This is a genomic window from Pseudomonas folii (assembly GCF_014357575.1).
Classification (GTDB): Bacteria; Pseudomonadota; Gammaproteobacteria; order Pseudomonadales; family Pseudomonadaceae; genus Aquipseudomonas; species Aquipseudomonas folii.
The window spans coordinates 1-43341 of record NZ_JACONW010000038.1 but is presented as its reverse complement, the minus strand read 5'-3'; the positions used below and the strand labels follow the sequence as shown (position 1 = coordinate 43341).

At 54.6% G+C, this 43341-nt stretch carries 31 protein-coding genes, 1 tRNA gene and 1 pseudogene; 15 read left to right on the top strand and 18 right to left on the bottom strand.

Annotated elements, in window-relative coordinates; translation table 11 throughout:
• Positions 1-72 precede the first annotated feature (72 nt).
• Positions 73-1002, top strand: coding sequence for an EamA family transporter (locus tag H8S59_RS10560; RefSeq protein WP_187521381.1), 930 nt, complete (start codon positions 73-75; stop codon positions 1000-1002).
• On the opposite strand, the gene H8S59_RS10555 is transcribed toward H8S59_RS10560, so the two are convergent.
• Entirely contained in the window at positions 973-1929 is a 957-nt protein-coding gene (locus H8S59_RS10555; protein WP_187521380.1) for an aromatic alcohol reductase, read from the bottom strand. The two genes, H8S59_RS10560 and H8S59_RS10555, sit on opposite strands and share 30 nt — an antisense overlap.
• A gap of 99 nt (positions 1930-2028) precedes the next feature.
• Between H8S59_RS10555 and H8S59_RS10550 the strand changes: the two genes are divergently transcribed.
• Positions 2029-2442 carry a winged helix-turn-helix transcriptional regulator gene (locus tag H8S59_RS10550; protein ID WP_187521379.1) on the top strand — a complete coding sequence of 138 codons (414 nt, stop codon included), beginning with the start codon at positions 2029-2031 and terminating at the stop codon, positions 2440-2442.
• Positions 2443-2848: 406 nt separating this feature from the next.
• On the opposite strand, the gene H8S59_RS10545 is transcribed toward H8S59_RS10550, so the two are convergent.
• Entirely contained in the window at positions 2849-3976 is a 1128-nt protein-coding gene (locus H8S59_RS10545; RefSeq protein WP_187521378.1) for an alkene reductase, read from the bottom strand.
• Positions 3977-4390: 414 nt separating this feature from the next.
• On the opposite strand from H8S59_RS10545, the gene H8S59_RS10540 reads away from it, so the two are divergent.
• Together H8S59_RS10540 and H8S59_RS10535 are read left to right on the top strand one after the other, a co-directional pair.
• On the top strand, positions 4391-5317 hold the full coding sequence (locus tag H8S59_RS10540) for a LysR family transcriptional regulator (protein WP_187521377.1): 927 nt from the start codon (positions 4391-4393) through the stop codon (positions 5315-5317).
• A 315-nt stretch (positions 5318-5632) separates the two neighbouring features.
• Positions 5633-6013, top strand: coding sequence for a RidA family protein (locus tag H8S59_RS10535; protein WP_095100076.1), 381 nt, complete (start codon positions 5633-5635; stop codon positions 6011-6013).
• A 146-nt stretch (positions 6014-6159) separates the two neighbouring features.
• Here the strand turns inward: H8S59_RS10535 and yghU are convergent, their stop codons facing one another.
• Entirely contained in the window at positions 6160-6996 is an 837-nt protein-coding gene (gene yghU / locus H8S59_RS10530; RefSeq protein ID WP_187521376.1) for a glutathione-dependent disulfide-bond oxidoreductase, read from the bottom strand.
• 150 nt (positions 6997-7146) lie between these two features.
• Entirely contained in the window at positions 7147-8172 is a 1026-nt protein-coding gene (gene galE, locus H8S59_RS10525; protein ID WP_187521375.1) for a UDP-glucose 4-epimerase GalE, read from the bottom strand.
• A gap of 333 nt (positions 8173-8505) precedes the next feature.
• Between galE and H8S59_RS10520 the strand changes: the two genes are divergently transcribed.
• From H8S59_RS10520 to H8S59_RS10505, 4 genes are read left to right on the top strand one after another with little or no spacing between them, the layout of a single operon-like run.
• Positions 8506-9678 carry a glycosyltransferase family 1 protein gene (locus H8S59_RS10520; protein WP_095100067.1) on the top strand — a complete coding sequence of 391 codons (1173 nt, stop codon included), beginning with the start codon at positions 8506-8508 and terminating at the stop codon, positions 9676-9678.
• Positions 9666-10856, top strand: a complete 1191-nt coding sequence (gene glf, locus H8S59_RS10515; RefSeq protein WP_187521374.1) for a UDP-galactopyranose mutase — start codon at positions 9666-9668, stop codon at positions 10854-10856. Before H8S59_RS10520 ends, glf begins: the two co-directional genes overlap by 13 nt.
• A gap of 49 nt (positions 10857-10905) precedes the next feature.
• Entirely contained in the window at positions 10906-12021 is a 1116-nt protein-coding gene (locus tag H8S59_RS10510) for a glycoside hydrolase family 1 protein (RefSeq protein WP_187521373.1), read from the top strand.
• Entirely contained in the window at positions 12011-13777 is a 1767-nt protein-coding gene (locus H8S59_RS10505; protein ID WP_187521372.1) for an ABC transporter ATP-binding protein, read from the top strand. The genes H8S59_RS10510 and H8S59_RS10505 overlap by 11 nt, the downstream gene beginning before the upstream one ends.
• 823 nt (positions 13778-14600) lie before the next feature.
• On the opposite strand, the gene H8S59_RS10500 is transcribed toward H8S59_RS10505, so the two are convergent.
• On the bottom strand, positions 14601-15497 hold the full coding sequence (locus tag H8S59_RS10500; protein WP_187521371.1) for a DMT family transporter: 897 nt from the start codon (positions 15495-15497) through the stop codon (positions 14601-14603).
• 88 nt (positions 15498-15585) lie between these two features.
• Between H8S59_RS10500 and H8S59_RS10495 the strand changes: the two genes are divergently transcribed.
• Complete coding sequence (locus tag H8S59_RS10495) at positions 15586-16917, top strand: aminotransferase-like domain-containing protein (RefSeq protein WP_187521370.1); 1332 nt, start codon at positions 15586-15588, stop codon at positions 16915-16917.
• Here the strand turns inward: H8S59_RS10495 and H8S59_RS10490 are convergent.
• Complete coding sequence (locus tag H8S59_RS10490) at positions 16908-17222, bottom strand: DUF7693 family protein (RefSeq protein WP_187521369.1); 315 nt, start codon at positions 17220-17222, stop codon at positions 16908-16910. The genes H8S59_RS10495 and H8S59_RS10490 overlap by 10 nt on opposite strands.
• Positions 17223-17311: 89 nt before the next feature.
• Here H8S59_RS10490 and H8S59_RS10485 point away from each other — a divergent pair, with 89 nt between their 5' ends.
• Together H8S59_RS10485 and H8S59_RS10480 are read left to right on the top strand one after the other, a co-directional pair.
• On the top strand, positions 17312-17683 hold the full coding sequence (locus H8S59_RS10485) for a PH domain-containing protein (protein ID WP_095100046.1): 372 nt from the start codon (positions 17312-17314) through the stop codon (positions 17681-17683).
• Between the two features lie 154 nt (positions 17684-17837).
• A complete protein-coding gene (locus tag H8S59_RS10480; protein WP_187521368.1) occupies positions 17838-18401 on the top strand; it encodes a GNAT family N-acetyltransferase in 564 nt (187 codons plus the stop codon).
• A gap of 436 nt (positions 18402-18837) precedes the next feature.
• Here H8S59_RS10480 and H8S59_RS10475 read toward each other — a convergent pair whose 3' ends face one another.
• The 4 genes from H8S59_RS10475 to H8S59_RS10460 all read right to left on the bottom strand — a co-directional run bounded on the left by H8S59_RS10475 (position 18838) and on the right by H8S59_RS10460 (position 23924).
• Complete coding sequence (locus H8S59_RS10475; protein WP_187521367.1) at positions 18838-20214, bottom strand: c-type cytochrome; 1377 nt, start codon at positions 20212-20214, stop codon at positions 18838-18840.
• An 11-nt stretch (positions 20215-20225) separates the two neighbouring features.
• Positions 20226-21995, bottom strand: coding sequence for a GMC family oxidoreductase (locus H8S59_RS10470; RefSeq protein ID WP_187521366.1), 1770 nt, complete (start codon positions 21993-21995; stop codon positions 20226-20228).
• Between the two features lie 36 nt (positions 21996-22031).
• On the bottom strand, positions 22032-22751 hold the full coding sequence (locus H8S59_RS10465; protein WP_095100027.1) for a gluconate 2-dehydrogenase subunit 3 family protein: 720 nt from the start codon (positions 22749-22751) through the stop codon (positions 22032-22034).
• A gap of 750 nt (positions 22752-23501) precedes the next feature.
• Positions 23502-23924 carry a RidA family protein gene (locus H8S59_RS10460; RefSeq protein WP_187521365.1) on the bottom strand — a complete coding sequence of 141 codons (423 nt, stop codon included), beginning with the start codon at positions 23922-23924 and terminating at the stop codon, positions 23502-23504.
• Positions 23925-24077: 153 nt separating this feature from the next.
• Between H8S59_RS10460 and H8S59_RS10455 the strand changes: the two genes are divergently transcribed.
• Complete coding sequence (locus tag H8S59_RS10455) at positions 24078-24608, top strand: AAA family ATPase (protein WP_187521364.1); 531 nt, start codon at positions 24078-24080, stop codon at positions 24606-24608.
• On the opposite strand, the gene H8S59_RS10450 is transcribed toward H8S59_RS10455, so the two are convergent.
• Both H8S59_RS10450 and H8S59_RS10445 read right to left on the bottom strand, forming a co-directional pair.
• Positions 24605-25066, bottom strand: coding sequence for a hypothetical protein (locus tag H8S59_RS10450; protein ID WP_187521363.1), 462 nt, complete (start codon positions 25064-25066; stop codon positions 24605-24607). The two genes, H8S59_RS10455 and H8S59_RS10450, sit on opposite strands and share 4 nt — an antisense overlap.
• A gap of 285 nt (positions 25067-25351) precedes the next feature.
• Positions 25352-25567 carry a type II toxin-antitoxin system Phd/YefM family antitoxin gene (locus H8S59_RS10445; RefSeq protein WP_187521362.1) on the bottom strand — a complete coding sequence of 72 codons (216 nt, stop codon included), beginning with the start codon at positions 25565-25567 and terminating at the stop codon, positions 25352-25354.
• Between the two features lie 388 nt (positions 25568-25955).
• Here H8S59_RS10445 and H8S59_RS10440 point away from each other — a divergent pair, with 388 nt between their 5' ends.
• Positions 25956-26219, top strand: coding sequence for a hypothetical protein (locus H8S59_RS10440; RefSeq protein ID WP_187521361.1), 264 nt, complete (start codon positions 25956-25958; stop codon positions 26217-26219).
• Between the two features lie 328 nt (positions 26220-26547).
• Here H8S59_RS10440 and H8S59_RS10435 read toward each other — a convergent pair whose 3' ends face one another.
• Both H8S59_RS10435 and H8S59_RS10430 read right to left on the bottom strand, forming a co-directional pair.
• Positions 26548-27282, bottom strand: a complete 735-nt coding sequence (locus H8S59_RS10435) for a PA3715 family protein (RefSeq protein ID WP_187521360.1) — start codon at positions 27280-27282, stop codon at positions 26548-26550.
• Positions 27283-28160: 878 nt separating this feature from the next.
• On the bottom strand, positions 28161-28730 hold the full coding sequence (locus tag H8S59_RS10430; RefSeq protein ID WP_187521359.1) for a hypothetical protein: 570 nt from the start codon (positions 28728-28730) through the stop codon (positions 28161-28163).
• Between the two features lie 1050 nt (positions 28731-29780).
• Here H8S59_RS10430 and H8S59_RS10425 point away from each other — a divergent pair.
• The gene (locus tag H8S59_RS10425) at positions 29781-37307 is read left to right on the top strand and encodes a CHC2 zinc finger domain-containing protein (RefSeq protein ID WP_187521358.1); all 7527 of its coding nucleotides are present in this window, start codon (positions 29781-29783) and stop codon (positions 37305-37307) included.
• Positions 37308-37600: 293 nt separating this feature from the next.
• Here the strand turns inward: H8S59_RS10425 and H8S59_RS10420 are convergent, their stop codons facing one another.
• From H8S59_RS10420 to H8S59_RS10405, 4 genes and pseudogenes are all read right to left on the bottom strand, one after another.
• Positions 37601-38227 carry a hypothetical protein gene (locus H8S59_RS10420; RefSeq protein ID WP_246475215.1) on the bottom strand — a complete coding sequence of 209 codons (627 nt, stop codon included), beginning with the start codon at positions 38225-38227 and terminating at the stop codon, positions 37601-37603.
• Positions 38228-38316: 89 nt separating this feature from the next.
• Positions 38317-39390 (bottom strand): annotated as a pseudogene (locus H8S59_RS10415) (DUF927 domain-containing protein); the annotation flags it as partial.
• A 260-nt stretch (positions 39391-39650) separates the two neighbouring features.
• Positions 39651-39727, bottom strand: a tRNA-Met gene (locus H8S59_RS10410).
• 120 nt (positions 39728-39847) lie between these two features.
• Positions 39848-40969: a J domain-containing protein gene (locus H8S59_RS10405; RefSeq protein WP_095099983.1), complete on the bottom strand. Its 1122-nt coding sequence runs from the start codon at positions 40967-40969 to the stop codon at positions 39848-39850.
• Positions 40970-41263: 294 nt separating this feature from the next.
• Between H8S59_RS10405 and H8S59_RS10400 the strand changes: the two genes are divergently transcribed.
• Entirely contained in the window at positions 41264-43321 is a 2058-nt protein-coding gene (locus H8S59_RS10400; RefSeq protein WP_187521357.1) for a methyl-accepting chemotaxis protein, read from the top strand.
• Positions 43322-43341: the final 20 nt, after the last annotated feature.

The following is a 43341-nucleotide window of genomic DNA, read 5'->3' as shown; positions in this document are numbered from 1 at the left end:
ATTCAGATCTTCACATTTCCCTTCTGCCAAACCCCATAATGCCGCGGTCAATACAGCGTGAGATCGAGCCCCGTGAATATTCGTAAACCCATCGACGGTCAGGCCGCGGTCATGATGACCGTGCTGTGTACCGTATGGGGTCTGCAGCAAGTCGCGATCAAGGCTGCAGCACCGGACATTGCGCCGATTTTCCAGATCGCGCTGCGTTCAGGTTTTGCCGCATTGATGGTGGGCGTGTTGTTGATGCTGCGCTGGCAGCAGATGAAACGCCGCGGCACCTGGCAGGCCGGGATCATGGTCGGTGTACTGTTTGCGCTGGAGTACCTCGCGGTGGGCGAAGGGCTGCGCTACACCTCGGCTGCGCACATGGTGATCTTCCTTTACACGGCACCGATATTTGTCGCCATCGGCCTGCATTTTCGGTTTCGCAGTGAGCACCTGACGTTGCTGCAATGGATCGGAATCCTCATTGCATTCTCTGGCGTGGTTTTGGCGTTCTACGCCCCCGCAGCTCCCGGCGTATCAGTGCTGCATCAGCGGGTTGGCGACGGACTGGGTCTGCTGGCGGCTATTCTCTGGGCGGGTACGACCCTCACCATTCGCGGCTCCAGACTGTCAGATGCACCCGCACCGCTGACGCTGTTCTATCAGTTGGCTGGAGCCTTTGTGATCCTTGCCTTGATGGCCCTGGCAACCGGACAAACCGGCATCAACCTGACTACCGTTGCGGTCAGCAGCCTGGCCTATCAGACCATCGGCGTTTCATTCCTGAGTTTCCTCGTCTGGTTCTGGCTGCTGGGCCGCTATCTTGGTTCTCGCCTGGGCGTGCTGTCGTTCATGACGCCTTTATTCGGCGTGGTGTTTGGCGTGTGGTTACTGGACGAAACGCTGGAATCCTCCTTTGTAATCGGCTCGGCACTGGTGCTCGCCGGGATTCTGCTGGTGAGTGGTCACGACCTTTTAAGGCAGGTGCTACACAAGCGCGCCCTTGGCAGACACTAGGTTCTGCTCGATCCAGTCAGCCGCTGTGGTCAGTTCAATACCGTGTGTGGCGTTGAACGTGCGGTTTTTATCCCAGGCGACGCCTTTACCTTGGGCAAACACCGCCCGGTATTTGCAGAGCGAATCGTCCGGCGCAGCGGCGAGAGCGGCGTTCAGTTGCGGGACGCTCCATTCCATGCGAGACAGCGTGCGCCCTAGCTTTTCGTCGAGCGTGTCCGCCAGTTGCCGATAGCTCAGCGTATCCCCTGCGACGAACACCACCTGATCAACCAGGCGGGGTTCGGCAAAGATGATGTGTGCCGTCAGCTTGCCGATGTCCTCTGATGTGGTGACGGTAACTTGGGTGTCCCAGGTGCCCAAAGCGTGAACCGTGTTTTCGGCCAGATCGACCACACCAAAGGCGGGCTCAAACAGGAAGCTGGTAAACATCCCGGTGGAAATGATCAGCCATTGGGTTGTGCGCTGGGCTCTTAAAAGCTCGCGGACGTCGAGCTGTTCATCAAACAGATCCTGCGGGCTGCCTTTACCAATCACGTCATAGTCCACGCCGAATTGCCACGGCACGTAGCGCTTTACGCCAGCTTTGAGCGCCGCCTGAGTGAGCTTGAGTTGGGTGCCAGCGCCCGCAACGAAGCCAACACAACTGATCACCGTATCGAAGTGCCGGAAATGCTCGGCGAGTGCTTCGACAGAATCGTTGATCACGTCGGCCTGCAAAAAATGGATGCCAAGGGTTTGAAGCTCTTCAATGGCAGATTTTTTCGAACTGTCCTGAGTGGCGACAGCGGAGGGGCGTAGCAGAACGGTGATGCGCGCTTTTCCGCTGTCAGCGGTCATCGCAGCCAGCTCGCGCAAGACCTGTGTGCCCAACTCCCCGGCTCCCAGTACAAGAATATTGTCGGTTTTCACGGGCGTGGTCAGTTGCATGAATTTCCTCCGGATAGCGGCTCAAAGGCGAGTGGTTGTTATCCTGTCACCATTGAGACGCGGCCATAAGTAGGCACACGAGTGATCCTGGGGGGGCTAATGGACAACGAAGAAATCATCAGACAATCGCAAGCGGCCTGCGAAGCGCTGAGTGCGCAAGACGACGGTTTGAAGCGAGAGGTGCTGACCCACGCGGGTAATCGCTGGTCACTGGGCATTGTTCACACGCTGGGCGTGGAAGGGCGGCTGAGGCATGCGGAAATCGCCAGACGCATGAATGGCGTGACACAGCGGATGTTGACCCGCAGCCTGCGTCAGCTTGAAAGGGATGGTCTGGTTTTACGTCGTGATCACAATGAAGTGCCGCCACGTGTCGACTACGAATTGTCTGAGCTAGGTCGCGGATTGCTGGTGCAGATGATTCCGCTGTGGATGTGGGTGGCGGGCAATGCCGAAGGTTTCCGCGAGGCCCGTGAGCGTTACGATGCAGCGGGTCTGGCGAAGGTGGAGTGAGTTTGCTGCGCGATGGCGACGCGTCGGCAGTGTGCTGCTACTTTCTGGATTGGAATGGATTTCACTGTTGAAATGCATTCTCTGCGAGGCTTGCCCGCGATAAAGGCAATGCGGTTTATCAGATAAACCGCGGCGCTCTTATCGCGGGCAAGCCTCGCTCCCACAGGTGTGATCTCAGTACGGGGGCGATGTCGTGGGACCGGCTTTAGCCGGGAAGAGGCCGGTACAGCCTGCAGATGTATTGTCAGGAATATCGCCTTCCCGGCTAAAGCCGGTCCCACGGAAGAAATGCGATTTCATGTGGGAGCGAGGCTTGCCCGCGATAAAGGCAATGCGGTTTATCAGATAGACCGCGGCGTTCTTATCGCGGGCAAGCCCTGCTCTCACAGGTCCTTCGTTTGCTGCGTCAGGCCGGTTCGTACGGCGAGTAATCCACATAGCCTTTGGCATCGCCGCCGTAGTAGGTGTCGCGATCCGGAGTGGTCAGCGGCCAGCCATTTTTCAGACGGGCGACGAGGTCCGGGTTGGCGATGAAGGGTTGGCCGAAGGCAGCAAGATCGATCAAGCCGGCGTCCACCAGATCCTGAGCGCGCTCCAGGGTCATGTCGCCTGCGAGGATCAGTGCGGTGTTGCCCAGTTTGGCTTTGCAATCCTTGAGCAATTCCCGCAGCGCTTCTTCCTGTGCCGCGGAGCTTTCACCGGCCATGAAAAAGTGGGTCTGGTCCATGACGTGGACGTAGGCAATGCCGCGCTCATTCATACCCGCGCACAGTGCCGCGTAGGTTTCATCGATTTCAGGATAGATCGGCATATCGAACAGCTGACCGTACGGCGAGATACGAATCCCGACCTTGTCTTTACCAATTCTGGCGCTGACGGCATCAACCACTTCGAACACGAAACGCAGACGATCATCGAGGTTTTTCGCGCCATAGCGATCCGTACGATCGTTAACTTGCGGATTCAGGAACTGCTCCAGCAGATAGCCATTCGCACCGTGAATTTCCACACCGTCAAAACCGGCATCAATGGCGTTTGCAGCCGCTTGAGCGAAGTCTCCAACGACTCGACCGACTTCTTCAGTGGTCAGTGCTCGCGGGATAGACGTGTCAACGAAGCCGGGCTCGCCGTCCTCGGTATAACCGAACGCCTTGCCACCTCGGGCTGGCTGGGTCGTGGAGCTGACCGGGGCTTTGCCATCGACCTGAATCGAAGTGTGGGAAACCCGGCCAACATGCCAGAGCTGGGCGAACATTTTGCCGCCGACGCTGTGGACGGAGTCCGTCACCAACTTCCAGCCCTTGATTTGCTCATCGCTGAAAATACCGGGGTTGAAGAGATAGCCCTGACCTTCGCGAGAAATTGGCGTGCCTTCTGAAACGATCAGGCCTGCGGTGCCGCGTTGGGTGTAATGCAGCGCGATCTGTTCGTTGGCGATGTCTTCCGGCGCGCGTGAGCGAGTCATTGGCGCCATGACGAAACGGTTGTTCAGCGTCAGGCCGCTGAGGTCATAGGAGGCAAAAAGGTTAGTCATGAATCAAAGTCTCCATGGACAGAATCTGGTTCCGGCGAGAAGCCCGCGAGTACAGGGCGTTCCCGGCAGATGAAAGTGACTCCATGGTAGGTTGTTGCTAAAGAAGCCACAATTGAGCGGAAAAGCAAAATACTATTGCTGTTTTAGCAATTGATGGTTTAACTGACAGGATTCGCTTTGCCCAGATTTGTTGGGATCACGTAGGTCTGCAGGCGTTGCCTCAGTGTCCCTGACACAGCGCTGTCGCGCAGCAAACATGGGACCTGTAGGAGCGCACGAGCACCGCGAGGCCGCGAAAGCGGTGTGTCAGGCAGGACGCCATCGCTGCCTCGCGGTGCTCGTGAGCTCCTACAGAAAGGTATTCCAAATCAGATAGTTGTAGGTCTTTTTTATAGGCGCTACCCGAGTCTCCACATGCACCTCAAAGCCCATAGATTCTTCGCCATGGTCGCCGTCACTGGCAGTTTTTCCGCAACGGCGCGGCACTTTCAGGTGCCTGCTTCTTCGGTATCCCGTTTCATTGCCGCGCTGGAGCGGGACCTGGGGCAGCAGTTGCTGTATCGGAATACCCGGGCAGTGAAGCTCACCGATGCGGGCGAGCGTTACTACGTGCAGATTCGTGAAGTTCTGGAGTTGCTGGACGCGGCGGACGAGGAGGTCAACGGCAAGGTCGGCGACATTCGTGGCCTGGTGCGGATCAATGCGCCCGTCGCCTTTGGTCATCTGCACATCGTGAAACTGTTGAATGGCCTCTACGAAAAGTACCCAGCGCTGAGTGTCGAGTTGAATGTCACTGATGCGTTCATTGATCCCGTTCTGGAGGGTACCGATATCATTTTCCGGGTCGGGCAACTGCCGGACTCGGGCTTGATAGGCCGCAAAATCTGCGATCAGCGCTATTTGTTGTGTGCGAGCAGCGAATACCTGGAAAAGCACGGGCAACCGACCTCGCCACAGGATCTGCGCAATCATGCCTGTCTCGTTTACAAGGGCGTGAGCGGCATCCAGCGCTGGCATTTCCGCCATCCCGGGCATGATGCCGAAGAGGTCATCGATGTCGATGGGCCGTTACGGAGCAATAACGGTCAGGTGCTGATGGAGGCTGCGCTGGCGGGCAGGGGGATCGTGTTGTTTCCGTCGTGGCTGTTCAATCAGGAGCATTTCAAAAGCAAGGCGCTGATCCAGCTATTGCCCGAGTGGGAAGGTTGTGTCGAGCCTTTGTCGAGTCAGATCCATCTGATATCGCCTGAGAATCGCCTTCGCTCACAGAAAGTACGGGTCGTATGGGATTACTTTTTGAATGCGATTGGTACACCGCCTTATTGGGACAGGGTGGAGTAACCGGCAGTGCCATCATGTAAGAAAAAACAGCGCCACTAATGGCGAAAGGCTTACATCGCGTGCCGTCGATCGTCCATTTACCCATCGATCCCATAAGCGCAATCTAAACCCATCAACCGGAACGCAGGAAGCGCTTCGGAGGTAAAGGATGACCACCATGGCCCGGATGGCTACTGACAGGATGTTGGAATGGTATTGATGAAAAGTAACCCGCTTCGGCGGGTTTTTTCATGCCTGCGTTTTATGCCTGCCGGGCTGTAAACTGTTCACGCAAATGAGTCAGTGACCTTTTTACTTTCCAGATACGAGACCTTCATGGCAAACCACGACATTACTTTCGTCCCGGACCCTGATTCGGATTCCATCTCTTCTGACGTAGCCGGTTTTGGTGGCTTGCTGGTCTCCACGCAGATCCCGACTCATGCTGACGGCAGTCTGGAATTGGGCGATATCACGCTGCAAAGCGAATGCACACTGCAAGCGCTGAAAGTGGCACTGGAAAAGGCCGGCAGCTCCATGGATCGGGTATTGCACCTGACCATTTACCTCACCGACATGGCCGACCGCGCCGCATTCAACGACGTATACAAACGCTTCTTCGCCAAGCCTTGGCCGGTACGCGCTGCCGTAGGCGTGGCTGCATTGGCAGTTGAAGGCATGCGCGTGGAAGTGACGGCGATGGCGGCGAAGGGGTGAGCCAGGATCCCGCCACGAATTAACCCGCTTGGGATGCATTTCTGTAGGAGCTGCCGAAGGCTGCGAAGCATTCCTCCTGATTCAACGCCATCGCAGCCTTCGGCAGCTCCTACAGCAATTCTTAACCCTTCAGATGGATGCCACCCTCAATCCAGATCCGTAGCGTCATGCCGCTCCGGTACTTGGGTTGCTTCATCGCCCCAGGTTCTGTTGACTCGGGTACCCCGAACAACAGCCGGTCGTTTGGCGATTTCATGTGCCCAGCGCTGCACGTGGGTGTATTCATGCACTGCCAGAAACTCAGCCGCCGAGTACAGGCCGCCCAGAATCACCTGGCCGTACCATGACCAGACTGCGATATCGGCAATGGTGTATTCATCACCCGCCAGATAGGTACTTTCACTCAGGCGGCGATCCAGCACGTCCAGCTGACGCTTGGCTTCCATGGTGAAGCGGTTGATCGGGTATTCCATTTTCTCCGGCGCGTAGACGTAAAAATGTCCGAAGCCACCGCCAAGGTACGGCGCTGCACCCATTTGCCAGAACAACCAGTTCAGGGTTTCAGTACGCCCTGCTGGATCAGTCGGCAGGAAGCGACCAAACTTTTCGGCCAGATACAGCAGGATCGAACCCGACTCGAACACGCGAATGGGCGGCTCGGCGCTGTAGTCCACAAGGGCCGGAATCTTCGAATTGGGATTGATGTCGACAAAACCGCTGGAGAACTGATCACCCTCGTTGATGCGGATCAGCCAGGCATCGTACTCCGCTTCGGTATGCCCCAGCGCAAGCAGCTCTTCGAGCAAAATAGTCACTTTGATGCCGTTGGGTGTCGCCAGTGAGTAGAGCTGCAAAGGGTGCTTGCCCTTGGGCAGCGTTTTCTCGTGAGTCGGCCCGGCAATGGGCCGGTTGATGCTTGCGAACTGGCCGCCCACTGCTTCGTTTTTCCATACCTTGGGCGGAACGTAAGGTGCGTTGCTCATGCGCGAATCTCCCGGTCTATACGATTCGAAAACGAGGCGCAGGCAGCCGCCACGTCAGTTCAGGTGGACTACCCTGCCAGCGCCGTGACGCGGAATCAATGCTGCCTGCGCATTTGAATTCGATTAAGTCCAATGGCTCAACGCACAGATCTAACCCACCAGGGTTTCAATTCGCTCCGGCTGAATGCTGCACTGCCAGCGCCAGGCATCGGCCAACATGCAGTCCAGTGAGCGACCGGCGCGCCAGTCCAGCTCATCAGCGGCCTTGCCCGGATCTGCCCAGCAACGCGCAATATCACCGGCACGGCGAGGTTCGTAAGTCAGCGGCACGGTGACACCGCTGACACGTTCGAACGCCTTGACGACTTCCAGCACGGAATAACCCTGACCTGTGCCGAAATTCCACACCCGCACGCCATGTAACTGACGTAACGCCTGCAACGCCTTCAGATGCCCTTCGGCAAGGTCCATCACATGCACGTAATCGCGGATGCCGGTGCCATCAGGCGTCGCATAGTCATTGCCATAAACGCCCAGGGTTGCGCGTTCGCCGCTGGCGACTTGAAGCAGATAAGGCAGCAGGTTGTTCGGAGTGTTGTTCGGTGCTTCGCCGAGTTCCCCCGAACCATGAGCACCAATCGGATTGAAGTAACGCAGCAGCCCCACCGACCAGCGAGGGTCGGATGCTGCCATGCTGTTCATGACGTTTTCCGCCATCAGTTTCGACTGGCCGTAAGGGTTGGAGGGCTGACCCGTGGCGCAGCTTTCATCAATGGGCATCACCGCGCAGTCGCCATAAACCGTCGCTGATGAACTGAACACCAGCCTGAACACTTCGGCGTCTGCCATTGCCTGACACAGCGTCACGCTGCCGCCCACGTTCGTGTCGTAATACCGCAGCGGTTCGCGCACGCTTTCACCGACAGCTTTCAAACCGGCGCAATGAATGACGGCGTCGATGGCGTATTCGTTGAACAGCATGTCGAGTTGGCCGCGATTTCGGACGTCACCAAAGATAAATACAGGTCGTCGTCCCGAAATTTTGGCGATCCGGTCCACGACCGAACGTGAACTGTTGCAGAGGTTGTCGAGAATCACGACGTCTTCGCCGTGCTCCATCAATTCCAGCACTACGTGAGCACCGATATAGCCTGCACCGCCCGTCACCAGGATCATAGTTCGCCTCATTTATTCACTGTGTGAACGGCGACTACTTACCTGCCGAGCCTGTTATTCGGCCCACTGTCACAGACGTGGCGGTGAGGCGTATGAGGTTATGGGCCTCGGGCGAGGCAGGAGTTCAAAGGCGTTTGCTCACCGGTACATGCTGTTCATCGGCTTTACCTGCGGGCGTGTTGAACGCTGCTTGAACGGCGGGCCTCCAAGTCATGAAGCGCGCAGAACGTGATGCTGAATCACCGGGCCGCCTTTCATTCAACAGACGAGTGTCTTCGAAGCCGCGATCATGCTGGCTTCAGTCTCGGATCCATATTTCAAAAGGAATCCGACATGAATTTTCCAGAGCAGCCTGACGACGCCCTTTCGCTGGTGCAGATTGATAACCCATCAAGGGCGATCAGTCTGGCCAGACCTACCTTGCTATGCCTGTCTCATCTGCGCTGGGGGTTCGTGTATCAGCGACCGCAACACGTCATGTCGCGTTTGGCCAAGGATTACGACGTGCTGTTTTTTGAGGAGCCGATCTTCACTGACACACCTCAGCCGACACTCGACGTCTCGCAACCGGCGACGGGGATTACTGTCATCGTGCCGCGTTTTGCCCATGGCACCAGCGCGGCGCAGGCGGTGGAACTGCAGCGCGAATTGCTTGACGAGTATCTGGCCGAGCATGCGGCCGAAGAATTATTGCTGTGGTATCTCACGCCCATGAGCCTGTCATTCACCGAGCACCTGAAGGCTCGCGTGACGATTTTTGACTGCATGGATGAGCTGTCGGCTTTCAAAGGTGCACCGTCGGATCTGCTGGATAAAGAACGTCAGTTGATGGCCAGGGCCGATGTAGTGTTCACCGGCGGTTACAGTTTGTGGGAGGCGAAAAAACTTCAGCATGGCAACGCCCATCCTGTGCCCAGCAGCGTTGACATCGCACACTTCGCAGCGGCTCGCGACAGGTTGCCCGAACCCGCGGATCAGTCGGGTATTGGCTATCCACGACTGGGATTCTTCGGCGTCATCGATGAGCGATTCGACATTGAGCTGGTGAGTGAGCTGGCCAGCCAACGGCCTGACTGGCAAATCGTGCTGATTGGCCCGGTGGTAAAAATCGACCCTGACTCATTGCCGCGTCAGCCCAATATTCACTATCTGGGGCCCAAGAGTTATGCCGAGTTGCCGGTGTATCTGTCGGGATGGGACGTGGCGTTGATGCCATTTGCAATAAACGAGTCGACGCGATTTATCAGTCCCACCAAAACTCCGGAATACCTGGCGGGCGGCTGTCCGGTGGTATCCACACCGATTCGCGATGTGATCAGCGGCTATGGCGATTCAGGTGTCGTGACCATCGCCGATTCACCACAGGCATTCATTGCAGGAATTGAGGCAGCGCTGACATCCAAGGCTGACGTCTCATTCAACCGAAGCGCTGACACAGTGCTGGATGGCATGTCGTGGGATAAAACCTGCGCCGTCATGAAGGAGCAGATCGAATGCCTACGGTAACCATTGAGAACGCAAAAAAAGGTCCGTCGCAGGTGGGCGAGAACTGCGTTTACGACTATCTGATCGTCGGCGCAGGCTTTGCCGGATCGGTGATAGCCGAACGTCTGGCGGAAGGTCTCGGTAAAAATGTGCTGGTAATCGACCGGCGCTCACACATCGCTGGCAATGCCTATGACCATGCGGATGAAGCCGGAGTAATGGTCCACCGCTATGGACCGCATATCTTCCACACCAATGCGAAGCGCATTGTCGACTACCTGTCTCTGTTTACTGAATGGCGTCCTTATGAGCATCGGGTGCTGGCGCAGGTCGACGAGCATCTGCTGCCGATCCCGATCAATCTGACCACCTTGAATACGCTGTACGGCCGGGCAATGGACGAGCACGAAGCGGAGGTCTTTCTGGCAGAACGTGCGGAGCCTGTCGCGGATATTCGCACCTCCGAAGACGTAGTGATCAACCAGATCGGGCGCGAGTTGTACGAGAAATTTTTTCAGGGGTACACCCGCAAGCAGTGGGGCCTGGACCCTTCGGAGCTGGACAAGTCAGTTACCTCCCGTGTGCCGACACGCACTAATGATGATGATCGGTATTTCACTGACGCTTTCCAGATGATGCCGCTGCATGGCTATACCAGGATGTTCGAGAGCATGCTCGATCATCCGCGCATTGACGTGCTACTCAACACGGACTTCACAGCGGCCCGTGATCAGGTCAGCTATCGGGAGATCATCTACTGTGGGCCGGTCGATGAATATTTCGACTTCTGCTTTGGTCGATTGCCGTATCGCTGCCTTGAGTTCAAGCACGAGACACTGCCTGTCGAGCAGTTTCAGCCGGTGGCCGTCGTCAACTATCCCGATCAGAGCGTGCCCTATACGCGGATTACCGAGTACAAGCAGTTGACCGGCCAGACGCACCCGTTAACCAGCATCAGCTATGAGTTTCCGTGTGCTGAGGGCGATCCGTATTACCCGATCCCGCGTCCGGAAAATGCGGAGCTGTACAAGCGCTACAGCGCGTTGGCGGATGAAACCGAAGGGGTCACCTTTCTGGGTCGACTGGGTACTTACAAGTACTACAACATGGATCAAGTGGTTGGGCAGGCGCTGGCGCTTTATCAACGTATCGAAAAGGAGTCTAACGTGGCGCAAAGCCACGCAGTCGAGTCCCTCTGATGCGCTGCCAGCAGGCGCGGCCCCAGGAGTGTTTTCACAGGTGGCGGCAATGACGAGCGCTCGGCTGTTCAATTCTTTTGTCATGGCTGGTTATGAGTGTTCTTCACACCGCCGCCGGGATGGTCGGCGGTTGGACATGCTCGCCGAAACCGGCCACGCCCGAGGCGTCGACAAGGATTACGCCCAACTGGCGGCACTGGGAATTGCCTGCGCCCGCGACGGACTGCGCTGGCATTTGATCGAGTCCCGGCCGGGCGATTACGACTGGAGCAGTTTTCTGCCGATGCTACGCGCGGCGCGGGATCACAACGTGCAGGTGGTGTGGGATCTGTGTCATTACGGTTATCCCGACGGGCTTGATATCTGGCGGCCCGAGTTTGTGGAACGCTTCGCCCGGTTTGCAGGGGCGGTTGCCCAATTGATGAAAGACGAAGGCGTGGACGCACCGTTTTTCTCGCCCATCAACGAGGTTTCGTTCTGGAGCTGGGCGGGCGGTGACGTAGGTTATTTCAACCCGGGCACCCACGGGCGAGGGCAGGAACTCAAGCATCAACTGGTGCGCGCCAGTATCGCGGCAATTGAGTCGGTTCGTCAGCGCACGCCCAATGCCCGCTTTGTGCAATGTGACCCGTTGATCAACGTGGTCGCGGGGTCGAGTCGAAGCGACGAGGTCAATCAGGCCGAAGAGTATCGACTGGCGCAGTTTGAAGGCTGGGACCTGTTAACGGGCCGTCAGTGGCCAGGTCTGGGAGGACGAGAGGAATACCTGGACATCGTCGGGGTCAATTTCTACCCGCAAAACCAGTGGGTGCTCAACGGCGGGAAAATCCTGCGCGGTGAGCCTGGCTACCGTCCGTTCGCGGGCATGCTCAAGGAGGTGCAGCAGCGTTATCAGCGACCGTTATTAATCTCGGAGACAGGTGCCGAAGACGATCAGCGTGTGCCCTGGCTCGACTACGTCAGCACGCAGATCGCTGTGGCCCGGCAGCGTGGCGTGGAAGTGGAAGCGCTGTGCTGGTATCCGTTTCTGGACTATCCCGGCTGGGATGACGGGCGATACTGCCCGGCAGGTCTGTTTGGTTACGCTGACGGTGAGGGCAACCGGGCACCGCATCATCCGTTGTATGTGCAGATCCAGGCGCTTTCGAGCCGCCATGATCAATAGCCGAATACGGGAACGCCCGCTGCCGGATACTCCGGTGCGTTTTCTCTGGCGTTACGTCCGGGTGCGGCCTTGGCATTTCGGCACCATGCTGGGGCTGGTTGTTGGTGCTGCAAGTTGTGCGGTTGCCGTGCAATACGGCATGAAACTGCTGGTGGATGCCATGGCTCACCAGGACCGTGCTGCAGGCCATGTGTGGTTCCCGTTTGTGTTGTTCATTGCGCTCATCGTGCTGGAAAACCTGTTCTGGCGGGCAGGGGGCTGGCTCGGGTGTCGAACCGTGGTGGGCAGTTGCGCAGATTTGCGTATCGACCTGTTCAGCCATCTGACCGGTCATCCGATGCGCTATTTTTCCCAACACTTTGCGGGCGCGCTGGCTAACCGGATTTCCTCGGCGGGTGCGGCAGCCGGTTCCATTTACGGCGGGCTGGCGTGGAAAATCATTCCGCCGTGTGTCGATTTTCTCGGCGCGGTGATCGTGCTGTGTACGGTGCGGTTGTCCATGGCGCTGGTGTTGATCGCTTGTGTGATCGCAGTCGCAGCGTTGATCACGTTGATTGGCATACGCGGCCGGGCCAAACACATCGCCTTTGCCTCGCAGTCCGCGCGGGTGGGGGGCGAGATCGTCGACCTGGTGTCCAACGTCTGGAGCATCAAAGCCTTTTCTGCTCGTGAGCGAGAACGTCTGCGGCTGGAAAAAGCCATAGGCGTCGAAGCGAAGGCCCAAAGCCGAAGCTGGATTTACCTGGAAAAAGCCCGCGTGTTGCATGACGTGTGTCTGTCGGTAATGGCCGGTGGCATGCTCGGTTGGGCCATAGACCTGTGGGTCGACGGTCTGGTCACAGCGGGTGATGTGGTGATGGTCAGCGCGTTGACCTTCCGGATCCTTCACGGCTCAAGGGATCTGGCGCTGGCTTTGGTGGATACGTCCCAGCAAATGGGCGTGATCGCGGAAACCCTCGGCATCATTGCCCAGCCCCACGGCCTGAGCGACACCCACGAAGAACTGGCCCCGACGCGTGGCAATATTCGCTTCATCGACGTGAGCTACAGCTACCCGGACGGACGTTCGGTGTTCAAGCATTTCTTTTTGGAGATACCGGCGGGGCAAAGCGTCGGCATAGTTGGCGTGTCAGGTGCGGGTAAATCGACATTGATCAGTCTGTTGCAGCGCCTGGACGACGTGCGCAGCGGCATCATCCTGATCGACGACCGCGATATCCGTTCGGTCAGTCAGGACAGCCTGCGCCGACAGATATCAGTGGTCCCGCAGGAGACCGCTCTTTTCAATCGCAGCATCTACGAAAACATTGCTTACAGCCAACCTAAGGCCACCGAGCAACAGGTCATCGATGCGGCGCGGCAGGCTTATTGCGAAGATTTCATCAACGCGCTGCCCGGTGGCTATGCTACGCAGGTGGGCGAGCGCGGCGTGATGTTGTCGGGCGGCCAACGGCAACGTCTTGGTCTGGCGCGGGCGTTTCTGCGCAACTCACCGATTTTGATTCTGGACGAGGCCACGTCTGCGCTGGACTCTGAATCCGAGAAGGTCATCCAGATGGCCCTGGCTAATCTGATGCGCGGGCGCACGGTGGTGGCCATCGCTCACCGGTTATCGACCATTGCCAGCTTTGACCGGGTTCTGGTGCTGCAAAGCGGCCGTGTCGTGCAAGACGGCTCACCGAATGAGTTGCGTAATCAGGACGGGGTATTTCGCGCGCTTTGGCAGACGCAAAGCATGAATGCTCCGGAGGCGTGAAGGTGTTCGACGCTCACGTTTTCACCGTGTTCCGCAGCCAAACTTGCGGTGGGTAAAAAAGTTGACGTGACTGGGTACCAAAGCAAACAAGAACCCGATGAAATGCGTGCTGACAGCCTGACGCTCGAAGGCAAGACTGTTGCGCTGGATTGATTCGGTCGGTTGTCTGTTATCAAGCAGCGGGCAATCAGATAGCGCCGCTCCAGGTAGGAGGCAACTTGTTGGCGAGAGGCTTTACGCGTTGGTTCAAGCCTGACGCCTCGCGAACAAGTTCGCTCCTACCGTTTGGCGCCGCGCAAGGGTGCAGGGTAATCAGATAGCGCCGCTCCAGGTAGGAGGCAACTTGTTGGCGAGAGGCTTTACGCGGTGGTTCAAGCCTGACGCCTCGCGAACACGTTCGCTCCCTCCTGTTTGGCGCCGTGCCAGGGTGCAGGGTAATCAGATAGCGCTGCTCCAGGTAGGAGGCAACTTGTTGGCGAGAGGCTTTACGCGGTGGTTCAGACCTGACGCCTCGCGAACAAGTTCGCTCCTACCGTTTGGCGCCGCGCAAGGGTGCAGGGTAATCAGATAGCGCCGCTCCAGGTAGGAGGCAACTTGTTGGCGAGAGGCTTTACCCGGTGGTTCAGGCTTGACGCCTCGCGAACAAGTTCGCTCCTACCGTTTGGCGCCGCGCAAGGGTGCAGGGCAATCAGATAGCGCCGCTCCAGGTAGGAGGCAACTTGTTGGCGAGAGGCTTTACGCGTTGGTTCAGGCTTGACGCCTCGCGAACAAGTTCGCTCCTACTGTTTGGCGCCGTGCCAGGGTGCAGGGCAATCTCTACTCGCTACCGGGCAAACCGCCTCGCACCCACCACGCAAAGAATCACCGCAACCGTCACCCCAAGCATTCCGGCGCTGACGTTCTCATGCAGCAACGTCGCCGCCAGCGCCAGCCCGAAAAACGGTTGTAGCAATTGCAACTGCCCAACCGCAGCAATCCCGCCCTGTGCTAGGCCGCGATACCAGAACACGAAACCGATCAACATGCTGAACAGCGATACATAGCCCAGGCTCAACCAGGCAGGCGGGCTGATGCTCGAAAATGACGCTGGACTCAGCAGTAGGCTCAGCAAGGCCATGACCGGCAATGACAGCACCAGTGCCCAACTGATCACCTGCCAGCCACCCAGTGTTCTGGAGAGTTTGGCCCCTTCGGCGTAACCCAGGCCGCAGACCAGAATCGCCAGCAGCATCAGCACGTCGCCTGTCGCGGAAGCGTTCAGGCCTTGTGAAATGGCGTAGCCGACCACCGTCAAGCTGCCCAGCACCGAGAATAACCAGAAAGCAGGACGCGGCCGCTCGCCCCCGCGCAACACGCCGAATAGAGCCGTCGTCAGGGGTAGCAAACCGAGGAAGACAATGGAGTGCGCGGAGGTGACATGCTGCAACGCCAACGCGGTCAGTAACGGGAAGCCGACGACGACTCCAATGGCAACGATCACTAACGACAACAATTGATGGCGGGCCGGACGCTGCTCTTTGAACAGCAGCAATATACACAGGGCCAGTACGCCTGCGAGGGTTGCCCGGGCTACCGTCAAAAACACCGGGTCGAATTCCAGTACCGCAACGCGAGTCGCAGGGAGCGAGCCGCTGAAAATCACTACGCCGATGAGGCCGTTGATCCAGCCTCGGGTGGCATTTTCCATGGAAACGATTTTCGGTGCAGATGCTTGTTCCATGCGGGCCACTCTCCGGGCGGGGTTGCGTGAAGGCATCCTAGGGCTGACTATCAGTACAATCAAAAAATTGTCATGGATACAGTTCGACATGCCACTGGCCCGCTACAAATCACTGGTGGACGCCTTCGCCGCGGACATTCGTTCGGGGCGCTTGCCGCCGGGAACACGCCTGCCCACACACCGAACCCTGGCCATGGCCGAGGGGTTGGCGTTGGCCACGGCGTCTCGGGTCTATGCCGAGCTGGAGGCCATGGGCCTGGTGAGTGGCGAAGCAGGGCGGGGCACGTTCGTTCGGGAGACTTCGTTGCCGTCGGGGCATGGCATTGATCAGCCGGACGTCGCGACCGGCGTCATTGACCTGAATTTCAACTATCCGTCCTTGCCGGGGCAGGCCGAGCTGTTGCGCACGGCGCTGCGCCAGCTGGCATTGTCCGGTGATCTTGAATCGCTGTTGCGCTACCAGCCTCATGCCGGGCGCAGCCATGAGCGAGCATCCGTGGCACGTCATCTGTGCAGTCGCGGGCTGACGGTCGAGGCCGGGCAGGTATTGCTGGTCAACGGCGCTCAGCATGGTTTGACGGTGGCAATGATGGCGCTGTTCAAGCCCGGCGACGTCGTTGCGGCTGATGCGCTGACTTATCCCGGTTTCAAAGTGTTGGCTGAATCCCTGAGCCTGGAAGTGTTGCCTGTCCCTGTGACGGATTCAGGGCCTGATCTGGATGCGTTGGAGAAACTCTGCCGACAGAGAACCGTGAAGGGGATCTATAGCATGCCGACGTTGCATAACCCGATGGGCTGGGTGATGGGGATCGAGCAGCGCGAGCGCCTGGTACGGATTGCGCGGCAACATACGTTGCATATCATCGAAGACGCGGCTTACGCCTTTCTTGCACCCAACCCACCACCGCCTCTGGCGCACCTGGCACCGGAGCGCACGGTGTATGTGTCAGGCCTGTCGAAAAGCGTCGCCACCGGGCTTAGGTTTGGATTCATCGCTGCCCCGGTCGCGCGGGTCAGTGCGCTCGAACGTGTTATCAGAGCCACCAGCTGGAATACGGCCGGGGTGATGACGGCGATTGCTACCGGCTGGCTGGACGACGGTACTGTCAGCAAGCTGGAGGCGCAAAAGCGTGCGGATGCCCGATCAAGACAATCGCTGGTGGATGAGCTGTTGAGCGGGGTGAATTGCGTCCGGCATCCCTGCTCGTATTTCACCTGGCTGCCATTGGCCGAAGATGCACGAGCGGATCAGGTTGCGGCGGCGTTGATGCGCGAGAATATTTCGGTGTCCACAGCCGAGCCTTTCGCGGTGTCTGCACAGGTGCCGCATGCCATCCGCCTGGCCCTCGGCTCGGTGGACATGCCAACGCTGCGCGCTGCGTTGAAGACAGTGAACCGGGTCGTCGGAGCTCATTCCTGAGTCGAAGATAACTTCAGCAGGCGCTGCAGTTGTTGATGTTCCCAGATGCTCAGCAGCTTGACTGGGTCGGTGCCGTAGCGCTGCCAACTGTCTGCGGTCACGTGACTGCCTTCGGGGGACCGGCAGGCCTGGCAATGGCTCAGTTTGTTGTCCTCACTGACCAGCGTGAGCTGCCAGCCATCCACCTTGATTTCAATGTGCCCCTTTCGGCTGTTCACCATGTGCAACGTTCGCGTTTCGAGAGCGATGTCTTTCAGGAGTTGATACACGTCGCGGGCTGTCAGGTCGGTCGTGGTTTTTGCCATACAGATATTCTCTTGTTGAAACCGATGCGGCGCTGCCTGAACATGCCCGCTGGATCCGGGAAGATTACTTTACAAGTGAGGCGCAGTGGATGATCGATTTCAATAACAAGGGCTTCTTCAAACTCAAACAGAACGATGAATACGCCGAGCGTGTCACGGCGCTGTTGCTGGACGGTGAGCAGGTCATTGATTCCTACAAATCCATGCGCGACGGCGTGGTGTTTACCAACAAGCGTATCATCGCCGTCAACGTGCAAGGTCTGACCGGCAGCAAGAAAGACTTCACCTCGTTGCCGTACAAAAATATCGTTGCCTACTCCATCGAAACCTCCGGCACCTTCGATCTGGACTCGGAGCTTGAAATCTACTTTTCTGCACTGGGCAAAGTGAAGTTCGAGTTCACCGGGAAGACATCAATGGTTGAAGTCTCCAGGCTCATTTCCAAGCATCTGTTGGGGTAGTTTCAACTGATAGGCGGCCCCTGTAGGAGCTGACACACCGCTATTCGCAGCCTGCGGCAGCTCCTACAGAGGTGTGTCCAGCGAGGTCGCCTCTTTGCACATTGCGCGACAGGCCTGAAACTTCCCCTTTGACTCACATCTCCAAGGTTGCCCCATGATCAACATCCGGCCCATGACCGCCGACGACTTCGACCTCTTCTGGCCCACTTTCCAGAGCGTGATCGCCGCCCGGGAAACCTATGCCTACGATCCGCAACTGACCCGTGAGCAGGCTGTGCACCTGTGGCTGGAAATGCCGCTGCACACGTTCATTGCCGAAGAAGAGGGCGTATTGCTCGGCAGCTATTACCTCAAAGCCAACGCTGCAGGTCCCGGCAGTCATGTGTGCAATTGCGGCTATATGGTCACCGAAGCGGCGCGAGGTCGTGGGGTAGCGCGGTTGATGTGTGAGCACTCACAAAAGGTCGCCACTGAAAGCGGTTTCCTGGCCATGCAATTCAACTCGGTGGTAGCGAGCAACGAAGTGGCGGTGGCGCTGTGGCAGAAGCTCGGGTTCGACATCGTTGGCCGGTTGCCGCGTGCTTACCAGCATGCGCGGTTGGGGTTGGTGGATTGTCTGGTGATGTTCAAGTGGCTGGCCGAAGAAAAGCCGCAAAAGCCGATGCTGATCGGGCGCAAGAATATCGAATCGGTGGTGTCGCGGCCGCGGCGTAAGTAGGCCTGATATTGCGGCCCTGTGGGAGATTCTATGTTGGCCCGTAAACCTGTGGGAGCGAGGCTTGCCCGCGATGCAGGCGACTCGGTTTTTCAGCTACACCGTATCATCGTTCATCGCGAGCAAGCTCACTCCTACAGGTGAGTACCAATATTTGTAAGCGGTGAATGGCCCGAGCCGCATCCGGAAAATAAACGATAACGCGGTGTGTCTTCCGACCGCGCCTCATGTATCGCGGGCAAGCACCGCTCCCACACGTTTTGCGCCTGACTCACGCACTGGGTGCTGTATCAAACCTGTGGGAGCGGTGCTTGCCCGCGATACATGAGAAGTAGCCAGAAGACGCGCCCCGTTATCATTTATAGCGCGCACCTACCCGCCAACAGAAAGCCCGCACAAGGCGGGCTCTCTGAACAGCTCTGACTACAACGAGTAAGGCTTACTTCTCGTTGCTGGCCTCAAGCTTTTTCTGTTGCTTCGGATGCCCTTCGGCCAGGGCCGTGCGAACCTCCTGAACCAGTTTCGCAGACACCGCAGGGGCCTGGTTGGACCAGCCCTGGCGCAGGAAGGTGGCCAGTTCGGCTACTTCCGCGTCGTTCATGCGCTCGGCAAAACCTGGCATCGGCAGGATCGACGGGCCTCTCGCAGTAGATGGCGTTTTTGCGCCGGCGAGAATCACGTGAACCAGCGCGGTCGGGTTTTCTGCGTTGATGATCGAAGCACCGTCCAGACGCGGGAAGATCCGTGCAGCGCCTTCACCTTTGACGAAGTGGCACGCGCCACAGTTGTCCAGGTACAGACGTTCGCCCAGTGTCAGGTCTTTGGCTGCGGTCAACTTGCTGGTGGTGGCTGCACTGCGTTCAGCGTTGTGCTGATAAACAGTTTCGCCATTCTTGTCGGCAGGGCCAGACAACGACTTCAGATAGGCCGCCATCGCATGCAGATCTTCATCGGTCATGTGCGACGTGCTGTTGGCTACAACGTCAGTCATCTCACCGGCAACCGACGCTTTGGCATTACGGCCAGAACCCAGGTAGTCGACGATTTCGTCCTGCGACCAGTGAGCAACGCCACGGATCGAAGGCACAGCCCAGTCGTTGAGCAGAGCGCCCGTCAGGTAGTCTGTGCTTTTCTCGTCGAGACCTTTTTCCTGCATGGTCAGCGCACGTGGTGTGTGGCAAGAACCGCAGTGGCCCAGGCCCTGTACCAGATACGCGCCGCGAACGAGCTGTGGATCGGTGCCCGCAACAGGTGTAACAGTGGATTCAGGTGTCGGCGAGAAGAACGTGCGCCAGTAAGCCAGCGGCCAGCGAATCGACAGTGGCCACGGAATATCGTTGGCCTGATTGGCTTGCTTGACCGGCTCAACGCCTTTCATGAAGTACGCATACAACGCTTGCGTGTCTTCATCCGAGACCTTGGCATACGACGGGAACGGCATCGCCGGGTACAGCGCGCTGCCATCGTGACCCACACCGCGACGTACCGCGCGCTCGAAGTCGCCATAGGTCCAGCTACCGATACCGGTGTCTTTATCCGGCGTGATGTTGGTGGCGTAGATCGTGCCGATTGGCGACTCGATGCCACGGCCGCCCGCAAAGGTTTTGCCATCGTGAGCGGTGTGGCACGCCACACAGTCGCCAGCGCGCGCCAGGTAAGCGCCTTTGCTGATGAGTTCAGGCGTTACTTCCTGAGTCATCTGCGCCGCCGCGTCACCCGATTTGTTGAGGAACACACTGACCAGCCAGGCCAGCAGCGCAAGCACCACACAGACCACCAGCAGTGCCAGCAGCCGGGAGCGGGATTTGGATGTCATGTTCTCGCTCCTTATACCTGAACCAGTGGGCCAGGGTTTTTGATGTACTGCTCAACAATGGCCTTGGCCGAGAACAGGGTAATAGCGCCGATCAAGGCCGTCGGGTTGGCCTGGAAGTTCTGCGGGAAGGCGTTGCCGCCCGGTACGAAGACGTTATGCACGTCCCAGCTCTGCAGATAGCGGTTGAGTGCCGTGGTTTTCGGGTTGTCGCCCATGACCGCGCCGCCCACGTTGTGGGTGGACACGTACTTGGTGATGTCCCAATGAGAGTCCATCGCCAGGAAGCTTTCGCTGTAGCTGTCCGGGCCCAGTTCCTTGGTGATATCCAGCACGATCTTGCGCAGGTGTTGCTGCAGTTTCAGCTCGTTCTGTTTCCAGTCGAAGGTAATACGCAACAGTGGCAGGCCCCATGGATCTTTGTAGGTCGGGTCCAGGTCCACGTAATGGCCGCGATACGACTGGCAACTGGTGGTAATGCTCACTTTCATCGAGTGGCCGTACCAGTCCTGCATGCCGTCTTTCCAGCCCTGACCCCATTCTGGCGTACCGCTTGGCAGCGCTGTACCGATGGGTGCGCCGGTGGCCTGGGAGCTGTGGATCTTCGCGCCGCCAATGAAGCCCAGCGCCGCGCCGTCGTAGTTGCCCGGCGAAACGTCGTTGAACATCTGCCCGGTAGCACCGGCGGTGGCGAATGGGTTGAACTCTTTGTCCTTGAAGAACAGCGTGGAACCGCCGTTGCTCAGGAACGCATAGTTACGGCCCACGGTGCCGGTCTCGGTGATCGGGTCGTAAGGCTTGCCGATCCCGGACAACAGCATCAGGCGCACGTTGACGAACTGGAAGCCTGCCAACACGACGATGCCCGCAGGCTGGAACACCAGATTGCCGTCGGCGTCGGCGTAGGTCACGCCTTTGGCGGTCTTGCCGTCCGGGTGCAGTTCAACTTTCAGCACGTTGGCGTTAACCCGGTAGGAGAAGTTCTCCATGCGCTTGAGCGAATCCAACACTGCAGTTTGCGGCGAAGCTTTCGAGTAGTTCAGGCACGGGTACTTGCTGCAGTAACCGCAGTAGTTGCACGGCGCGATCTGGTTGCCGTACGGGTTGGTCCACGCCTGTGACACGTTCGCCGACGGGTTCGGGAACGGGTGGTAGCCCATCTTGCGGGCTACGTCTGCAAACATCTTGCAGTTCAGGGTGTCTTCAAGCGGCGGCAGCGGGAAGGCGCTGGAACGCGGGCCTTCGAACGGGTCGCCGCCTTCGATGATGCGACCTTGCAGGTTGCCGGTATTACCCGACAGGCCACAGATCTTGTCGAACTTGTCCAGGAACGGTTCGATTTCATCCCAGGTGAACGGGTAATCGCCGATACGCATGTCTTCTTGCAGGATGCCCGGCTTGTACGCCTGGTCTGCATACGTCTTGAGCTTGATATCGGTCGGGGTCGGACGAATCAGTACGCCGGTCCAGTGCAGACCAGAGCCGCCCACGCCAGTACCTGGTTCAAAAGCGCCCCACTTGCGAGTCGGCAGCGCGACGTCGTTGGCGGTGTGGCGCACGGTCATCGCGGCCGCTTTCGGGGTGGCCATGATCTTGTTGCGTATGCCGTAGGCGTATTGATCTGCTGGTTTTGGATAGGCGAAGTCGGTGTTGTTACGATCTTCACCGCGCTCCAGAGCGCGTACTTTCAAACCGGCCTGAGCCAGTTCGATGCTCATCAACGAGCCAGCCCAGCCGAGGCCGACGACGACTACGTCGACTTCGTCATTAGTAATATTTGCCATGAGAAAACTATCCTGGAAATGCTAGGCGAAGGGAGATCAACCGCGCAGGCCGCTGATGCTGACCGGGCCGAGGGGGTACTTGACGTTGTGCTGTGTCACCCACTCCACGTAACTGGCGCGGGCTCCGGGGAAACCGATGGCGATCCAGGCCTTCATGCCTTTGTTGCCGCCGTAGATCGGGTCCGAGAGATAGCCCTGCCTGGTGTGGTTCAACAGTTCACCGAAGAACTGTTTGGACTTGAGCACGTCTTCGCCAAATGCCTTGAAGCTCACTTCGCCTTTTTGCAGCTGTTTCAGGATGTCTTCCTGTTTCGCGGCATCCAGAGACGCAAAGTTTTTCTGGTGTTTGTCCTGACAAAAAGCGTCAACGCTCTTGATGCCTTTTTGATAAATCTCTTGCGGACGGTACGGAATCTGATAACCCATTTCCGCTGGGGCATCGAGTTTGAAAGGACCTTCCAGGTAGATCTCACTGCCCAGATCGCTGGCCAGTTGCTGATCGATAAACACTGGGACGTTGGTTTCCAGCGCGCCAGGCCCACGGCCACCGGCGGGGATCAGGCGATCACAGGCCGCCATGATGAAAGCCCATTCAGCCGCACTGAAAAAAGTCGGGCGATATTCTTCGAGTTTCGGCGCAACCATCTCCGCTGCTTCCGCAGCGCTCAGGCCTTTAATGGCGACGCCTATCGCAGGTAATGCAATCAAAGAAGAAAGCAGAAACTTTCTTCGTGACGTTGGTTTATTCAACAACATGGTGAGGCCCCTATGAATGCTCACAAGAAAACCCCGGACGGTGCTATCGGAAATCGAAAGCCTCGACCTGCTGCGCAACTCCTTTAGCCAACGTGAATAGCGCGCAGCCGGATTCGCCCTCGTTTGAAGGACAATAACGGCGACGTTTTCAGGTTCCGGATCGTTTCAACGAAGCGCGATGGTTGGTGGTTTCCAACCGGCGACGGTTAACGTAAAAGGCATACGTTACCAGTCAACGTACAACTCGCGATCGTCTCAGGCGCTAGCGCGCAATCTGAAACAGGGCTGGCAGACCTCAAGGGTTGCTCTAATTGTGATCGTTTGCGTAGGTGCGACTGCATGAACAACATTCATCCAGCACAGCATTGAGGCGCGATACTTAAGTATCGTCTGCTCATCACGGGTAGCAGGATGCTATCAGGTTTGAAAAAGATGCGACAAATTATTTCCGATTATTGTCAAGGTGTTGTGGTGTCGCATCCGGGACGCTTTCGGTATTTCCATGCCGCATATCGGCCAGATTGGCGACGATGGGGATAATCCCGCTGATTTTCAGGGTGTATTGAGTTCATGCTTATCCGTTGAAATGCGATTCTTAAATGACTCGATTCCTGTAGGAGTTCACCGAGGTTACGAGGCCAGCGATGGCGGTTCGTCTGACACTCCGCTATCGCTGGCCTCGTAACCTTGGTGAGCCCCTACAGATCCAATGTCTGTTTGGAGACAGCATGGAAGGCGTCGTACAACCTGTTACTGAATGGCCGCAACAGCATCAATCTCGATCTGCATCCCGTCCAGCGCAAGGCGTGGCACCGGAATCAATGTGCACACAGGCTTCATCGACTCGCCCCATGCCCGATCAATCTCCTCGACCCACGTGCTCAGTTTTTCCTGGTCGTGATCAACGATCAGCAATGTCAGTTTGAACACATGATCGAAACTTGCGCCTCTGGATTGCAGCGCGGTGGCAAGGTTGGCGAGTGCTTGTCTGGCTTGCTCGGCAAACACTGACGAGAGCTTGCCCTGTGAGTCTTCACCGCCTTGCCCGGCGATATATAACAGCTGCGCCTGAGGCTGCAATTGGGCGACATGGGAGTACCCATTCGGGCTGGGATCGTACAGGCCTGGTGGATTGGATAACCGGAAAGCAGGGGCGATATCGAGTTTGGACATAGGCTGACTCCTGTTGGAAGAGTCGGCAGTCTCAGACCTCTAGTTAGGTTGAGGTCAAGCGGGTGTTCAATGGATCACAATAAACTAATGAACTAGCATCCCGACCTTGCTCTGCGACGAACTTTTTTTCAGTATCTGATTAGCCCGGAATCTATGCACCTTCTTATTACTGGAGCACCAGGCTCCGGCACCTCGACATTAGGCCGCGACCTGTCCCTGGCACTATCGGCCCGTCACCTGGAGGGTGATGATTATCAATGGCTGCCCACTAACCCTCCTTATCAACAGATGGTGGTCAAGGATCAGCGTGGCGCTGCATTGTTATTCGATATGCGCGCCGCTGCCGAGGCTGTGGTGTCCGGATCAATAATGGGCTGGGGCAGCGAACTTGAAGATACTTTCGATCTAGTGGTTTTCCTCTACGTCCCCAGCGACATACGCCTCGCCCGACTCAAGCTGCGCGAAGAGCAGCGTTTCGGTGTGGCTAGGCCCGAGTTTCTGGCATGGGCCGCGCAGTACGACAGCGGTACCGAGCCAGGGCGGAGTTTGCAGCAGCATCGGGCTTGGCTTGAGCAGCGCAGGTGCGAGGTGCTCAGGTTGGAGGGGGATTTGTCGGAGGAGGCGCGGTTGAGTGCGGTGTTGGCGGAGATTGAAAGGCTCCGCCGCCAGACCGCCCCGGACTAGAGATTGATCAACCGCTTGATCCCGTACATCAAGATTAGAAAAAACAGAATTTTCGCGACATCAACCAAAGCCCGGAACGTGATCGGCCACCATTCATGATGCTCGATTGCATCCTGATAAGCGTATGAGTCGGTCGAGGCTCCGGTTTTCTGGAATTCATGCTCGCGCGCGCGGCCCCAATACATGAACGCGAAGATAAGCCCGATAACGCCCAGTCCACCGAGTTGGTCATCAGGCGCGACCTCAATTGGCGGTCCCCAGAGGTAGCATGCACCCGCTATCAGCCAGATCAGCATTCCCAGCCAGGTCAAGATTTTGCGTGCTCGTACAGATGCCTTGAGGTTTGTTCGCACACTGAACGGGCAAAACTTTCCATCGCGCTGAAGCCTGTCTTCAAGCGAGACAATGTAGCCCGACACAAAGGCCAGAAAACCAATGAAAACTAATACAAAGGCCATCGGGGTTGGCTGCCTTAGTGAATTGAACGAAGGTTGCGTTCACAGAATGTCCGCAGGTGGGGCGTTTACTTGAATAATTTGCGGTTATTGAGCGGGTGGGATCAAGCCCGCGTTGCCGGGGCCTCATCAAACAAAATTTAACCATCTGATGGAATACTTTTCGCCTGTAGGAGCCTGTTGCCACGCAACAACGCAGCGTCGAAGACGGGACGGCCCCTCTTGCACGGAAAGATGAGGGCTGGTCTATGTGATCGTCCCGAAAGTGTTGAGCAGCAGCTTCATTTTTTACTTAAACAAATCAGCAATTTCTGAATCCATGGCTTCGAAAGCCTCAGCATTAAACCTCATATCGGGCAGCATTCCGCGTCGCTTAGAGGTTGTAGGCATCAGTTTAGTGACTGGAGATTCAGTCTTGGCAATGATGATTGTTTCGCCATCCGCAGCCGCAACGACAGGCTGGGTCAGGTGTTTCTTGTCTCTATGGACGTTGTGAGTTTTCACGGTGGTGCTCCTGTAAGCCATCAAGCGTCAGTGCTGATTCTAGACCAGCATCATGTGGGTTCAGATCCAGGCTTATCAATGAAGCGATTTCACTCAGTCTCAACATCGATTTAACAGCGGTTGCACCAGGCAAACCTCGCACCTATCATTCGCCCCGTCGCTGCACATCAGCGACCGGATTTGGCGATCCGGCTCATACCTTTTCAACAGCTTCAGTTGCTGGTTGTCTTCACTTCGTGCGGGCGACATTTATGGCGGCTGTGCGCGGGAGACCTTCGGGTCTGCCGGGTGGGTATGACCGGTTCGCCAACCTGCGCACAGTTGCCACCTGATTTCGTTTGGCGACGAGACAGGTGGCGAGTTTAGCCATTACCCTCTGGATTCCTTCATGACCCAACATACTCCGCTGAATCAATATCCCAATTCCGTCCTCTTCATAAACCCCGAAGCCCCAATGGCCGACCTGCACCTCTGCGCCACACAACGCTTGCGCGCAATCAAAAATCTGATGAGCTGCTTGGCCAGCACCACGACCAAAGACTCCGATGAGAACCAGTTGGCTCACGTCGCTGAGGCCGCTTTCCTGTTGCTGCAAGACAGCTGTGATGTGCTGGAGTTGATGGAAGTGAGGCTGGATAAGGTCAACGCCTGATAAACACCGCGCGGGTTGGCTACGATCTCTGGCTCATGGCTGACCCGCGGGACGGATCAAGGTGGCGCTCAACTTCCATTTGGGAGGCGATGCTCAGGCGATACATGCGCACAGGATGTGTCACCCCTTCGCGAATAAATTCGCTCTCACGTGGGTTGAGTTCGCAGCCAGACGGACAGTCCACAGAAAGCTCCTCAATCCATACAGTTATGCGCTGTTGGGTCGGGAATCAAAAGCGATAGGAGCACGCAAGATGAGGCAGTGTTGAGATTGGCGAACGCCCAAAACAAGAAAGCCCGCAACCCGCCGCGGTGCTGAGAGTTATCTATCAATACTTCGGGTCATAGCGTTCGCCGTTATAGATCAGTACGTACTCGTCCGAGGTAGGCTTTTCTTCTTTAGTGCAACCATTACCCGTATCCGTTTTTTCGGTAGCGATTACTTTTTCCGTCACCTCCAGATCGGCATACCCGTGATTGCTGTTGTTGCCAATACTTAGAGTAAGGTGCGCCTCTGAAAAACTGCCCGCACAGCTATCGGGATTTTGTTCGGCGGACGCTATGTCTTTTTCCAATTCAAGGATTTTTCGCATCCTTTTTCCTTCATCGGTATACAGATAAAGTAGTGTTAAGGAGCGGGTGAGAGGCTCAATCGCCATATCATGTTTTAAAATGACTCCAAAAGTATGAGCGCCCGGGGTGAGCTGATAGCTGGCCGTATCAAGACTAAGTCCGGAAAACTTGAACAGAGAAATATCGATAGCATTGCTCTCGTAAACATGGCTCTCTATCACCCCTTTTTTAGCGCTAATGATCTCAAGGCCATAGGTGACCCAATCTTCAGGCTCGTCTTCTACCTTAACTCTTTCTTCTTCAAGAACCAGAACTGCCAGTGTGTGGTCGGGATCATCATTGGCCGTTTTACATGCGGAACGCTGCTTGTCAAAGGCTAACGTCGGATGCAATGTCTTGGCCCAGCTCGACAGGTATGTTTCGCAGTTTGGGTAGGCGGCAGAAGCCAGTAATGGGAAAAACAACAAGCTCAGGGCTAGAAGGCAACGCATCGGGTATCCCTACCAGTGAAAAACGAATGGGTGTGCGGTCATGAAATTGCATTTTCGGCAGCGGTACAATAGTAATTTCGCTTGAAGAAATCAAATGTCTCGAGCTTTTGAATGAGCTGTCTCGCGGAATATTGGGTCAGGCGTGCCATTGCGCGAAATTGTTTTGGAAAAGTTATCTGTCTAATTACCGCTTGAAAGTGAAGTCACTCCCAGCGGCGCGGCGTGCTTAATAGCTCCATGTTTCATAAGTTGCTAAGTTTTATTGGGCGTACCAGTGTTATGGGTGCTGAGTAGAGCTTTTTGTTGGCGGCAAATATGATATGTTCGGTGATGCTATTTCAGGAAGTTGATAACATACTCAGAGTTGTTCGGAAGCGATGATATTATTTATTCGTCCTAGCGGACTCTTGATCGAGTTATCGTGTTTCAGAAAGTTTGCAGGATTTACAATACAAACAGAAAGTCCATGCCCAAGACATGATGTCTGGACGGAGAAGGGCAAATTGTAAGAACGATAAAATGCTGCCACATCCATTTTGATTGCTCGCTGATTGCCGTGAGCGTCGAATGCGGAATGTCTAAAAAGCCCAGAAGCGCATGGGGCTAAGGTCAGGATCCCCCTCGGTACGGAGAGAAAATAAATGTGCAAACGCCAAAAACAAGAAAGCCCGCACTAGGCGGGCTTCTTGTTGCTTCAGGAGCATCGATGACGTCATGAAGCAGGTACTTGGTGTACACAGTCATTTGAACTGAGCCTGTATCTGCATGAATAAACGGGTTTAATTTTATTATTTTTATTAAAGCATACGTGCGGGCATACAAGATGGTCGTTGGTGACGGACATCAGGTTGTCGCAAGCCGCTGGCTACCATCCCTCATTACCGGCAAAACTGGGATAGCAACTGAGTCACCAATGACTCGGGAGCCTCAAGCTCAGCTTCGATGAATGTAGCGTTGGTCATTTTCGTGAAGGCAGGCTCAATCGACCTTAGCCGTGATATGGCATCAGGGGCGATCGAGAGCAAATCACGAACTAATGTCGCAGCCTCAGAGTAAGAGCTCATGTTGGTGAGGCCTTTTCTAAAAAAAACTTGCTGAACATAGTCTTCGGAAAATACCGTAGCGAGCCCCTCCTCAATCACTGGAGCCCCCCTTCCACCAGCAGGGGATAACAGATGCACGCTTTCATGAGCCAACTGGTAGCACGCCAATACCGTATCTTGGAGTGCATTGGGTGCAAGCTGAATAGCTACGTGTTTCCTGTTGCCTGGGTACCAGATCTGTGGTCCGTTTGGGCTGAACTCTATCCCGAGCACGGTCCAAGATTGGTCCCGTTGCCCATAGCGTTTTTCGACTTCGGCGATCATATCTCCAAGGCGCGTCGCTAGCGTCCAGGTGTAACCGTTGTTGCTTGGTAGAGGGGATGTTTGAAAATGATCGTCCTTCAATGCACTGCTCCTTTTTTGATGCTGAGGCGGGGTCGATCATCAATACCATATCCATCGCTGTCTTTCGATATCAGCTGTTATGAGATGTTGTATTGGTCTGCTGATCAAAACTTGCCGGGGACGCTGAGGCTTTTGTTCATGAACGGGGTCGGAAGCCTGCGGTATCGTGGTAGCGGCACCTTACCCAGCTTACTGAAATTTCAATGTTGAAATTGAAAGGGTATTGAGGAAAAAGGGGCACCTTTACCGCATGTGTAAAGGTGTCCCTTCGTGTTGATGATTATGAACATCAGAGCACCGTCAACCACGGGGATCGGTGTCAACCACGTCAACCTGTCAACTAATGTGAAAAACTCTCCCACTAACACGAAGGCGCGGGTTTCCGACCCCGTATCCGTATGCACGAGTCAGGGGCCCCAGCTAATTTTTTAGGGCTCGAACATACCATGTCGTTTTAGAGCCGACGGAGACGCGTCGTTCTCTGAAGGGGCTCTATAGAAAGGGGAGTGGGGTGTTCTGCGTTCTATAGAAAAACGGTGTAAAAGGTGTAATTTGTGTAACGTATTTCATTAACTGATTGAATTTATTAAGAAAAATATGCGTAGCTCGATTTTGTGAGTGTGCTCACTACCCGTGTAACAAAGCTCAACTGTGTAACACTGAATTACTCAAGCAAAGCCCAGGCGGATTCTCGTTAGAGTCGATTGAGGGTTAGATGAACCACAGGCTTTGACTTCATATCCTTTTTTCGAGTGTGGAAGCGACCGGGGTGAGATGATTCAGGTGATTTCAAGATGAGCCATGCTGCTAATGTGTGTTTGATTGCAAATGAGAAGCTCGGAAGCTACGTTGTGGTGAGGCGCCGACAGCAGGCGGTATCTTCCTCCGATTTATTCCTACACACGCCGAAAACGATGCGGTGAAAAACGATGAGATAAGACGTAAAGAACACTAGGCTGGAAGCAGGAGGATTCTCCTGTGTAGGTAGGTCAAAGTTCGATAGCTTCATTACATACTTTGCTGCGGATAATTTTAAGAAGGGAAGAAAAATTGCCTAGGATTGACTACGAAAAACTGCTTCAGAATGTCTCTATTGAAGATATAGCCAATCGTCTAGGCATGACGCTTAAGAAAACGGCTGTGAATCAATTCAAAGCTCTATGCCCTTTTCATGATGATAAAACCCCCTCTTTGTTAATAGACGCTAGACGAGATAGCGGTAGGCAGCATTTCTATTGCTTTTCTTGCGGAGCGCATGGGGATGCCATTGATCTAGTTAAGGAAAAGCTGAATCTTGGTTTCAAAGATGCAGTCGAATGGCTTTCCCCTAGTACGTCTATTGTCCGTAGTGGGGGGCGAAATAAATTAATTGAAAAAAATAGCACTACCCCTACTGTTGATCTTTCAGCGCTTCAGTTTGGATACAATTTATACAAAAAAGGAACAGATCAGGTTGCGCTAGATGCTTGGATCAATGAGCGCCGACTCGATGCCACTGTTATAAAGCGCGCTGGTTTTGTATACGCACCACGCAATTTTCTATCCCGAGCGCTTGAGGCAGAAACCAACCGATCTCTCAGGCGCGAATACACTGGCGACTTGGAGGATGCGTTTCTCATCCGGAAGTTGATTCCGGGAGTAACTGCAGAGATGCACTTGCCGTTGAATTCCGGTAGTGAGTCAATAAACAGGTATAGTGACTTTTTCATAGCAGACCGAGTAATATTTCCAATTCATGATGAGAAAGGTCAGTTGCTAGGGTTGGCGGGGCGGGCTTCGAGAGTTGCTGCTGGATCAACAGTGCCGAAGTACCAGTTCACGCGTGAGTTTCCTAAGTCAACCGTGCTATATCGAGCGGATTTCGCATTCAAGCTTGTGAGAAGTGAGGCGAAGAAAGGTAATAAGAACATAGTCGTTTATCTGTGTGAGGGATTTCTTGATGCGCTTCGGTTTGAAAGTCTCGGGTTTCCTGCTGTCGCAATCATGGGAAGCTCAATTAGCGAGCCTCAAGTCAGGCTTCTTCAATCTTTAAGTGAGTCCCTGCCAAAGACTACGAGTTTAACAGTTGTTGTTGGTTTCGATAGGGATGAGGCCGGCTTGCGGGGCGCAGCAGATGCGTGCTTGAAGCTAATGAATGCTCCAGTTGAGTGTGCCTTCCTATGGCCGACGGATCTCCAGCTTAAAGATATTGGCGTAAACAGTGAATGCAGAAAAGATCCAAACGACTATCTTGAAATTTGCTCCGTTGAGTCGGCGAAAAATTTATTACAAAGCGCAACATATCCGCCCCAGCTTTCCATTCTTGCATATTCCTTTAGCGCTACTGCTGAGGATATTTTAGATGAAAATTTATGGGTTGCGGCGCCGCGAACTCGTAGGTTTAGGGCCTTCAGTCAAGCGTTCAGTCAGATCGAAAAGTCGATAGGGTCTGATTCCAAAGAGTATCTTCAGCGGTCGCTTTCAGAGACTGGCTCATCAAACAACATCCCGGCCTTCGCGGAGTGGCTGAGCTTCATCAGTGAGTCCGCCTCAGAAATTCATAAGTCGTATTCTGAAGATTTTCTAAACAATGCAGGCGCACGCCTTAACCACTCTCGCATACTTGCATACATGGGGTCGAGACGAGGTGAACTTCCGTGTGACGAACCGCGGTGGGAACGCTTAGATATTGCCGCAACAGCGTTCAATACATTGTTGACGGATCGCTTGAAAAGCATACGAGCCAGTGGGCCGATCGGTCCCTACAACGCGGTATGGGTGCCTCGCTCTTTTGGTGGTTCAGAGTTCAGGTTGAAGATTATGCCTCTCCCTGAGGACTTGATTGTTCAACAATATCTACTGAATGAGATTCTTACTGAGCGTTGGGATCATGAAGGTTTTACTGATTTCCCGTTTAGCAGGAGAATACCTGCGGTACGCTACTATCGAGAGAGTCGCAGAACAGTTACTACGGGCTTCGATATCAAAGGTGACGGAAATGGCGAGGCAATAACTTCGCAGACGCTCAGTTTCGCCTATCAGATCGACATGGATGTACTTGAAGGGCGTCAGCCTGCAACAGATCAAGGGATGTATCGGCCGTACGCTGAGTGCTGGCGTGATTTTATGGCCTCCTTAACCAAGCAGGCCACAGATATTGGATATGTTTACTCAATAAGGTTAGATGTAAAACGGTATTATGATCGTCTTCGGCGATATGTCGTTCGCGATCGATTGCTCGCACCGCTTCAATCTGCAATATCATCGGTCTCTGATAATACTCCGCAGTTCGCCGAGCTACTCCAATTTGATGCGCAAAACCCAAATGCTGCTGCCAAAGCAGCTTTTGTTCTTGATCGGCTTGACGAACATCTATTTGGTGTAAATTACGCAAGGCCTGATACGGGGCTGAGTGAAGAGACTAATCCTTTAATGGGGATTCCACAGGGGCCCGTATTATCTGCCTGGATTGGTTCAGTAGCTTTGTTTCCAATTGATGAAGAAGCTTATCGTTTCATGTCCGCGCTGAATGTTGATACCAAGCGTGTTGGTTATGCTCGATATGTGGATGATATCGTGCTACTCGCAGATGATCCGGAGACTTTGGCTAACTTGAGGGAGGCTGTTGATCGATGTGCCCGTAAGCTTGAGCTGACGCTCCTTGCGAAGGCTGACGAAATTCCGGCGATGAGCGCCGAGGACTTTGCTTCATATATTAATCAAGGAAGAGCTCTAGCTGCCTATGGACCAGCATGGGAACCGCCATTAGTCGGTGATGGTGAGTCAGGTTGGGATTTTTGGTCTGCGGCACCAGCAACTGATCGTCAGTCAGCTTTGCAGTTACTGCATAACGTAGAACTATACAAGGCATCTAAAACAACACTCTTGCAGACTGTTAAAACTGCGTTTCAGGCACCAGACCTTCGTGCATCAGAGCTTCCCAAGGCTGCGAGATTAATTTGGTACTCAATTGCAGTAGAGCATCTCGGGAGTGTTGAGGCTGCTGAGGTTTTGTCACAATATCTAGAAACTTGGGATAACTGCGTGCACGACGCAGCTTGGAGCCTTCGACCAGAGGAAAATGAGTGGGAATCACCCGTGTTGTTTGCGCTCGAAGGCCTCGAGCATTTAATTGACAAGCAGACTCGCGATATTGCGGAGCTTTCCGCTGAAGAAAACGCACTGAGACGACGTCGTATTGCATGGCTTGCTGATCTAGTTTTAAGCACAGCATTCGAAGCTTATGTTTTTAATTCAACACCAGGTCCTCAACATCAACTGGATGTGCGTTTGGAGCTTGTACGCTGGAAAGCAGCGCGGCTTCTGGGAGTGCATAAAAGCTCAGAAGCACATCTACACGTAGAGCGTTCTAAGCTGGTACAAGTCTGGCAACCATTTGAGTGGATGCATGAAGCAGTAGCATTGCTTTCAGATGCAGACCAATCCGCAGAAGATCCACTAACTCCTTTTGTCGCCCCGACTGAAGATCATGTGCGGAAGGGTACAATTTCAGGTTTCGCCGCCGATGTGTTTATTGCATTACTACCGGGTGACGATATTCGCTCAACTTTTTTAAATGATGGAAGTCAATCGGCTGCGATAAATATTGCCTTGCAAACCATTGTTAGCATTGTTCCGAAAGAGCAGCTGCCAGTGTGCTTAAGTCGACGTAATCACCTCATATGGAACACCACATCAACTAATGTCGTGAATCGGCTAATACTTCCACCGCTCCCAGGTATTAAAACGTACCGTCTTTTGTCATGTCTAGGAAATATTGCAAACGAAGATGGAACGTTATTAGTAAATGCAATCGAAGCTCTCGATTTTTCTGCTGTGGATGCTACCCCGGCCTTTATCGGTGCAGATAATGGTAGCGTTGTCCGGTTACTGAATACAGAGTGGATGTCTGTACCACTAGCAGGCTCTTTGATTCGGCTTCGAAGCGATTTGCCAGCGGAAGATTATATTAGTCTGCGTGAGCGGGTCCTACCAGTAAACATCAATGTGTCCACCGAGACTTTGAAGCTTGCGGCGAAATTGTTCAGGTCAGTTGCACAAGTGGTCGTTTCCTACTCTGAGAATAATGAGGGCAAAGAACTGGTTCCTGCGTGGCCCTACATTGCAACTGATCTAAATAAGCAGTTGTATTACCTAATCGCAGAGGGAGTATCACGAGATGAGCTCGGTAACAGAGCTTTCGTACGTGATGGTGGAAGAGCTTTGCGTACGGCTGAAGTGCCTATCTATGAAGCAAGTCTTTGGAGGGTCGGCGTTGCGATTTCAGATTATTTGGGCCTTTATGACGATGTCTCCAAATTTGGCGATGCTGAATCGGATGTTACACTCGACGCTGTAGCACTAACAAACCCTGCTCGATACGTTCTCCGGGCGCAACTTCGTAAACTTCGAGGAGCGTATGCTGACTCCCAAATAAGCAAAAGAAGAAGTGATGATGGTTTATTGCCTGCCACTGTCAATCGCTCTCTTCGCTTGTTAGAAACATTTCCAGAGCAAGTAGAAGATTCGCTAGACCCCATTCTTTATGTCCTCGCCTCGGAAGCTGAGTCGGCCGGCATGTACCTAGCGTTCCGCGAGAGTTGGAAATGCAGTGATGCCGCGTCATTTTTGGTTTTGTTAACAAATAAGGTTTTAGGACGCTTACCTCTATCAGTTAGTCAGGTGCTTGCAACAAGTGATGAAGGGAGTACCGGTGTAAGGCGTGATCTCTTTGGTTTACTGTGTTTTTCTAAACGGCTGTTTTCTGTTTCAACCGAATCCTCGGTCTCTGAAATTCCATCATGGAAGGCACTGCGTGCAGGTGTTATCAGCACAGGTATTAACGTAGCTTTTGAAGGGCTGATCGCTTCTCTACGAAGCCATGGGGCATTTGAACGATATGAGAATTTTGATTTTCCAGAGGCTTGGGGTATTCCTTCAGCTTCGCCTCATCCCTTGGAGGAAAAATCAGCCTCTGACAATGCTATCCAATCAAACAGCAGGGTCTCATTGATTGAACAATGTCGTAGGTTAGTACAGCACCTAGGGCATCGATTGGTTCAAGATAATTTAGAACGGCTATCTGACGTCCTATATGAGCAACTAGGGGTAATTGCTAAGGCACTAGCTTCAATTGACAATCATGATAATGAGACCGACTCCTTTCTCGAGTGGCCATTTGAAATGTTGAGTGATCATTGTTTGGGGTTGCTCAGTCTGGAGCTATTAGAGTCTGTTGTGTTATTGGTTAGAAGGATAGATGAAGAGCTTGGTTTTGAGTCAATAACAGTAATTGAGAAGTCTTATGGTTATAACCCTCAGACAAAGCGCTTCACCGACTCAAGAAACGGAGTCAGGGATGTCACTCCGTGGATGATCTCCCAGTTTCCTCGGTCCTCTAAGCATATTGAAGAAATAACTCAAGATGGGCGATTTTTGAGAGTTTGGTCAGAAATTTTTGATCGCGAGAGTGGCAAGCTTTTATCTGTCTCCGCGCTTGGTGAGCCATTTGCTTCGATCGCTATTATTAAGCTAGGTCTTGATACTTCCCTCCAGGTTGAAGTCGTAGAGGAAGAAAATGGAAGTGGCTCGGTACCAGCGATAAGGGAGGAGAGTTATGAGTTTCATGCAAATTCCATAACTGGGTCTGTCGAGATCAATTCGCCGTCTGCTTTTTCCTTGCCACGAGCTTCCATGTCAACTAGTAGTGTTCATGGTGATGAGGATGGTGCAGTCGGTAGTTTGGTTGAAGATGCTTTATCAGAGTTTCAATATTCACCTTCCAGCAATGCTGATATTCCAGCGGGAACCGTGGTTGAGCACGATTTGGGCCGAGACGCTAATGCATTCAGAAAACAGCAGGCAGAGCAGTGGACTCGGCGCGGTGAAGCTTGCAAACCCAGAGGGCTGGTTCGTATTGCATTGCTTCAGGCTGACTTTGATTTGACGTATCAGCACCCTTTCGTCGAGGCTTGCCCGACACATTGGCCTTTTGGTTCAAAGGTCAATGAGGGTATTTCCTTGAATCTAAAGGTTAGTGCTGACTCAAAATATGGGCGATTGCTGAATGCGGCAGAAAGGCACGATACCGCACATATGTGGACAAAATTGGAATTTCTGCCTAGTTGGTCAGAACACCGCCGTCGCTCGATACTGAAGCGTGTCGTGGATACATGTCAAAACTTCGGGGTGGACTTGCTTGTTCTTCCTGAATACTCCGTAAGGCGTGAAACAGTTGAGTGGTTGAAAACGTATATCATAAATAAAGGTGTTTCGGTTTTGGCCGGTACGTACATGAATATATGTGATAAGGCTGATGAAAATCACTTGTCTGCTCCACTGACTTTGCTCTGGCCGTTGCCAAAGTCAGCGTCGAAAGTATTTCTTGCTTCCCTACAGAAGAAAAAACTGGGTTCTGATAAAGATTATGATGCGTTACAGCGGGGGCATGTTCTGGAATTTTCGAGAAATAAAAAATATCGATCTATCGCATTAGAGGAGTTTTTTCGACCCTCTGCATTACCTTTGAAGCCTTTGTTCAATCCTGGGGAACTCGCAAGTAAACTAGAAAGTGTTATCGGATTCGAACCATCGGCCGATGTTATTACTCATCTTTTCACAGAAGCAAAGCTCCCTCTAAAATATCTATTGGAATTAATATGCTCTGAGGCTTTCTTGGTCTCTAGTCCGGCTAATTACATTCAAATGGGGGAGGATCTTAAGGCAATGTGGCGTAGATTTGGCCGGCCAGCGGAAATTGATGAGGTTTTTAGCGATCTTAAGGCATTGTCCGAGAAGCTCTCTATCACTGGTAATGGGGCTGAGGCACGAAGATCAATTCTCGCGGTACCTGCAGCCACATCGCGTTCTGCCGACTATTGGTTCGCTGGACAGTCCGGATTTTTGGCTGCGGGTACAACAACGGTATTTTGCAATAGTATAGATGGTAAGACGCTTGTAGGGGGAAGCTGTTTTATCGGGCAGGGAAGTTGGAAGTCTGAAGAAACTACAATGGGCTATCTTGCCAAGATAACTCCTTATCACGGATGGTCTAAGGGCATTTATTACAACAATAGAGATGATGCTTTAAGTAAAAATGATCAAGCATTGGTGATTGCAGACGTGGATCCGCATAATATGCTCGAGGGTAAACCTCGTGCTCAGACGATGCCGTCTCCACTCCAGCTTGTAGCTTATTTGCCTTTGGTCGAGTCCATTGACTGGGAACGTACGCAATCAAATTTACTTAAAACACTGTCAATCTCTCTTCCCGAAAACATTCTTGCATCAAAAGAAAAAAGCAAAAAACGTCCGCAAGACGAGGGTGAATTCTGGAAGACGGTTGGGCGATCCAAAGACACGCTTGATGAGACAAAACTTAGTAACCTGTGGCGCAAGTTTCCCGATGCTAGTCCTCTTTTGTCTCGCGCAAAGGCCTATCATAATAATGGTGATATGCAACCGAACGCACCAAAAGGCTCTCTTGGGCTATTCGCCGCGCCTGCTTTCTATGACTGGATTGATGTGAGTTTAACGTTGACGGAGCATCAGGAACTTCCATCAATCGCTGTCCACCCATGGAAGGCCCCCGAAGATTAAGTGCCTATAGCGGGACCTTGCAATCGAATATATAAACAGCCCGCGAGCGCGGGCTGTTTCGGGTTAGGCTGCGAGTAGATCCTCTAAAGAAATTTCACGTACGGTAGATGCTAGATCGGAATGAGCGAGGCTTGAATGAAACGGACCGAACCGTTGTACATCGAGTCTGGATAGGGCATTCCCCATCCCACCTTTCTGATAGCTGACGGCAAGTATAAGCGCTCCCACAGCAACCAACTGCTCTGTAGCTTTATTCCATTCCTCATCTAATGCAAGACTTATTGCATTCAAGGCTACCTTTTTTGCCTCATTCCCCTTCTGTCGAACGTTTGAGATTTGAGTTCGATGCTATCAAGTTCTGCCTGCAGAGCTGCGCGTATGAGTTCTTGCCTTCTCAGTTGTTCATCCGTTATCGCAAGTTGCTTGTCAGCTTTCTGGATTTCGCTATTCGCGTTTTTTTCACCTTCGCTGTCACCGCTGGCAAGGCTCCGGGCGTAGAGGCTGGCTGCGTCTCGCTCGGCTTGCTGCGCTTTTTCCAGGGATTGTTCTGCCTCCGATTGAATTGCCCGAAGGCGCTCATTCAAGTGCGCCTGTGTCCGCTCCAGTGCTTCGACCTGGGCGGCTGATTCGGACGTCGCTTGGATGGATTCCGTTTTGATTTGATCGACCCGTTCTAGGCGGTCTAGGTGAGTGAGCTTTTGTTCAATTCGTTCCAGCTCGCTGGAGATGGCGCGTACACGGCATTGGGCACTAGATAGTCTGTCCTCGGCGGCTCTGCCCTCTGGGCTTCCTATCATATTGCCGATAGGGCTGCAGTTGCTGGGCGCATTGCGCCAAGCTGCCTCCAAGTGGGGGAGACTATTTTCCAGCGTTTCGCGTTCAGAGATTAAAGCCGCTTGTTGCTGTTTCAATTCGTTCATGGTCAGTCCTAAAGTCAGATTTTTGGTTGTATGTGCCTGGCTGGCGAGGCCGGAATAAGCCGGCGCTACCTCATGAATTAGGCAGCGACTTAGGCGGCCTGCGCTTCGCGCTCGCCTTGCTCAGGCACTGCTACAACCACGTAGCAACGCTGCAAACCAAGTCCAGGCAGACGCACAGCGGTCGACGCTTTGTCATCGGCTCCCGGCTCCAATACGCCTCGACGTAACAGCTGCTTGTTAACCGCGTTGATGTTCATGCCCTTGAATACTTCGGAGCGCCAAGCTTCGGGCAGTACGTAGTAAGTAGTCGTTGTATGTAGCGTGTCCCCCATTCCGTGTTCCAGCGACTTGCGAAAACCCAGTCGATCAAGGGTGCGCGGACCGTGCTCGTCGATCTTCGCGGCGGCTGACTGCCAATGGGTAAAACGACTTTCACCGAAGCGTTCGATCACCTGGCGCAACCGCGCCAGAATGGCGTCCGATTCAAAGTTACCGGCGCCGCCGCGCTCATTGAGCCAGGCGCTCAGGCAAACCCGCGCAGCAGTGGTAGGCGTGCCATCGGGCCAACCTGTAATACCCATGGCGGTGGCCAGCTCGCCTGCGGCAGCTGCCAATCCGAATCGGGCAGCGGCGCGGTGTGCTTGACCGCTAGCAGATGCTGGCAATGCTCTAGCAACAAACGCCTCCAAGGTATGGCGCAAGATAGATGACCAGCCGTGTCGTTTACTGGGCTCGCACAGCGCTGACAGGAAGGCGGTCAAGGGTGTGCCGTAGAACTTCGCTACGCGCGCTTTGAGCGCGTCGGAGAGGGCGGCGGCATCATCAAAACCGTTGAGCTGATCGAACATGCCCATGCCTTTGCTCGCGTCCGCTGGAATGGCGAGCATGCGCACTTCCATGCCCGCTTTGAGCTCCTTGTTGGCTTCAGCCATGTGCTGCGCCAAAGTCTTCTCTCCGGGCGACAGGAACAGCAAGCGCCACTTCTGAACCTGACGCCCTGATTGCCCCCGGTCATTGGCGCGGGCCTTGCCGGTGCCATTGCCCAGCATGTAAACCGTTTCTCCGATGATGTGAGGTGGGGCGCCCATGCCAATTTCACCAAGCACCAGAAGGCCATCCGAATGAACGGTAGAGGTGAATCCGAGGGGGTTGTCATTCGAACGTCATAAATGGAGCTTGTCGCGCACGCCGTAGATTGCAGCACGCGACCCAAGCCGTCCCGGTTTAGAGGAAAGATGGGCTCTTGCGAAGCATGTAGATAAGGCGTCGGGTAGACGGGGTGAGGAGTGCATCCCTATACGCAATGTATCGTCACGCAGGATGAGGCGTCATTGAAATGTACATACCCCAGATACAAGAAAGCCCGCACTAGGCGGGCTTCTTGTTGCTTCATGAGCATCGGTGATGTCACGAAGCAGGTACTTGGTGGCTACACAGGGACTTGAACCCCGGACCCCAGCATTATGAATGCTATGCTCTAACCAACTGAGCTATGTAGCCAAGTGGCGCGCATTATTCGCGGATAAGGGATATGTGTCAACCCTTGTTCTGAAAAATTTATGCGTGTGATCAAGCGGTTAGGGTTTCGCCCCGCTATTCAAGGACGAAACCCGTTTGCCGTTAGCGAAAAAGATCGTCCAGCAGGCCTGAGTCCAGCATTTCGTCAAGCTGATCCCGTTGCGCGCGTAGCCAGACTTTGATGTTTTTCGGCGACTCTTGCAGGAAGGCCACTTCCTGTTCCCTATCGAAAAGCTCGGCATCCAGTTCGTTGATCACTTTGTTGCACTTGCGCAGGACCTGCGCTGGTTTGGTGGTCTCATACGGGGAGAGGGCGAATCGGCCGTTGAAGATCATGTTCTGCACGTGAATCTCTTCCTCGAGATCCTTGACCTGCTCGGCCAGCACCCGGTTGTAGTGCTTGATGCGTTCCAGCGGCAGGTTGCTGATGTGGTCGGTATCGATCTGTTCGATCTCAAGTTGCAGTTGCAGCAGGCTCAGCAAGTCTTTCTCGGCATAGGCCTTATTGACTCGCTGCATGAGGTCGGTTTTGCGTGCTCGCTCGTGTTCATCGGTTTCCCGGTCGGGGTGGAGGGCGCTGGCGAGTTTGCGATAGACCTCACGTACGGACTGGCTACTTTTGGCTTGGTCCTCTTCTTTGCGCCGTTCATGGGCTGACTTTTTCGGAGGTTCTGAGAATTGCTCATCGCGGTCGGCGGCATCGGCATGGCTCGACAGTTTCTCTTGCAGGAATTCGACAAACTCATGCTCAGAGGTGATGTGATCACCGTCCGAGAGGTCGAGATCAAACTTATGCTCCATGTGCGCTTTGAAGTGCGCCAGCTCCTCTTGCTGAACGTCGTCGAAGTCTTCGCCGAAATGCCTGGCAAAAATCTCCTTAAGTTCCTGGCTGTCAGGATGCGATTCGTCCATGAGGGCCTCGACCAGGTCACAGACGATGTCAGTCAAGGTTGCCCGGTCTTGTTTGCTGAGTTTTATCTGCGAGCTGGCGGCATCCAGCGTACGCAGCAACTCCAGTTGCACCGCACTGATTTGCTCGATGGCCGGCCTGAACTCTTCAGCCCAGAGCTGCGTGTATCCCTGTTCGGCGGTGCTCCAGCCTTCCAGCGTGCTGCGGTGGGTTTCGATCTTTTTCAGCAGGCTATTAAAGCGTTTTTGCTGAGGATTGGGTTTGGCTCCGGCGGGTTGGGGCGCCACGCTCAGCTGCGGGTTTTTGCCGACCATTTGGGGTCTCTCCTCCGGTAAATGACAAAGCGTAACCATTGGTGACGTACTTTTGTAGGGGCAGTCCACCAAGCGGGAAGCTTCCTACTGGTGAAAACAGCAATCGCCTACACGGTCTGAATATTGCTAGGTGATCTTAAAGTTGACGGTTTCTGCACTGGCGCCAATCAGGAAGCGCTCGGCGGCTATCGTAATTCAATCAATAACATGGCATTTTGCCGGTAGTAGTTTTTCGAAGACATCTGCGATGGCTCTCGCCGTTTCTGCTGGATGTTCTGGGGGAGTAGGTCGGTCATGTACAGTCTTTTGTCGCCGGGTATGCGCATGCTTAGCCGTTTTGGTTTCGCGCGTAAGTTTCAGATGCTGTTTCTTCTGTTCATGCTGCCGCTGGTGGGCAGCCTCTGGATGATCGGCCAGGACTATCTCAGCAAACTCGCGACGATCGCGGGCGAACGCTCGGGAGTCACTCAGTTGCTGGCACTGGATCAGCTCGATAGCGAGCTTTCCCATCAGCGGGATAATGCTGCGCGCTGGAAGGCCTCTGACATTTTGAAAGAGCCGACGCCGGCCGCCAAAGCCGCGATGACGGCGATGGACGCCGCAGGCCCGCGTATCGCGCAGGCACTTGAGTCGCTCGAGGCCTCGCTCAGAAAAGAAGAAGCCGGTGCTGATGCACTCAAGCGCTATGAAACGCTGAAAGCTTCAGTCACCGGCATGGACATTGCCTCCCTGCGCACCGTCGGCTGGTGGCCGGACGGCTATGACCGGTTCACCAATGCCTTGGGCAATGTGCAGGCCTTGCGCGAGCAGATTGCGACAGACAGCGGCCTGATCCTAGACCCGTGGCTGGAGACGTATCTGTTGATGCAGATGTCGACTCAGCAGATTCCTGATCTGATCGAGCGTATCGGGCGTATGGCGAGTATTGGCCAGACGTCGGTGGTCACCGGACAGTTCAGCCTGCAAAGCCGTTTGCAGATGCGTGAGTTGCGCGGGCGGATTACCGATGCTCAGGATCAACTGATCAAGACCGGCGATTTCCTGCAGGCCAAATTGCCTGCTGAAATGAAACCGTGGGCCGAAAACTACAACTCAACCATGCAAGGGCTCGTTAACGAGCTGAAGGTATTGGATGACGGTGTGTTCGGCGCGACGATCAAGCTTGATGCCCCGGCGTTCGAGCGCAGCGTTGATGCATTGCTCAATAATCTGACAAATCTGCGTAATCAGTCGTTGCAGTCGCTGGACAACCGTCTTGCGTATTACCACCAGAAATCCAACATGCAGTTCATTCCGATGGGCATCTGCTTTGGCGTCTTGTTGCTGGCTGCGATGTATTTGTTCGCCTGTCTGCAAGCCTCGATCCGTCGCAGTGCCAGCGGCATTACCACGCTCGCCGAGTCGCTGCGTGACGGTAATCTCTGTGTTCAGGTTGAAGTGCGAGGTCGCGATGAACTGGCGGCGATCAGCACGGCGCTGAACGTGGCGGTGGTGCAGTTGCGCACCAGTTTGCTGGGCGTGAACCATGAGACCAAGCAACTGGGCAGTGCGGTGTTGACCCTCAATACCCAATCCAGCGGCACCTTGAATGAAGTTGAAGAGCAGCAGTATCAGATCAGCCAGATCGCGGCAGCGGCAACTGAACTGGCGGCGACTTCACAAGGCGTGGCGAAAAGCTGTGAGCAGGCATCCGACAGCGCCCGGCAGACGCGCAAGATCGCTGAGGAAAGCAGTCGCGACAGCCAGCGCACGACCAGTAGCATTCAGCAGCTCAATCAACGCCTGACGGACACCGCTGCGGCGTTGGGGCGAGTCAGCGAGCAAGGGCAACAGATTCAGTCGGTAGTCGATGCGATTCGCGGCATCGCCGAGCAGACCAACCTGTTGGCGCTCAACGCTGCTATCGAGGCGGCGCGAGCGGGTGAGCAGGGCCGTGGTTTTGCAGTGGTTGCCGATGAGGTTCGCAGTCTGTCGCAACGTACTCAAGTGTCCACCGCGGAAATTGCCAGCACCGTCGATAGCCTGCGTTCCACTGTGAGCCAGGCGGTCGGCTTGATGGAGTCTGCATGTGGTCAGGCAGTTAACGACGCGCAGTCGGTGACCGATCTGGGTCAGCGTCTGGTTGAGATCGCCAGCGCGGTGCAGGGCGTTACCGACACCCTGGCGCAGATTTCGACTGCGGTTGAAGAGCAGGCCAGTACCGCTGATGAAGTCAGCGGCAACATTCAGCAGGTCGATCAGGCGGCTGGGCGTTTGCTTGAAGGTGCTCGGGCTGTGAATCAGGCTGCTGACACGTTGAGCAAAGGCAGCCGTGCGTTGAGCGACAACACGTCGCGTTTCCAGCTGGATTGATGTTTGAGTGAGACCAGCTC

Coding starts and splice junctions, on each gene's coding strand:
- H8S59_RS10555 (WP_187521380.1), bottom strand. CDS start 1,929: ATGCAACTGACCACGCCCGTGAAAACCGACAATATTCTTGTACTGGGA.
- H8S59_RS10550 (WP_187521379.1), top strand. CDS start 2,029: ATGGACAACGAAGAAATCATCAGACAATCGCAAGCGGCCTGCGAAGCG.
- H8S59_RS10545 (WP_187521378.1), bottom strand. CDS start 3,976: ATGACTAACCTTTTTGCCTCCTATGACCTCAGCGGCCTGACGCTGAAC.
- H8S59_RS10540 (WP_187521377.1), top strand. CDS start 4,391: ATGCACCTCAAAGCCCATAGATTCTTCGCCATGGTCGCCGTCACTGGC.
- H8S59_RS10535 (WP_095100076.1), top strand. CDS start 5,633: ATGGCAAACCACGACATTACTTTCGTCCCGGACCCTGATTCGGATTCC.
- yghU (WP_187521376.1), bottom strand. CDS start 6,996: ATGAGCAACGCACCTTACGTTCCGCCCAAGGTATGGAAAAACGAAGCA.
- galE (WP_187521375.1), bottom strand. CDS start 8,172: ATGATCCTGGTGACGGGCGGTGCAGGCTATATCGGTGCTCACGTAGTG.
- H8S59_RS10520 (WP_095100067.1), top strand. CDS start 8,506: ATGAATTTTCCAGAGCAGCCTGACGACGCCCTTTCGCTGGTGCAGATT.
- glf (WP_187521374.1), top strand. CDS start 9,666: ATGCCTACGGTAACCATTGAGAACGCAAAAAAAGGTCCGTCGCAGGTG.
- H8S59_RS10510 (WP_187521373.1), top strand. CDS start 10,906: ATGACGAGCGCTCGGCTGTTCAATTCTTTTGTCATGGCTGGTTATGAG.
- H8S59_RS10505 (WP_187521372.1), top strand. CDS start 12,011: ATGATCAATAGCCGAATACGGGAACGCCCGCTGCCGGATACTCCGGTG.
- H8S59_RS10500 (WP_187521371.1), bottom strand. CDS start 15,497: ATGGAACAAGCATCTGCACCGAAAATCGTTTCCATGGAAAATGCCACC.
- H8S59_RS10495 (WP_187521370.1), top strand. CDS start 15,586: ATGCCACTGGCCCGCTACAAATCACTGGTGGACGCCTTCGCCGCGGAC.
- H8S59_RS10490 (WP_187521369.1), bottom strand. CDS start 17,222: ATGGCAAAAACCACGACCGACCTGACAGCCCGCGACGTGTATCAACTC.
- H8S59_RS10485 (WP_095100046.1), top strand. CDS start 17,312: ATGATCGATTTCAATAACAAGGGCTTCTTCAAACTCAAACAGAACGAT.
- H8S59_RS10480 (WP_187521368.1), top strand. CDS start 17,838: ATGATCAACATCCGGCCCATGACCGCCGACGACTTCGACCTCTTCTGG.
- H8S59_RS10475 (WP_187521367.1), bottom strand. CDS start 20,214: ATGACATCCAAATCCCGCTCCCGGCTGCTGGCACTGCTGGTGGTCTGT.
- H8S59_RS10470 (WP_187521366.1), bottom strand. CDS start 21,995: ATGGCAAATATTACTAATGACGAAGTCGACGTAGTCGTCGTCGGCCTC.
- H8S59_RS10465 (WP_095100027.1), bottom strand. CDS start 22,751: ATGTTGTTGAATAAACCAACGTCACGAAGAAAGTTTCTGCTTTCTTCT.
- H8S59_RS10460 (WP_187521365.1), bottom strand. CDS start 23,924: ATGTCCAAACTCGATATCGCCCCTGCTTTCCGGTTATCCAATCCACCA.
- H8S59_RS10455 (WP_187521364.1), top strand. CDS start 24,078: ATGCACCTTCTTATTACTGGAGCACCAGGCTCCGGCACCTCGACATTA.
- H8S59_RS10450 (WP_187521363.1), bottom strand. CDS start 25,066: ATGGCCTTTGTATTAGTTTTCATTGGTTTTCTGGCCTTTGTGTCGGGC.
- H8S59_RS10440 (WP_187521361.1), top strand. CDS start 25,956: ATGACCCAACATACTCCGCTGAATCAATATCCCAATTCCGTCCTCTTC.
- H8S59_RS10435 (WP_187521360.1), bottom strand. CDS start 27,282: ATGCGTTGCCTTCTAGCCCTGAGCTTGTTGTTTTTCCCATTACTGGCT.
- H8S59_RS10420 (WP_246475215.1), bottom strand. CDS start 38,227: ATGAACGAATTGAAACAGCAACAAGCGGCTTTAATCTCTGAACGCGAA.
- H8S59_RS10405 (WP_095099983.1), bottom strand. CDS start 40,969: ATGGTCGGCAAAAACCCGCAGCTGAGCGTGGCGCCCCAACCCGCCGGA.
- H8S59_RS10400 (WP_187521357.1), top strand. CDS start 41,264: ATGTACAGTCTTTTGTCGCCGGGTATGCGCATGCTTAGCCGTTTTGGT.